This window comes from Sphingomonas sp. UYP23 (assembly GCF_054059235.1).
The window spans coordinates 3,674,873-3,729,501 of the sequence record NZ_JBSSBX010000001.1; the positions used below are offsets into that span (position 1 = coordinate 3,674,873).

Sequence of the window (54,629 nt, forward strand, 5' to 3'; positions counted from 1 at the left end):
TTCGCTGCGCACGGTGTGGCCCGGGCCCTTGGGCGCGATCATGATGACGTCGAGATCGGCGCGCGGTTCGATCAGGCCGAAATGCACGTTGAGGCCGTGCGCGAAGGCGATGGTGGCGCCCTGCTTGAGGTTGGCGTGGAGATCGTCGGCGTAGATTGCGGCCTGATGTTCGTCGGGGGCGAGGATCATCGTGATGTCGGCCCAGGCGGCGGCTTCCTGGTTGGTCATCACCTTGAAGCCGGCGCCGTACGCCTTCTGGGCCGAGGGCGAGCCTTCGCGCAGTGCGATGGCGATGTCGGTGACGCCCGAATCGCGCAGGTTCTGGGCGTGGGCGTGGCCCTGGCTGCCATAGCCGACGATCGCGATCTTCTTCGACGTGATCAGGTTCAGGTCGGCATCGGCATCATAATAAACGCGCATTGTATTTCCTCTTTCGTCATTCCCGCGCAGGCGAGAACCCATTCCCGCGCACGCTTGTGATACTGGATCCCCGCCTGCGCGGGGATGACTGAATTTTGGTGCGGGCCTAGACCGCGACGTTCCCGCGCGCGATCGCGACGATGCCGGTGCGGGCGACCTCTATCAGCCCGACCTCGCGCATCAGCGTGATGAACGTGTCGATCTTCTCGCGGCCGCCGGTCACTTCGAACACGAAGCTCGTCGTGGTCGCGTCGACGACGCGCGCGCGATACACATCGGCGAGGCGCAGCGCCTCGATCCGGTGATCACCCGTGCCCGACACCTTGAGCAGCGCAAGCTCGCGCTCGACATGTGGCCCGAGCGCGGTGAGATCGGTCACCGAATGCACCGGGATCAGCCGGTCGAGCTGCGCGAGGATCTGCTCCATCGTCGCGTCGCTGGCCGAGGTCACGATCGTGATCCGGCTGACCGCCTTGTCGGCGGTGACGTCGGACACGGTCAGGCTCTCGATATTATAGCCGCGCGCGGTGAACAGGCCGGCGATCCGGGCGAGGATGCCGGGCTCGTTGTCGACCATCACCGCCAGAGTGTGGCGCGACGCTTTTTCCTGGGTGATGTGCATTAAACCAGCGCCTTCGCTTCGTCGTCCATTTCGCCCGACACTTCGCTCGCCTGGAGCAGCATCTCGGTATGCGCCGCTCCGCTCGGAATCATCGGGAAGCAGTTCGCGAGCTTGGCGACGCGGCAATCAACGATCACCGGGCCGTCATAATCGAGCATCGCGGCGATCCCGTCATCGAGCTGGCCGAGCCCCTCGATGCGGATGCCCTTCCAGCCATAGGCCTCGCCCAGCTTCACGAAGTCTGGCAGCGAATCGCTGTAACTCTCGGAATAGCGGCTCGAATAGGTCAACTCCTGCCACTGGCGGACCATCCCCATATATTCGTTGTTGAGGATGAAGATCTTGACCGGCAGCCGGTATTGCGACGCGGTCGCCAGCTCCTGGATGTTCATCTGGATCGAGGCTTCGCCTGCGATGTCGATGACCAGCGCCTTGGGATTGCCGAGCTGCGCACCGATCGCGGCGGGCAGGCCATAGCCCATCGTGCCGAGACCGCCGCTGGTCAGCCATTTGTTGGGCGCGTCGAAGCCGAAATGCTGTGCCGCCCACATCTGGTGCTGGCCGACCTCGGTGGTGATGATCGGCGCGCGCTTGTGCGTCGCCTCCCACAGCGCGCGGATCGCACGCTGTGGCATGATGTCGCTATCAACTTCGGGAAAATCGAGGCTTTTCTTGGCGCGCCATTCGCCAATGCTCTGCCACCAGGCGGCGAGATCGGGCTTGGGATGGCGCCGCGCCTTGAACACGCGGACCATGTCCTCGAGCGCGTGGCCGACATCGGCGACGATCGCCAGATCGACGCGCACGTTCTTGTTGATCGACGAGCGATCGATATCGATGTGGATTTTCCGCGAAAACGGGCTGAACGCGTCGAGGCGACCGGTCACCCGGTCATCGAAGCGCGCGCCGAGGCAGACGATCAGATCGGCCTTGTTCATCGCCAGATTGGCTTCGTAGGTGCCGTGCATGCCGAGCATGCCGAGCCACTGATCGCCACTCGCCGGATAGGCGCCGAGACCCATCAGCGTCGAGGTGACGGGCGCGCCGCTGATCCGCGCGAGTTCGCGCAGCAACTGGCTCGCCGCCGGGCCGGCATTGATGATGCCGCCGCCGGTGTAGAGGATCGGCCGCTCCGCCGCGGCGAGCATGTCGACGGCTTGCTCGATCGAGCTCTGGTCGGCCTTGATCTGCGGGCGATAGGTCTTGTGGCGGATCGGGCCGGGCTTGGTGTAGCGCGCGGTCGCGACCTGGACGTCCTTGGGGATGTCGATCACCACCGGGCCGGGGCGGCCCGAGGTGGCGATGTAGAACGCCTCATGGATCGTGTCGCCGAGCTTGGCCGGGTCCTTCACCAGATAATTGTGCTTCGAACAGTGGCGCGTGATGCCCACCGTATCGGCCTCCTGAAACGCGTCGGTGCCGATCAGCGCGGTCGGCACCTGACCGGTGATCACGACCATCGGGATCGAATCCATCAGCGCGTCGGTAATGCCGGTGACGGCATTGGTCGCGCCCGGACCCGAGGTGACGAGCACCACGCCGGGCTTGCCGGTCGAGCGGGCATAGCCTTCGGCGGCATGCGTCGCAGCCTGCTCATGGCGCACCAGGATGTGCTTGATCCGCCCGGAGCGGAAAAGGGCGTCGTAGATCGGCAGGACGGCACCGCCCGGATAGCCGAAGACGACCTCCACGCCGAGATCGCACAGCGCCTCGATCAGGATGTCTGCTCCGCTTTTCTCGGTCACGTCTCGTCTCCCATCGTGCGGCCAGGGATTAGCAGCGTTGGAGCGGCGCTGCTAGAGAAACGAAATGTGCGTGTCAACGACTATCGACGTAATAATGTGTCGAAATATACGCTTCTTTGGCTGTTTTCTAACGCGTTGCTGCGAGCCCAGCTGGGCGGGGGCTGATTGCGGAACCACGTATATTGACGCTTGGCATACTGCCGCGTGGCCAGGGCGACCGCCGCAATCGCTTGTTCTTGTGAGGTTTCTCCCATCAACGTAGCGGCGACTTCCCTGACGCCGATTGCGCGACGGATCGAGGCCTCGGGCGCGATTTCGCTGCGCGCGAGCAGCGCGCGCACTTCCTCGCGGGCGCCGCCCGCGAGCATCGCCGCCGCGCGGCTGTCGCAGCGCGCCATCAGCCAGTCGCGATCGGGCAGCAGGACGATTGCGGCGAGCGTGATCCGCTCGCCGATCCCGCCGCTGCGCTCGGCCTGCCAGCTCGCGAGCGATTTCCCGGTCGAGCGGACCACTTCGAGCGCGCGCGCCACGCGCGTCGTGTCGGCGGGGGCAAGGCGCGCGGCGGCGGTGGGATCGAGCATGGCGAGGGCCGCATGCGCCTCAGCGACCGGCAGCGCGCGGACCTCCGCCCGGACGGCGGGGTCGATCTCGGGCACCGGCGCGATCCCGTCGAGCAGTGTGCGCACGTACAGGCCGGTGCCACCGACGAGCACGGGCAGCTTGCCGAGGGAATGGGCGCGGCCGATCTCTGCGCGCGCCTCGTCGGTCCAGCGCGCGGCGGAATAGCTTTCGGCGCCGTCGATGTGGCCGAACAGGCGGTGCGGAACGCGCGCTTCGTCTGCCTCGGTCGGGCGCGCGGTGAGCACGCGCAGGTCGCGATAGACTTGCGCGGAATCGGCATTGATGACGATTCCGTCGTGACGTTCGGCGACCGCGATGCCGAGTGCGGACTTGCCGCTCGCGGTCGGCCCTGCGATGAGCGCGACCTGCGGGAGATACACTGTGTTCATTGCCACCTTGATAGCATCGGAAACGCTCAGCGCAGGCGATCTTTCTGCAGCGATCGATCGGATCGCTGCGGTGGGCTGCGCACCGGCGACCTCGGCGTGGATCGAGTCCGAGAAGGCCGTCGATATCCTGTTCGGGGTTTCCCCCGACGCGGCGCGGAAAGCGCTCGAGGGCGTGTTCGACGGCGTCGATGTCGTCGTGCAGGCGGCGCAGGGGCGCGAAAAGAAGCTGCTCGTCGCCGACATGGATTCGACGATGATCACCGTCGAATGCATCGACGAGCTCGCCGATTATGCCGGGATCAAGCCGCAGATCGCGGCGATCACCGAGGCGGCGATGCGCGGCGAGCTCGATTTCGAGGGTGCGCTCGATGCACGCGTGTCGTTGCTCAAGGGGCTCGACGAGGCTGTGATCGAGCGCTGCTTGGCCGAGCGCGTGACGATCATGCCCGGCGCTTTGGTTTTGGTGCAGACGATGCGGGCGCGGGGCGCGACCGCGATCCTCGTCTCGGGCGGCTTCACGCGCTTTGCCGAGCCGGTGGCCGAGCGGATCGGCTTCCACCGCGCGATCGCCAACCGGCTCGAACTGGGCGACGGCGTGCTGACCGGCACGGTGGCCAAGCCGATCGTCGGTTCGGACACCAAGCTGCAGACCTTGCTGGCGGCGCGCGCCGAACTCGGCCTGCTGCCCGAAGAGACGCTCGCGGTGGGCGATGGCGCGAACGATCTGGCGATGGTGCAGGAAGCGGGGCTCGGCGTCGCCTATCACGCCAAGCCGATCGTCGCCGCTGCGGCGGCGGCGCGGATCGACCATGGCGACCTGTCGGCGCTACTCTACGCGCAGGGGATTGCGCGCGCGGATTGGGTGACGGGGTAACGCACAGCGGACGCGTCGCTTAGGGTGCGACCGGGACGCATGGCTTGATCGACCCGCATGCCGCCTGCGCTGCGCCCTTCGACGCGAATGGACCGACGAGCACGCGCGTCATTGCGCCGCTCTTGGCATATGTCACGTCGGCGCCTGCAAACCGCCGGCCGACTTGCCCCCACAGCTTGCGAGCATTGGCGGGGTCGCCGAACGACCCGAGCTGCACCTGCCAACCGCCCCGGCTGGTCGTGATCGCGGCGGGCGCGGGCGCGCGGGCCGGCTGAGCGGTCGGCGCCGGTGCGGGTGCGCGCACCCTGGGCGGCTGGGCACGCGTCGGCTGCCGTTCGGGGGCGAGGGCCATCACCTCAGGCTTGCGCGGAGCGGCCGGGTCGTACTCGGACGGCGGCAAATCGGTGCCCCGCATGCCGACACTGCGCGGCTTGCCGGTGATTTCGGGGGGGAGCTCGGGCCGCTGCGCCTCGGCCTCGTAGCGGCGGGCGAGTTCGAGGCCCTGCTGGCGCTGGTCGGTCGGAATTGCCTTGTCCATCTGTGCCTGGACGTCCGACGCCCGCGGCGTGTTGGCGGCGGCGGCGCGGACGATAAAGGCATACGCGCGTGGCCAGTCCTTCGCGCCGCCGTCGCCGTTGAACAGCATCGTGCCATAGACGAGCTGCGCGCGCGGCTCCCCACGCAGCGACGCCTTTTCGAGCCAGGGTGCGGCGTCGTTCGGCTTGTGCCGATCGAACAGGATCAGCCCGTATTTCGCCTGTGCGGCGATGTGCCCCTGTAATGCTGCCTTGCGGAACCAGCTTTCCGCGACGGCGATATCGGTCGAAACGCCGCGTCCGAGCGTATAGGCTTGCGCCAGATTGAACTGCGCATCGGCGTCGCCGGCATTCGCCGCCGGGCGCCATTCGGCGATCGCCTTCTTATAGTCGCCGCGGCCCCAGGCATCGACGCCGTCGCGCACGTCGGCCACCGCGGGGCTCATCAAAAGCAGCGTTCCCGCCAGCGCCATCCATACTCGCGTGCGCATGATCATCGTCCCGTCCCGTCCGGCTGTATCGCCCAACCATGCTGACTATCGCCGGTTTGGCAAAGATTTCGTTATGCATATCGGTCGCAGCGCACGCTAACGCCGCGGCGTTAACCGTTCCTTGACCGATCCTATGGCAGTCGGTTGCCTCGATTAAAGGGGCGAAAGGGGCTCATGCGCGTTCTAGCGATGGCATCTCAAAAGGGCGGCTCGGGCAAGACAACCTTGTCCGGCCATCTGGCGGTACAGGCGCAGCTCGCAGGGGCGGGGCCGGTGGTGCTGATCGACATCGATCCGCAGGGCTCGCTGTCCGATTGGTGGAACGAGCGGCAGAGCGAGTTTCCCGCTTTCGCGCAGACCACCGTCGCACGGCTGGCCTCCGATCTCGAGGTGCTGCGCCAGCAGGGCTTCAAGCTGGCGATGATCGACACCCCGCCTGCCATCACCATGGCGATCCAGAGCGTGATCGCGGTCGCCGAGCTGATCGTCATCCCGACGCGTCCGAGCCCGCACGATCTGCGTGCGGTCGGCGCGACGGTCGATCTGTGCGAGCGTGCGGGCAAGCCGTTGCTGTTCGTCGTCAATGGTGCGACGCCAAAGGCGCGGATCACCTCGGAAGCCGCGGTCGCTTTGTCGCAGCATGGCACGGTCGCTCCGATCACGGTGCATCACCGCACCGATTTCGCCGCGTCGATGATCGACGGGCGGACGGTGATGGAGGTCGATGCCAAGGGGCGCTCCGCACAGGAGGTGCGCGACCTGTGGACCTATATCTCCGACCGGCTCGAAAAGAATTTCCGCCGCACGGTGTTCGCGACGCCCACTTCGGTCAACGGCTTCGGCGCGCCGCGCCCCGCCGCGGGAGGTGGTTTCGGCCGCCGCGTGGTGAGCTGAGATGAGCATGTTCGGAAATCCCAAACCGACCGCGCCCAAGGCTACTGCGTCGCTCTCCTCGACGCTGCTCGCGCGCAAGGGCATGGCGAAACCCGCGATGCGGCCGCAGGGCTTTGGCGGCTTCGGCACGATGCCGGGCGCGCAGGACGATCTCGGCTGGAACGACATGGGCGAGGTGGCGCCGGTCGCCTCGGTGCCGCCGGTGCTGGTCCAGCGCGAAGTGCTGCGCGAGGAATTCGCGCAGCCTGTCGCCGCGCCGGAACCCGTCGCAGCGGAAGAGCCCGTCGCGGCCGCTGCTGAGCCCGAGCCCGAACCCGTGCGCGCCGCGCCTAAACCCGTATCGGTCGCCACCGCGACGCGGATCGGGCGCGAGACGAGCAAGAAGCACAACAAGACGCGTCCCAAATCCGCCTTCACGCTGCGGCTCGACGAAGACCGGCATCTCCGGCTCCGCCTCGCCAGCGCGCTGCACAATGCCTCGGCCCAGTCGCTGGTCACCGAGGCGCTCGACCAATTCCTGCAAACTCTCCCCGAAGTCGATGATCTGGTGCGCCAGTTGCCGACGCGGGCGAAGCGATAGACCCCGAGGAGGGCGTTACGATGAAGACCCGGTCCGCCATCACTTTCGGTCCCCTGACCCTGGGGCTTTCGCTCCTCATGCTGGGGGGCACGATCGCGGCCACCGCGGTCTCGACGATCGCCGTCGCCAGCGCCCGCGAGCAATCGCGCGCCGAAAAGGAAGCGCGCACCGAAGCCGCCCTGGCGCAGCAGGACTTGCGCGCGGGTCGCTTTGCGACCGCGATCGCCCATGCCGAACGCGCCGTCGGTGACCAGCCCGACGCGGCCGATTATCGCATGATCCTTGGCCAGAGCTATCTCAAGGCGGGGCGGTTCGCCTCGGCGCGCGATGCCTTTGCCGACACGCTCAGCCTTGCACAGGGCAACGGCAAGGCTGCGCTCAATCTCGCGCTCGCGCAGATCGCCACCGGCGACTGGGCCGGCGCGCGCAAGACGCTCGACGCCAATGCGGCGACGATCCCGGTCAGCGACCGTGGCCTCGCCACCGCGCTGGCGGGGGATCCGGCGACCGCGGTCGAGATGCTCGGCGCTGCGGCGCGTGCGCCCGATGCCGACGCCAAGGTCCGCCAGAATTACGCGCTGAGTCTCGCGCTCGCCGGGCGCTGGCGCGAGGCGCAGACGGTGGTGGCGATGGATGTCGCCCCGGCCGATGTCGCGCGGCGCATTCTCGATTGGTCGACCTTCTCGCGGCCCAATTCGGCGTCGGATCAGGTCGCGACCTTGCTCGGCGTGACGCCGGCGGTGGATCCCGGCCTCCCGGTCGCGCTTGCGCTCAACCGCGGCACGACTGCGCTGGCGCAGGCCGAGCCGCCGATCGACACGTACATGCCGGGTCAGGCGTCTGCCGAACCCGCGACACAGCCCGCGGCCGTCGCGGTGGCCGACGCCCCCCCACCGGCCGCGCAGCAAGTCGCTGCGGTCGGACCGACGATTGCCGGGGTGGTCTTCGCCGAGCGCCGGGAAGTCGTGCAGCCGTTGCCGCTCGCCTATGCCAAGGTTGCCACAAAGCAGCGCACTGTCACGCCGCGGACTGCGGTCGCGAGCATCGTCGCAGCACCGCGGGCAATGCCGGCACCGGTTGGCGTCCGGCCGGTCGCGCGTGGCAGCTTCTTCGTTCAGCTTGGCGCCTATGACACGGCCGGCGTCGCGCATGATGCCTGGACGCGGGCGACGCGCAGCTATGCCGGTTTTGCGAGCCACACGCCGCAGGGCATGATCGTCTCGCGCGGCGGCAAGCAATTCTACCGTCTGTCGGTCGGCGGCTTCGCGCGCGCCGACGCGGTATCGCTGTGCCAGAGCTATCGCAGTCGTGGCGGCAATTGCTTCGTCCGCGCCGGCGCGGGTGATCAGGTTGCGATGTGGGCGAAGGGGCGCGAACTGGCGTCGCGCTGAGCGCGTCGGGCGAGACGCGTCAGGCGGGAACGGGGAGGGCGGTGCCGCCCTTGAACAGCCGCAGTACCTTGCCCTGCACCGGCAACCCGTCGAACGGCGTGTTGCCGGCCTTGGCATGAAGCCGATCACCATTGACCTGCCACGGCGCATCTGGTGCGAGCAGCAACAAGTCTGCAGGCGCGCCGACTGTCAGCGATCCGGCATTGACCCCGAGCACCTTCGCCGGATTGGCGGCGAGCAGCATGAACAGCCGCTGGAGCGAAATCGTCTCGTCGCGGACCAGGCCAAGACCCAGCGCGAGCAGCGTTTCCGCGCCCGCCATGCCCGACGCCGAGTCGGCGAACGGCAGGCGCTTCTCTTCGGGCCCGCGCGGATCGTGGCCCGAGCACAGCACGTCGATCGTCCCGTCGGCCATTGCGGCAACCGCCGCCTGGCGATCGCTCTCGCACCGCAGCGGCGGCGAGAGGTGGGCGAAAGTCCGGAAATCGGTCATCGCGATGTCGGACAGCAAAAGATGCGCGGGGGTGATCCCGCACGTGACGCGCACGCCACGGCGCTTGGCGGCGCGGATCAATTCGAACCCGGCGGCGGTCGTCACCTGGCGGATATGCAGCGTCGCGCCGGTCTCCTCGGTGAGCATCAGGTCGCGCGCGATCGCCAGCGCCTCGGCGATCGCTGGCGCCGAGGGGAGCCCCATCCGCGTCGCGGTCTCGCCGGCGGTGGCGACGGCGCCCGCAGTGACGCCGCCATCCTCGGCATGGGTGATGACGGCGAGGCCAAGATCGCCGGCATAGGCCAGCACTTTGCGCATCACGCCCGAGTCGGCGATCCAGCACGCGCCGGTCCCGACCGCACGCGCACCCGCATCGCGGTTGATCGCCATCTCGGCCAGGTCGGTCCCTGCCAGACCGCGCGTCGCCGCAGCGATCGGATGAATCCACAACCCTGGTCGCCCGATCAGAGCCGCGCGCTGAACGATGCCGGGATCGTCGAGCACCGGTGATTGATCGGGCATCAGCCCGACACGGACGATCCCGCCGGCATGGAAGGCGGGCAGATCGATCGCGAACACGCCGAGATCGACGATCGCGGGCGCAAGCGTCGCGCCGCCGCAGTCGACCGTCTCGGCATCGGCGGGGACGTCGATCAGACCTGTCGCGACAATGCTGTCGTTCTCGATCAGGACGCCGCCCTGCGACACGCCGGCGACCGGGCAGACCAGGGTCGCGTTGAGCAAGGCAAGCATCCGGCTCATGCCCAGCCCGCCACGCCGCGCGAGCGCCGCGTCAGCACGTCGAGGCAGGCCATGCGGACGGCGACCCCCATCTCCACCTGTTCGGTGATCGCCGAGCGCGCATGGTCGGCGACAGCTGAGTCGATCTCGACGCCGCGGTTCATCGGCCCGGGATGCATTACCAGTGCATCGGGTGCGGCGCGTTCGAGCCGCTTGAGCGTCAGCCCGTAGCGCAGATGGAATTCGCGGTTCGACGGGATGAAGCCGCCCGCCATCCGCTCGTTCTGAACGCGCAGCATCATCACGACATCGGCGCCCTCGAGCGCGGTGTCGAAATCGGTAAAGGGCGTCACGCCCATCCGTTCGATCCCCTCGGGCATCAACGTCGCCGGTGCGCAGACGCGCACTTCGGCGGCGAGCGCGGTCAGCGCGAGGACGTTCGAGCGGGCTACGCGGCTGTGCAAAATGTCACCGCAGATCACGACGCGCTGGCCGGCGATCGTACCGCGGCGGCGGCGGATCGTCAGCGCATCGAGCAGCGCCTGCGTCGGATGTTCGTGCTGTCCGTCACCGGCGTTGAGCACGGGGCAATCAACCTTACCCGCGATCAGCCGGACCGCGCCCGAGCTCATGTGGCGGATCACGATCACGTCGGCGCGCATCGCGTTTAGCGTCATCGCGGTGTCGATCAGCGTCTCGCCCTTCTTCACCGAGCTTTGCGCCGCGTGCATGTTGACGACATCTGCGCCGAGTCGCTTGCCCGCAATCTCGAACGACAGCAGCGTGCGCGTCGAATTCTCGAAGAAGGCATTGATGAGCGTGAGGCCGCCCAAGCGCTTGTCGCTGATCGCGCGCGTCCGGTTGGCGGCGACCCAGCCATCGGCTTCGTCGAGCAGGAATACGATTTCGTGCGGCTGCAATCCCTCGATGCCGGTGAGGTGCCGGTGCGGAAACACGGCGCGGCCCGGGATGAACGAGGCGGGGCGGTGATCGGTGGGTTGCATCGAGGCCGTCGGGTAGCCGTGCCGCGGGTTGCTGGCAAGGCCCGATGGGGTGGGAGAGGGCGCTTAAGCGCCCCTCTCCCGTCATCGTCGGATCAGTTGGACGGCTCGTGATACGGGCAACCGTTCACCCGCGCGCGGAAGTCGGCCGAATGGCGGTAGGTGTCGCGCCGCGCGCGGTTGATATTGCCGAGCGGCTGGTGCGCGGTGATCCCGGTCCACACGCTGAAGCGCGTTTCCTCGTTGATCTTTTGGATATGTGCCTCGCTCCAGCTGTCCTGCGCGGCGGCGCGGATCGTGCCGACGCGCATGAACGGACTCGTCCACAGGACAGTCGCATCTTCGACCGGTTGCGCTTCGAGATCGCGGCACAGCTGGACGCGGAATTCCCATTCCGCGTCCAGCGTGCGCATTTCGGTGCGGACGTCTTCGCGGATCGCGTCCTCACGGCCCTCGATCGCGATTTCCTTACCCGTCAGCGCGGTCATCGCCGGCGCCACGGGTGCGATGCTGAACTTGGCGATATAGTCGCCGAAGCGGAAGGCGGTCGCGCTGTAATAGGTTTCCCCGAGCGGCTCGACATTGGGCGCACCGCCGAGCGAGATGATCGCCGCGGGGGCCTCGGCCCCGACCGCTTCAAAGGCATGCCGCACGCCGCGCAGCGCCGCCGAGACGACCTTCTTGGTCCCTTCGAGCCGATCGGTCGTCTTTGCCAGCAGCTTGAGGTTGCCGAGGAACTTCTCGGCGGTCTTCGCCTGGAAGACCGGGCCGTTGACCATCACGAAATCCTGCGCGGTGCCCTCCGAGCCGGGCAGCCGTTCGCCTGCGACGTCGAACACCTTCATCGCAAGGCCGCGCGGCAGGCCGATCACGTCGGGCAGGATGTCGCCGGCATTGGTCGACAGCCGGATCAGCACCTTGTGACTTCCCCCGTTCGCGAACAAACCCTGAGCAAGCTCGGCGGGCAAGTCGGGATCGATCGTCAGTTCGCCTTCGAGCAGGCCGTGCGACTTGGCGTGCACCGATCACACCGCATGGCCATAATCCTCGGCGGTCCGCTCGAGGATTGTGTCGAATGTTTCGTTGAGATCTGTGACGGTTGCTTGCTCATCGGGCTGCGATTGCTCGACGTCGGGACGGAAGCGGATCGGGGACTGTAGCATGGGAACGCCTTTACTTGGTGGTCTGCGTCTTCGGGAACACTCGAGCCCAACGCACCAGCGCGCCAAACGCTGCCTGTCATGTTTTCGCAACGCCTTTCAGCAAGCGTTCAGATTTGGCGATTTGGCGGTTTTCCGCGAAATGGCGGGCCTTCTCCCTGCCGTGGAAGCCGCACGTCCTGCCGGATAGCGGTTGCCAATCCGGGTGCGGCTGCGCTTGTGGACCGCACCACGCCATTTCAAAAAGGTAAGTATATGCGTTCGAATCTTGTGAAGACCGCGACGGTAGCCATGATCCTGGCCGGATCGATCGGCGTCAGCGGCTGCGCGACCAAGGGCTATGTCAACCGCCAGATCGCCACTGTGAACACCCGCATCGACGGCATCGACGGCCGTGTCCGCACGGTCGAAGGCGTGTCGGGCCAGGCGCTCACCCAGGCACAGGCCGCTGCCGGCCAGGCACAGCAGAACGCGCAGCGGATCGACCAGATCAGCGGCCGCGTCGACGGGCTCGACCAGCAGGTCCAGCAGCAGGCACAGCGCGCGCAGCGCCGGCCGCGGGGCTGATCGCGATATCGTACTCCGCTGATCGTAACCGGCCGCACTGGTGATCGAAGCCGAAGTGCAGGATAAGCCGTCCGCGCGCGGTCGCGGCGTGGGCATGGCCGCTGCGGTGCTGGGGATGATCGCAGTGTCGATCTCGCCCTCGGCAGCGCTCGGCCGTGCCGCGCCGTCCGACAAGGCGACGCCGCGCGCAGTGGCGAAGCAGCCCGATCGCACGGCAGGCAAGGCCGGGGGTAAGACCCCGGCCAAACCGTCAGCCAAGACCGCCGTTGCGCGCCGTGCGATGGCCAAGGGGAAAGTGGCTCCACCACCGCTCCCCGAGCCGGTGCGATCCGAAGCGGCGACTCGCGTCATCGCCTGGGTCGCCTCGGCGCACGACAACGGCACGCTGCCCTATATCGTCATCGACAAGCAGGCGGCCTCGCTCTCGCTGTTCGATGCCGCCGGGACCTTCCTCGGCGAAACGCCGGTGCTGCTCGGCATCGGCGTCGGCGATGATTCGACTCCCGGAGTCGGTTCGAAGGACCTGGCCGAGATCGGGCCGGCCGAACGGACGACGCCGGCCGGTCGCTTCGTCGCCAAGTTCGGGCGCGCATTCGGGCACCAGCGCGTGCTGTGGGTCGATTATGCCAATTCGGTCGCGCTCCACGCGGTGATCACCACGCACAAGAAGGAACGGCGCGTCGAGCGGCTGCTGTCGCCGACGCCCGACGACAATCGCATCAGCTTTGGCTGCATCAATGTCGGCACGAGCTTCTATTCCAAGCAGATCCGCTCGCGCTTCCTCAAGGCGGGCGGGGTGGTCTATATCTTGCCCGACACCAAGCCGCTCGATAGCGTCTTCCCGCGGCTGCGCTTGTTGCCGTATCTCGCGCCTGGAGCGCCGTCTGCAGAGCCGTCCGCCCAGGATTAGGACAATCGTCGGCCCCGGATAAAGGACGTGCCATGATCTTGCTTGCCGCGGCGATCGCCACAGCTGCCGCGCCACCGGTCGTGGTAAGCCCGTTGGAGACCGCGCAAATCGCCGATGCCTGCCGCGGCAAGGATGCGGACACGACCGCAAGCTTCTGCACGGGATATATTTTCGGCGCTTTCGACGCCTTGTCGCTGTCGCACCAGATCTGCCCGTCGGCGGCCAGCGCGTCGACCGTCAAGGTCGTGACGGTCGCGCGCAAATATCTCCGCACGCACAAGAAGAGCTGGAGCAGCGCACCGACCTTCGTCATCCGCGATGCGCTGAAGGCGGCCTTTCCCTGCAAGCGTCCGTGAGGGCCTGTGGCCGCCGGATGTGTTTGGGGCGAGATGGTGGCAATTGATATCACATCGGGGATGACATGACCGCGAAGCGCCTCTAGTCCTTCGCGCGATGGCCGCGCTTCGCACCCTGTTCCGAACGCATCGGCGGCTTTACGCGCTGCTCTTCGCGCTCGTGCTGTTCGCCAAGATCGTGATTCCAACGGGCTTCATGCCGGTCGCTGCCGGCAACGGGTTGGTGCTCGAACTCTGCTCCGGGATGGAGCCGATGGCATCGCCCATGGCCATGCCCGGCATGGTGGGGCCTGACCGTGCGGCCCAGCATCACGACCAGAAAGGCGGCAAGGGCGAGAGCTCCTGTTCCTTTGCGGGTCTCACGGCGCCCCATCTCGCCGGAGCCGACGCTGCGCTGCTCGCGATCGCGGTGCTGTTCGTGCTCGCGCTGGGCCGGGTGGCGTTGTGTCGTGGCGTACTCCTCTATCGGCATGCGCTTCGGCCGCCGTTGCGGGGACCCCCCGCATACGCGTGAGTCCTCGCCCCACGGGTGAGCGATGGCGCACGGACCGGGGTTCAGGGCGCAAGGAATGGGAAGCGGCAGCGTGGGGCGTCCGGTCGTGGCGACCGGCGGCCGGTGCCAATGGCCATCGGCCATAGCGCGCGATCTTCCAACATCGTTTCCAGTGTGGCGAGCCGTCGTCGATCGATACGCATCGCTGCGCGTCGATCGGCCATCGGGACCGCGAAGCCGAGCGTGAACTACGGGGGGCACCCGCGCGTGACCGCTGCGTTTCTCCGCATCGAACAGGACATTTCCATGAACGGCCGCACAGCACTGCTCGGCGTGACGTCGCTGATCACGCTAATCGCATGCGCCACGGCTCCGGCCTTCGCCGAAGAGCGCACACCGCCCGCGCCCGAAGCAGAGGCGGAGGACATTCTCGTTACCGCGCAACGCCGCACCGCGACGATCGAGAACGCGCCCGCATCCCGGGCTTCGATCGATGCCGCGACGATCGCAACGACGATCAACGCGCGCAACGTCGAGGATACGCTCAAATATCTGCCGAGCCTCGTCGTGCGCAAACGCCATATCGGCGACAGCCAGGCGCCGCTCGCGACGCGCACCTCGGGGCTCGGTGCCAGCGCGCGCAGCTTGATCTACGCCGATGGCGCGATCCTCTCGGCGCTGATCGGCAACAACAACACCTCGGCCAGTCCGCGCTGGAATCTCGTCTCGACCGAGGAGATCGCGCGCATCGACGTGCTCTACGGGCCGTTCTCCGCCGCCTATCCGGGCAATGCGATCGGCGCCGTCGTCAACATCACGACGCGGCTGCCCGATCGGTTCGAGGGAACGCTGGTCGCGGGAACGACCGTCCAGCAGTTCGACCTGTACGGCACGCACCGCACCTTGCCGGCATACCAACTGGGCGGCACGCTCGGCGACCGGTTCGGTCCGTTGGCGGTCTTCGCCAGCGCCGATCACGTCGACAGCCGCAGCCAGCCGATCGGCTTCGTCAGCGCCACCGCGACACGGAGCGCGACCAGCACGCCGACCACCGGCGGTTATGACGATCTCAACCGCACCGGCGGCGCGATCCGCGTGGTCGGTGCGACGGCGTTCGAGCATCAGGTGCAGGATCGCTTCAAGCTCAAGGCGGCGCTCGATCTCTCCGCGGCGCTGCGCCTGACCTATGTCGGGAGCCTGTTCCGTGTCAGCACCGACTCGACCGTCGAGAGCTATCTCACCGACCCCGCGACCGGCTTGGCGTTCTACGCGGGGACGACGGGCAATAGCGGGCAGGTCTACACGCTCGCCCCCACCGCCTTTGCCGGGAGCGTCTATCGCACCGAGCAGCGGCAATGGTCGCACAATCTGTCGCTCAATGGGACAGGCAGCCGGTTCGACTGGCAGGTGATCGGCACGCTGTACGACGTCGCCAAGGATCAGCAGCGCGTTTCGAACACGGCGCTGCCGGCCGGGCAGGCGGGCGGGGCGGGCTTCATCACGGACCTCGCCGGGACTGGCTGGAAGACGCTCGACGCCAAGGGCGCGTGGCGCTCCGATGCGGCGGCGACGCACACGATCAGCTTTGGTGCGCACGCCGATTGGTACGAACTCGACAGCAACCGCTACAATACGACCGACTGGGTGCGCGGATCGAAAGGCACGCTCAATTTGCAGGGCAGCGGCAAGACGCGGACCTATGCGCTCTGGGCGCAGGATGCGTGGCGGATCGTAGCCCCGCTGACGCTGACGCTCGGCGGGCGTTACGAAGGGTGGCGTGCCTATGGTGGGGTCAATGTCTCGCAGGCGCCCGCGATCGGCCCGGTCGTTCAGCCGACGCTTACCAGCAACAAAGTCTCGCCCAAGGCGGCGCTGGCCTATGCGATCGACCCGCACCTGACGGCGCGGCTGTCGTTCGGCCAGGCGTGGCGCTTCCCGACCGTCGGGGAACTCTATCAGATCGTCACGACACCGGTCGCTACTGTTCCCAACCCGAACCTGCGCCCCGAACGCGCGCGTTCGCTCGAACTGGCGCTCGAGCGGCAGGACAGCCGGGGAACCTTCCGGCTCGCTCTGTTCAACGAGGTGATCAGGGACGCTCTGATTTCGCAGACCGGCCCGCTGGCGGTGACCCCGGTTCAAGTCGGCACCTATGTCCAGAATGTCGATGAGACGCGCGCGCGGGGCGCCGAGCTATCGGTCACGCGCACCAATATCGTTCGGCGAGTCGATGTTTCGGGCAGCGTCACCTATGCCGACGCGATCACCAGCAAGAATGCGGTGCTCCCCGCCGCTGTCGGCATGCTGTTGCCGAGTGTGCCGCACTGGAAGGCGACGGCGGTGGCGACGTGGCGACCCGTCGATGGCGTCGCATTGACCGCCGCCGCGCGCTATGCCAGCCGCAATTACGGCTCGCTCGACAATAGCGACGTGGTCGGCAACACCTATCAGGGCTTCTACAAATATCTGGTCGTCGATCTGCGCGCGCAGGTTCGTGTCGCCGAGCATATGGAGCTCGGCATCGGCGTCGATAACGTTAATAACGACCGATACTTCCTCTTCCATCCCTTTCCGCAGCGCAGCTTTGCGGCCGACGTCAAGGTGACCTTCTGATGGCGGCGATCGAGACCGTGCGAGGCGCGTCCTCGGCGCAGCAACGCTATCGCTGGGTGTGGCGCTGGCATTTCTATGCGGGGCTGTTCGTGCTGCCCTTCATCCTGATCCTGTCGGTCACCGGATCGATCTACCTGTTCAAGCCACAGGTCGAGCAATGGAAGGAGCGCGCGTTCAGCGGTCTCGGCACGCAGGGTGCGGTGTCGCCCGATCGGCAGGTGTCCGCGGCGCTCACTGCGAATCCGGCGATGCGCTTCAACCACTATCGCCTGCCGCGCCAGACCGGCGATGCGGCGATGATCCAGCTGCTCGGGCGCGACGCGAAGCCGGTGAAATCTATGTGTCGCCGCAGGGGGCGGTGCTCGGCAATCTCGATCCCGAGGGGCGGATCGAGGCGGTTGTCGCGCGGATCCACGGCTCGCTGCTGATCGGCACCCTCGGCGATCGGCTGGTCGAACTCGCCGCGAGCTGGACGATCGTGCTGATCGTGTCGGGGCTGTACCTGTGGTGGCCACGGCCGTTCCGGCTGGCCGGGACGGTGTGGCCGCGGCTCGGCTTGCGTGGGCGGCCGCTGTTTAAGGACCTCCACCGCGTCACCGGCTTCTGGGTGGCTGGGCTGGTGCTGATGATGCTCGCCAGCGGCCTGCCCTGGGCGGGAGCGTGGGGCGGGACGTTCAAATGGGTGCGTACCGAGCTCGGGCTGGTCAAGGGGCGGCAGGATTGGAGGATCGGCGCCGAAGGCGGCCATGCCGGGCATCACGGCGCGATGGACGCCACGCCGATGCCGGTTGTGGCCGCGCCGGCGGGCCTGCCCCTCTCGGCGTTCGTCGCCAGGGCGGTGGCGGAACGGCTGGCGTTTCCCGTGCTGGTGCTCCCGCCGCACGCGGTCCAGAAGTTCGGGCCGCCGACCGCGAATGTGTGGACGGTGAAGTCCGAGGCGCAGAACCGCTGGCTCGACCGGCGCGTCACCTATGATCCGGTGAGTGGGGTCGAGACCGGGCGCTCCGGCTTTGCCGACCAGCATGTGATCGATCGGATCGTCAACACCGGCGTCGCCTGGCACGAGGGGCAGCTCTTCGGCTTGGCGAACCAGCTGATCGGCGTCGCTACGGCGGTAGCGCTCGTCGCGATCAGCGGGCTTGGCGGCGCGATGTGGCTGAAACGGCGACCCCGCGGACAAGTCGGCGCGCCGCCTCGGCCCGGCGCAGCGCCGCGGTCGTTTATCGTGGTTCTCGTGCTGCTCGGGCTGCTGCTCCCGCTGTTCGGCGCGTCGGCTTTGCTGTTGTTGGTGCTTGATCGCGCGCTGGTCGCGATCCGATCGCGGCGGTCATAGGACCACCGCGACCGGATCGCGCGCTACCATTCGATCCCGATCTTGCCGAAATGCGCCGCGCCCATCTCGTAGCGGAAAGCATCGGCGAGCGCTTCGAGCGGGAAGCGGCGATCGACCACGGGGCGGATGCCGGTGGCGTCGAGCGCGCGGACGAAGTCCTGCTGTTCGCGCCGGCTGCCGACGATCAGGCCCTGCAGCCGCGCCTGCTTGGCCATCAGCGCTGCGGTCGGAACCTCGCCCGAGGCGCCGGTCAGCACGCCGATCAGCGAGATATGCCCGCCGACCCGCACCGCCTCGATCGATTGCGCGAGCGTGCCCGGTCCGCCGACCTCGACGACATGATCAACGCCGCGGCCCTCGGTCCAGTCGACGACGGCGCGACCCCAAGCGCGTTGTTCTCGGTAATTGATCGTGAAATCCGCCCCCAGGCCCTTTGCCCGCTCGAGCTTCTCGTCCGATGAGGAGGTGATCGCGACCGTCGCACCCATCGCCTTGGCGATCTGCAGCGCCCAGATCGACACGCCGCCGGTGCCGAGCAGCAGCACCGTATCGCCCGCCTTGAGCTTGCCGTCGACGACCAGCGCGCGCCAGGCGGTGAGGCCCGCGGTGGTGATCGTCGCGGCCTCGACCGCGTCATACCCCTTGGGCGCGTGGGTGAAGGCACTGGCGGGCAAAACCACATAATCGCGGGCGAAGCCGTCGATGCCGTCGCCCGGCGTACGGCTGAAATCGCCGATCGTTGCCGTGCCGTCCTGCCAATCGGGGAAGAAACACGAGACGACGCTGTCGCCCGCCGCGAATTCGGTGACGCCGTCGCCGACCGCCTCGACGGTCCCCGCGCCATCGGCAAGCGGGATGCGGCCGTCGGCGGTCGGCATCCGGCCTGTCGCGACCCCGAGATCGTGGAAGTTGAGCGAGCTGCCATGCAGCGCCACGCGGATCTCGCCCGCGCCTGGCGCGCCGGGATCGGGGCGATCTTCGAACGTCATGCGATCGAGCCCGATCGGGGCCTTGAGAACCATCGCCTTCATGCCGGATATCCTTGCTGTGAGCGGGCGCAACGTTCGGGGAGCGTCAGCTATCCACCGGCGTCCGGATATTGCGACGGGCGTCATAGCTGGCGCGGCGGAACCCGTCATGCGCGGACTGGCGCCGATAGAAGATGTGCGAGCCGACCTGCGCGATCTTGACCAGCGAATCGCGCCAATAGGGCACCATCCAGTCGGCATGATAATGCGTCGCGCCGCCGACATCGGCGAAGACGCGGCCCGCCAGCGCGCGCCGCGCGGCGCGGCGCGCGGCCGACCATCCCGTATGCACCGGGCGCCGGTCGAACGATCCGTCGCAGGTGAACGAGAATTGGCAGCCGATCGCGCGGCTATAGCCCTGATAGACCACGCCGCAGACGGTCCGCGGAAAACCTGGCGTCCGCACGCGGTTGAGGATGACCTGGATCACCGCCTTCTGCCCCGCCCGATCGTCGCCCGCTTCGTAGAGCGCAGCGGTGGCAAGGCATTCGGTGGCCTGCTCGCGTTCGGCGGGTCCGCCGGGAAAGCGGTAGCGCGGGGCGGGGATGCGCAGGCGCGCCTCGATCGGGACGGCGCGGTTCGACGCGCGCGCCTGCGCCATGGTCAGCCGCTTGGCGCGACCGGCGTCGCGTTCGGCAGGGGGCGTGGGATAGAGAAAAGTCGCTATGAGGAGAACCGCGGCGACGCAGCCGAGGAGAAGCAGCCATGTCTCGGCTGCGGCATCGCGAGCGGCGTTGCGCGCACCGGCACGCCGGGGGGAGGGGGTAGGTCGGCGCGCCATGATCGCGTGCTTATTCAAAGCTTCGGCCTCGGGCGCAACCGCTGAGACGCGGTGGCGTCGGCTAGCCGGCTGGGTCTGGGCAGAAGACGTAAGCCGCGCCCGGAACCGCGATCGACGCGCCGCTCGCCTGAAGGCGCCCGTCCGGCTCGACCGCGAGCGTCGTCACGGTCTGCGCCTTCTCATGCGCGACGATCACGCAGCGCGCCTCCTCGAGCAGCAGGAAGTGGCGCGGCGACGCGCCGCCGGTCGCGGCGTGGTCGAGTAAGGTCGGGAGACCGCTCTCGTCGAGCGCGAACACCGCGATACTGTCATGCCCGCGATTCGAGACATAGAGCCGGTCGCATGCGTGGTTTATCGCGACGTGCGCGAGGATCGACTCGCCGTGCCAGCCTTCGGGAAGCGTCGAGACGCTGACGCGGAGCATGAAGCCGGGGTCGTTGCGATCGAGCACGCTCAGCCGATTGTCGAGCTCGCCGATGAGATAGGCGCACCGCTCGAGCCTTGGGTGGAGCAGCAGATGGCGCGGTCCCGAGCCGGGCGCGGCGCGATAGGCGTGCTGCGGCGGCTGCAGCGTGCCTGCCGGATCGACTGCGAAGGCGAGGATCTCGTCGGTTCCGAGATCGGTCTGGTAGAGCCAGCGACCGTCACGGCTGAACCCGACCCAATGCGCGTGAGGCGCTTCCTGCCGCGCCGGGTTGGGCCCCGAACCGTGATTGGCGCTGACCTGAACGGCGCCCGTCGGCAGGCCGGTGTCGCGGTCGAGCCGCAGCAGCGAGACGCTGCCGCTGGCGTAGTTGGCCACCGCCAGCAGCGTCTCGGTCGGATCAAGCGCGACGTGACACGGCGCGGCACCTTTGATGTCGACCGATGCCAGCTGCGACCAGTGCTGGTCGGCATGGCGATGGACGCCGATGCGCGCCGCCTCGACCTCATCGACGATGTAATGCAGCCCGTGGCGCGCGGCATAGACGCTGAACGACGCGTTGGGCGCAGCGGCATAGGTGTCGCCTAGCTGCCAGCTTCCCGCTTCGCGTCGGCACAGCGCCGCGATCCCCGCGCCGCCGCCGCCGCGATAGGTGCCGATCGCGACGCACAGCGCTGGTCTGGCGTCGCTCATCGGTCGACCGTCGCCATCGACGCGTCGGGGTACCGCTGCCCCACGGCGCTACCCGGCGGGAGCACCGCGTCGATCTGCGCCAGATCGGCCGCGTCGAGCACGACGTCGATCGCGCCGAGATTGTCCTCGAGATAGGTTCGGCGCTTTGTTCCCGGAATGGGCAACACGTCCGAGCCTTGCGCCAGCACCCAGGCAAGTGCGAGCTGCGCGGGGGTGCAGCCCTTGTCCGCCGCCAGCGCCTTGACCGCCGTGACGAGCTCGAGATTCTTCGCAAACGCTTCGCCCTGGAAGCGCGGATGCGCGCGGCGGCTGTCACCTTCGGCGAGATCCTCGGGGCGCGCGAACTGTCCCGTCAGAAAGCCGCGGCCGAGCGGGCTGTAGGGCACGAAGCCGATCCCGAGGTCGCGCACCGTCGGCAGGATCTCGGCCTCGACATCGCGGCTCCACAGCGAATATTCGGTCTGCAGCGCCGAGATCGGATGGACCGCATGCGCGCGCCGGATCGTCTCGGGCGCGGCCTCCGACAGGCCGAGATAGCGGACCTTGCCGGCGGCCACGAGCTCGCTCATCGCGCCGACCGTATCCTCGATCGGTACGGCGGGATCGACGCGGTGCTGGTAATAGAGATCGATTACGTCGAGCCCGAGCCGCTTGAGGCTCGCATCGCACGCCGAGCGGACATAGTCGGGATGCCCGTTTATCCCGCGATGGCTGCCGTCGGCGCCGCGGACATTGCCGAACTTGGTCGCGACGACGACCCATTCGCGCCGCGTCCGCACTACGCGGCCGACCAGTTCCTCGTTCGCGCCGACCCCGTACATGTCGGCGGTGTCGAGGAAGGTGACGCCAAGATCGAGTGCGCGGTTGATCGTCGCGACCGACTCGGCCTCGTCGCGGCTGCCGTAGAAATCGGACATTCCCATGCAGCCGAGCCCCATCGCCGAGACGTGAAGACCTTGCTGGCCGAGTTTGCGGGTCTGCATTGCATCTGTCCTGTCGAGCGGTGGGAGACGAGCGCATAACGAAGGCACCCACGCTTGTTTCCGGTACGGCCGGCAACCGCCTTCGACCAGATCAGATGCTGGCGTTTGACGAGCCGGGTCTCGGCCCTTACGGATTTATCCGATAATTGGAATGCAGCGCTGCGCGCTCCCCAGGGTAGCGCAGGCGGGACGTCGCCATCTTATACCCGTTCGAAAGGCCCGATCATGAAGTTCTGCCGCTATGGCCAGCCCGGCGAGGAAAAGCCCGGCATCGTCGACGCCGACGGCGTGATCCGTGATCTGTCGGGGGTCATCGACGAGTTGACGATCGCGACGCTGCCGCAGGCGCTCGCCGCCGATCCTGCCGCGCTGCCGGTGGTGGAGGGCACCCCGCGCTACGGCGTGCCGATCGCTGGCGTCGGCAAGATCGTCGCGATCGGGCTCAACTATCGCGACCATGCGATCGAATCGAACCTCCCGATCCCGACCGAACCGGTGATGTTCATGAAGGCGCTGTCGAGCCTCAACGCGCCCAACGAAGATGTCGTCCTGCCGCGGGGTTCGACGCAGAGCGACTGGGAGGTCGAGCTCGGCGTCATCATCGGGAAGACGTGCCGCTACGTCACCGAAGACGAAGCGCTCGACACGATCGCCGGCTATGTCCTCGTCAACGACGTAGCCGAACGTTTCAACCAGAAGCAGCGCGGCAGCCAATGGTCGAAAGGCAAGGGGCACGACACCTTCTGCCCGGTCGGCCCGTGGCTGGTCACTCCCGACGAGGTCGGCGATCCGCAGGCGCTCGACATGCAGCTCGACATCAACGGGACGCGGATGCAGACCGGCAATACCAAGACGATGATCTTCACGCTCAAGCAGCTGATTTCGTATGTCAGCGAATATGTGACGCTCTACCCGGGCGATCTGCTGATCACCGGGACCCCGCCGGGCGTGGGCGAGGGCAAGAAGCCCGAGGCGATCTATCTCAAAGCCGGCGACGTGATGGAGCTTGCCATCACGAAGCTCGGTTCGCAGCGCCAGACCGTCGTCGCGTGGCATGATCTGGGCGAGGGGAAACCCGCCTGAGCCTTTGCGCGGGGCGCGGCGGGCAGTCCTCCGGTGCGTTGCCAGACGGTGCAATGGCGTAGTTCCCGCAGCGGCCGGTGGTTAGGCAAGCCGAACCGGCCATGCTACGCCGCATGGGGTGGACGTTCCGGCACTGCCGGCGCGTCCCCGTCCGGGTATGGCTTTCGCTTCGCGAGTCTCCGGTCCCCAGAAAGGGGATCCAGATGCCCACCACAGCTTCCATCGACGCGGTTGCGGCCGACAGCCTGATGCGCGCCGTCATCGCGTCGTCCGACGCGCCGTTGCTGCTGCTCGACGCGCACGCGACGATCCTGGTGGCGAGCGATTCGTTCTGTACCGCCTTCGCGATCGATCCGGCGAAGATCGCGCATCACGCGCTCAAGGACCTTGGCGGCGGGGAATGGGACGTGCCGCAGCTGGCCGCGTTGCTCGCAACCACCGCGAGCGGGACGGCGCAGGTCGATGCGTATGAGATGGCGCTCGATCGCGTCGGGGTCGCGTCGCGTGACCTCGTGCTCAAGGCGCACAAGCTCGATTATGCCGATCCGGCGAATATCCGCGTCCTGCTCGCGATCGTCGACGTCACCGACGCGCGGATCGCCGACCAGGTCAGGGAGGGGCTGATGCGCGACAAGGCGGTGCTGCTCAAGGAGCTTCAGCATCGCATCGCCAACAGCCTGCAGATCATTGCAAGCGTTCTGCTGCAAAGCGCCAAGCGGGTGGGCTCCGACGAAAGCCGTACCCATCTCCATGATGCGCATAATCGGGTTATGTCGATCGCCAAGCTGCAGCGCCAGCTCGCCATCTCGGGTGACGAGGAGGTGGGGTTGCGCGTCTATCTGGGCGATCTGTGCCGTAGCATCGGCGCCTCGATGATCCGTGATCACGCGGAGATTTCGATCTCGGTCCAGGTTGACGACAGCAAGACCGCGGCCGAGGTCTCGGTCAGTCTCGGGCTGATCGTCACCGAACTCGTCATCAACGCGCTGAAGCATGCCTTTCCCGAGCCACGCGGCGGGACGATCACGGTCGCCTATGCAGCGGACGGCGCTGACTGGACCCTGTCGGTGCGCGACGACGGCATCGGCATGCCGGGCGTCACCGACCCGACGAACAGCGGGCTCGGCACGACGATCGTCGACGCGCTCGCGAAAAAGCTCGGTGCCAGGGTCGCGACCACAGACGCCGGCCCGGGGACCATTGTCTCGATCCTCCACGCCGAGTGAGGCGCGGCCCCAGCGGCCGCCCCCCGATCAGTCGACCAGTGCCGCGCCGTCGCCCATCAGCGCGGGGAAGAAGCCCTCATGCGCGCTCCGCAGCGCGTCGAGCGTAACGACATGGTCGTCGTCGGGCAGCTCGAAGATCAGGCGGTTGGCGATCGTGCGGCCGATCCGCTCGATCTCGACCCCGGCGGCATCGGCGGCGGTGAGCGTCTCGAGCAGCAGATGATCGGCGATCGTCGCGACGTAGAGGCCCTGGTCCTCGCCGAACAGCGAGCACGCCACGCCGCATGGCAGCGGCGCGTGGAGCATCGCGCCGACATTGCCGGCGAGCGCCATCTCGGCGATCGTGACGGCGACGCCGCCGTCGGACACGTCATGCACCGCGGTGAGCGCGCCGGTGGCGATGTGGGCGCGGACGAATTCGCCGTTGCGGCGCTCGGCCTCGAGATCGACCGGCGGGGGCGGGCCTTCCTCGCGGCCATGGACTTCGCGCAGCCACAGCGACTGGCCGAGATGCCCGCGGCGATCACCGATCAGGACGATCACGTCGCCGGTGCCCTTGAAGGCGATCGTCGCTGACTTGGACCAGTCGGCGAGCAGGCCGACGCCGCCGATCGCGGGGGTCGGCAGGATCGCCGAGCCGCCGCCGGTCGCCTTGCTCTCATTGTAGAGCGAGACGTTGCCCGAGACGATCGGGAAGTCGAGTGTGCGGCAGGCGTCGCCCATGCCGTCGAGGCAGCCGGTGAGCTGCGCCATGATCTCGGGGCGCTGCGGGTTGGCGAAGTTGAGGCAGTTGGTGACGGCGAGCGGCGTCGCGCCGACCGCCGAGAGGTTGCGGTAGCACTCGGCGATTGCCTGCTTGCCGCCTTCGTACGGGTCGGCATAGCAATAGCGCGGGGTACAGTCGGTGCTCATCGCGAGCCCCTTCTGCGTGCCGTGGACGCGCACCACCGCGGCGTCGCCGCCGGGGCGCTGGACGGTGTCGGCGCCGACCTGGGTGTCATATTGCTCCCAGATCCAGCGGCGCGAGGCGATGTCGGGCGAGGCCATCAGCTTGAGCAGGTCGGCGGCGATGTCGTTCGCCTCGGGCGTGGCGCCGAGCGGGGGAACTTTGGCCCAGGCCTGATACTCTTCCTTAGACGCGGCGGGACGGTCGTAGAGTGGGGCTTCGTCGGCGAGCGGGGCGAGCGGGATGTCGCAGACGGTCTCGCCGTTGAACTTGAGGACCATATGGCCGGTCTCGGTGACCTTGCCGATCACCGCGAAATCGAGCTCCCACTTCTTGAAGATGCCTTCCGCGAAATCCTCGCGGCCCGGCTTGAGGACCATGAGCATGCGCTCCTGGCTTTCGCTGAGCATCATTTCGTACGGCGTCATGCCGGTTTCGCGCTGCGGCACGGCGTTCATGTCGAGCTCGATGCCGACGCCGCCCTTGCTTGCCATCTCGACCGCCGAGGAGGTGAGACCGGCGGCGCCCATGTCCTGAATCGCGACGATCGCGTCCGACGCCATCAGTTCGAGACAGGCCTCGATCAGCAATTTCTCGGTGAAGGGATCGCCGACCTGGACGGTCGGGCGCTTCGATTCCGAATCCTCGCCGAAATCGGCCGAGGCCATCGTCGCGCCGTGGATGCCATCTCGGCCTGTCTTCGATCCGACATAGACGATCGAATTGCCGATCCCGGAGGCGGCCGAATAGAAGATCTTGTCCTGCTGCGCGACGCCGACGGTCATCGCGTTGACGAGGATGTTGCCATCATAGGCCGGGTGGAAGTTGACCTCACCGCCGACCGTCGGGACGCCGACGCAATTGCCGTAGCCGCCAATGCCGTGGACGACGCCCGCGATCAGGTGGCGCATCTTGGGATGGTCGGGCCGGCCGAAACGCAGCGCGTTGAGGTTGGCGATCGGCCGCGCGCCCATCGTGAAGACATCGCGCAGGATGCCGCCGACGCCGGTCGCAGCACCTTGGTACGGCTCGATGTAGGACGGGTGGTTGTGGCTCTCCATCTTGAAGATTGCCGCTTGGCCGTCGCCGATGTCGATCACGCCGGCATTCTCGCCGGGGCCGCAGATCACTTGCGGACCGGTGGTCGGCAGCTTCTTCAGATGGATACGGCTGGATTTGTACGAGCAATGCTCGGACCACATCACCGAGAAGATGCCGAGCTCGGTAAGGTTGGGCTCGCGACCCATCGCGACGAGCACGCGCTCATATTCTTCGGTGGACAGCCCGTGCTGGGCGACGATCTCGGGGGTGATCTGGCTCATGGTGTGCCTTTAGCGGGCGGTTGCGCGTCCGTCACCCTTGTCGCGTCACCTTTGCGCCAGGCACGCAGGTTTGTCGGAAAGTCACACGAAAGTCGCACCATCGCCGCGGAGAACAACCGTGGTTCCGGCGCGGATTCGACGATGAACACCAGCCGATGGGATGATGACAGCGCGGTGGCATGTAGGACAGCCTTAATCGGCGCTGCGCGCTTCCGCCTTCGCCTCGGCCACGAAATCCATATCGCGGCGTTCGGGGCCGAGCCAGGTCCACAGCACCAGCACGATCGCGGTGACGCCGGCGACCAGCGCCATCGCGTACCCGTAATTGCCGCCATGCGCCTCAGCGATTCCCGCCTGGAAAGGCCCGTTACGCGAGGCGATAAGATTGCCGAGCTGATAGGCGAACCCCGGGAACATGCCGCGCACCAGCGGCGGCGAGAGCTCGTTGAGATGCACGGGCACGATCCCCCACGCACCCTGCACCGCAACCTGGACGAGGAACGCGCCGAGTCCGAGCAGCAGCGGCGTCTGCGCGAACGCCCAGAGCGGGATCACCGGCAGGATGAGCAGACTGGCGATGATGATCGCGCGCTTGCGACCGATCGTTTCCGACCAGATGCCGAAGCTGAGCCCGCCAACGATCGCGCCGACGTTCATGATCGCGGTAAGCACCCCGATCGTGTGCGTGTCGAACTTATGCTGTTCGCGCAGGAAGGTCGGGTAGAGATCCTGCGTGCCGTGGCTGAAGAAATTGAACGCTGTCATCAATACAACGAGATACAGCGCGATCTTCCAGTGGCGGGCGAGCTCGACGAACGGGTTGGGTTTCGCCGCGTCCTTGCGCGCCTCGAACGCCGGGCTTTCATCGACATGCGAGCGGATGATGAAGACGAGGATCGCCGGCGCGATGCCGACGACGAACATGCCGCGCCAGCCGATCTGGTCGAACAGCAGGAAATAGACGAGGCTCGCGAGGAAATAGCCCGAGGGATAGCCCGACTGGAGCAGCCCCGACACCGGCCCGCGCAGCTTGGGCGGGATCGATTCCATCACCAGGCTCGCGCCGATCCCCCACTCGCCGCCCATCGCGAAGCCGAACGCCGCGCGGACGACGAACAGCATCGTCAGCGAGGTGACGAAGGCCGAGGCGAGCGAGAAGAGCGAGAAGAGCAGGATGACGATCATCATGATCGGCCGCCGCCCGACGCGGTCGGCGAGCCAGCCGAAGAAGAACGCGCCGAACGGCCGCGCGGCGAGCGTGAGGAAGGTCGCCTCCGCGACGTGCTTCACGTCGGTGCCGTATTCGGTGGCGATCGCCGAGAGCATGAAGACGAGCAGGAAGAAGTCGAACGCATCGAGCGTCCAGCCAAGATAGCTCGCCCAGATCGAGTTGCGTTGCGAGGGGGTGAGGGTGCGGAGGTTTTCGATGAGGGTCATGGCGGCTCCGGGGCGGTCGGGGGGAGCTTAGGGGGGCGGGGCGGGGAGGCCAAGCGGTTAGCGTGGCGAAGTGTGGGCGAGGCGGATACCCTCCCTCGTCACCCCGGGCTCGTCCCGGGGGCCACCGCGCCGCGCGTGCTGCGCGGGCTGCTCTCGCGGGACGGTGGACCCCGGCACAAGGCCGGGGTGACGGCAGGCGGGGGGGCGTCGGGAGCGGCCTATCGGCCCTGCAGCCCCGCGACGAAGTGGTCAAGGTCGGCGGCGCTCTGGTCCGGGTCTTCCTCCATCGGCACGTGGCCGATCCCGGGATAGACGATCAGCCTGCTCGTCGGGATATGCCGCTGCAGCCATTTGCCCGAGGATAGCGGGATCAAATGATCGCGTGCGCCCCACAGGATCAGCACCGGCATCTTCAGCGCGGCAAGCTGCGCCGGTGTTGCCGTGTCGGGGGGGAGCGCGAAGCGGTCGAGCGTCGCGACGCGATTTCCGGGATAGCGCAGCAGCTCCCAATAGCGATCGATCATCGCTGCATCGACGCGGCGCGGATCGCCGAATACCTGCGGCAGGCTGTCGGCGATCAGGCTGCGCGGCGTGATCATCGCGGCGATGGTGCGCAGGATCGGGATGCGCGCGATGCGGAAAGCGAGCGGCGCGTCGTGCGATCCGCCCGGTTCGGGCTGGCCGACCGAATCGATCAGGACAAGCGCGCGAACATGCTCGGGATGCGCCAGCGCATAGTGCCATGCGACCCCGCCACCCATCGAATTGCCGACGACGACCATCCGATCGACCGCCAGCCGCGCGCGGATCCGCTCGACCACATCGACAAAGGCGGCCGGGCGATAGTCCTGCGTCGGGCTTGCCCCGGTCAGGCCGTGGCCGGGCAGATCCATGCGAATGAGGCGATAACGCGTCTCGAGCCGCTGCGCCCACGGCTCCCAGGTGTGGAGCGAGGCGTTCGAGCCGTGGACCAGCAGGAGCACCGGCGCCTCCCGCGGCCCGGTATCGCGCAGATGGACGCGCAGCCCATTGCCAAGTTCGACGAACTGCGACGGCGGCGCACCGTATTTAGCGCGCATCGCGCGGGGATCGGTGTCGGGGCTGCGAACGGAGAGGAAGACCAGGAACAGCGACGCGAAGATCGCCGCCGCGATTGCACCGAGAACCCGTGTGCGCACCGTTTTCCCCTTGTCACCCTCGACGCCGCGATGTGGCGCCGATCACCTCATCATTACGGTTTCGCAAGGAATAACAAGGGGGGTGGGAGCGGGATCAGCTTTCCTGGCGCGCGAGCCATTCCTCCAGCCACTTGATCGTATAGTCGCCTTTCTGGAAGTCGGGATCCTCGATCAAGGCCTGGTGGAGCGGGATCGTCGTCGTCGGGCCGTCGATGACGAACTCCTCGAGCGCACGGCGCAAGCGGCGGATCGCGCCGGGGCGGGTGGTGCCATAGACGATCAGCTTGGCAATCATCGAATCATAGTAAGGCGGCACGCGGTAGCCGGCGTAGAGCCCGCTATCGACGCGGACGTTCATGCCGCCGGGCGCGTGATACGCCTTCACCAGCCCCGGCGACGGCGCGAAGGTGCGCGGGTCTTCGGCGTTGATCCGGCATTCGATCGCATGGCCGCGGAACTGGACGTCTTCCTGGCGCAGCGTCAGGCCGTGGCCTTCGGCGATGCGGATCTGTTCGCGGACCAGATCGAGCCCGGTGATCGCCTCGGTGACGGGATGCTCGACCTGCAGGCGCGTGTTCATTTCGATGAAATAGAACTCGCCGTTTTCCCACAGGAACTCGATCGTCCCGGCGCCGCGATAGCCCATGTCGGCCATGGCTTTCGCACAGACGCCACCCATCCGCGCGCGATCTTCTTCGCCGAGCACGGGCGAGGGGGCCTCTTCGAGCACCTTCTGGTGGCGGCGCTGGAGCGAGCAGTCGCGCTCGCCGAGATGGATCGCATTGCCTTCGCCGTCGCCGAACACCTGGAATTCGATGTGGCGCGGGTTGCCGAGATATTTCTCGAGATAGACCGTCGCATCGCCGAACGCGGCTTTCGCCTCGCTGCCGGCCTGCTGCATCAGCGTCTCGAGCTGGTCCTCGGAGGTGCAGACCTTCATCCCGCGACCACCGCCGCCAGAGGCCGCCTTGATGATCACCGGATAGCCGGCCTGCGCCGCGATTTCCTTGGCTTCGGCGAGATCGCTGATCGGCCCGGCGGAGCCGGGGACGAGCGGCAGGCCGAGCGCGCCGGCGGTGCGCTTGGCCTCGATCTTGTCGCCCATCGTGCGGATATGCTCGGGCTTCGGCCCGACGAAGATGATGCCGTGCGCTTCGATGATCTCGGCGAACTTGGCGTTCTCGCTGAGGAAACCATAGCCCGGGTGGATCGCATCGGCGCCAGAGATTTCGGCGGCCGAGATGATGTTGGGGATGTTGAGATAGCTCTCGGTCGCCGAGGGCGGGCCGATGCAGATCGCCTGGTCGGCGAGTCGCACGTGCATCGCATCGGCGTCGGCGGTCGAATGCACCGCGACGGTCTGGATGCCCATTTCGTGGCAGGCGCGGTGGATTCGCAGCGCGATCTCGCCGCGATTGGCGATCAGCAGCTTCTTGATCTCGGCCACGTGCTTACTCGACCACCACGAGCGGCTGGTCGAACTCGACCGGCTGGCCGCTCTCGACGAGCACCGCCTTCACCGTGCCCGCGCTCGGCGCGAGGATCGGGTTCATCACCTTCATCGCCTCGACAATCAGCAGCGTATCACCCGCGGCGACCTTGTCGCCGACGCTGACGAATGCCTTCGCCTCGGGGTTGGGCGACAGGTAGGCGGTACCGACCATCGGCGACTTGACCGCGTTGAACGCGGCGGCCGGCGACGCGATGATCTCGACGGGCGCGGTTGTCGCCGGCGCGCCCGCGACTGGCGCGGGGGCATATTGCACCGCACCGGTCACTGCCGCTGCCTTGCGGGCGATGCGAATCTTGCGACCGCCGTCCTCGACTTCGATTTCCGTCAGCTGCGTATCATCGAGCAACTGAGCAAGCTGACGCACGAGATCGACGTCGATCCGCATTGCGTCTTTCTGAGTATCTTCGGCCATACGACCCTTATCTCCCTTGTTGGGGCGCGTCCTGTCAGAGACGCGCGGCGGCTTCAAGCGCCAGCATATAGGAAAGCGCGCCGAAACCGCAGATTGTCCCATGCGCCACGGGGGAGATACGGCTCATGTGACGAAAGGTTTCACGCGCGTGCGGGTTCGACAGATGGACCTCGATCACCGGGGTGCGGATCGCCTTGATCGCATCGTAGAGCGCGATCGAGGTGTGGGTATAGGCGCCGGCGTTGAGCAGCACGGCCTTGGCGGGGAGCGCCTGCGCCTCGTGCAGCCAGTCGATCAGATGGCCCTCGTGATTCGATTGGCGCAGGTCGATCGACAGGCCGAGCTCGCGCGAGCGGTCCTCGAGCTGGCCGGCGATGTCGTCGAGCGTTTTGTGGCCGTAAATGGCGGGCTCGCGCGTGCCGAGCAGGTTGAGGTTGGGGCCGTTGAGAACGAAAATGGTTTCGGGCATCGCGCGGGACTTCCGGTTGTGGGCGGTTGAATGCTTCTTGGCCTGGGCCTAGTTGGACAGATCCATAGCCCGTTCGCCCCGAGCTTGTCGAAGGGCCGTTTTTCCCTGCCGGGAAGCACAGGGCTTCGCCAAGCTCAGCCCGAACGGGGAACGAACGTGCCGCATACCGATGGAACCGTCAGCATCCAGGTCAATGGCGAACATCGCCGCGTCCGCGGGGGGCTCAGCCTTGCCGAGCTGGCGCAGGATCTCGGTCTGATGCCCGAAAAGGTCGCGATCGAACGCAACCTTGAAGTCGTGCCGCGCTCGACGCTCGCCGAGGTGTTGGTCGAGGATGGCGACGAGCTCGAGATCGTGCATTTCGTCGGTGGCGGCGATCATGCAGCCGCGTTCGATGCCGACACCTGGACCGTCGCGGGGCGGACCTTCCGCTCCCGGCTCATCGTCGGCACGGGCAAGTACAAGGATTTCGCGCAGAACGCCGCCGCGCTCGAGGCGTCGGGGGCGGAGATCGTCACCGTCGCGGTGCGCCGCGTCAACGTGTCGGACCGCAACGCGCCGATGCTGACCGATTTCATCGACCCCAAGAAGGTCACCTATCTGCCCAACACCGCGGGCTGCTTCGACGCCGAATCGGCGATCCGCACGCTGCGGCTCGCGCGCGAGGCGGGCGGCTGGGACCTGGTGAAGCTCGAAGTGCTCGGCGAAGCGCGCACGCTCTATCCCGACATGGTCGAGACGCTGCGCGCGACCGAGATCCTCGCCAAGGAAGGCTTTCTGCCGATGGTCTATTGCGTCGACGATCCGATCGCGGCGAAGCGGCTCGAGGATGTCGGCGCGGTCGCGATCATGCCGTTGGGCGCGCCGATCGGATCGGGGCTGGGGATCCAGAACCGCGTCACGATCCGGCTGATCGTCGAGGGCGCGAAAGTGCCGGTGCTGGTCGATGCCGGGGTCGGCACCGCGTCCGAAGCGGCGCAGGCGATGGAGCTCGGCTGCGACGGCGTGCTGATGAACACCGCGATTGCCGAGGCCAAGGACCCGGTGATGATGGCAGCGGCGATGAAGGCCGGGGTCGAGGCGGGGCGGCTCGCCTATCTCGCCGGGCGGATGGGGCGACGGATGTATGCCGATCCGTCGAGCCCGCTGGCTGGCCTGATCTGACCGTACCGGCAACAGAATGACATATATGTTATGGAACCAGCGCGAGACTAGGCCGTTGATCCTGTGTGAGTAGACGATGTCGGTTCGCGACATCGCACACTGAAAGGACACAATCATGGGCGAGTTCGTCGACAAGATCAAAGGCAACGTCAATGAAGCCATTGGCAAGGCCAAGCAGCACAGCGACAATCCTGACACGCAGGCCGAAGGCGCCGCGCAGGAACTGAAGGGCAAGGCCCAGCAGACTGCTGGTAAGGTCAAGGGCGCGCTCGGCGACGATATCTGATCTTCGGATCATTTGCGTAAAGCGTAAGGAAAGGCCGCTCCGGTTACGGGGCGGCCTTTTTCATGCGCGCTTTCATGGCGGTCAGGGTCGTCGCGGCGGTGATCGCCTCGATATCGGTCTTGAGGTGAAGCAACCGCACGCCGGTCTCGGCCATCGCGCGGGCGAGTGCGGAGGCGAATAGGGCGGTCGTTTCGACCGTCTCCGCCCAGCAGCCATAGGCACGGCCGAGCGCAGCGAAATCGGGATTGCAGAGCGCCGTGCCGCTGACGCGATCGGGGAATTCGCGCTCCTGATGCATGCGGATCGTGCCGTAGGTGTTGTTGTCGATCACCAGCACGAGCATGTTCGCGCCATGCGCCACCGCGGTGGCGAGTTCCTGCCCGTTCATCAGGAAGCAGCCGTCGCCGGCGAGTGCGACCACGGTGCGGTCTGGGTGACGCAGCGCGGCGGCAGTGGCGGCGGGGACACCGTAGCCCATCGCGCCTGCGGTCGGCGCAAGCTGCGTGCCGGGGCCGGCATAGCGCCAATAGCGATGCCACCAGCCGCTGTAATTGCCCGCGCCGTTGCAGAGGATGCTGTCGACCGGGAGCTGATCGCGCATGGCGGCAACGCAGGGGCCGAGGTCGAGCGTCACCCCGTCGCGCGGGGCGGGGGTGGACCAGGCGCGATAGTCGGCATGGGCGTCCGCGCCCGAATCGAGCATCGGCATGTCGATCGCGAGCAGCGCGTCGGCGAAGGAGGTCATGTCGGCGCAGATCGCCAGATCGGCGCGATAGGTCTGGCCGAGTTCATTCGGATCGGGGTGGATGTGGACGATGTGCTGGCCGGGATGATCGGGCGTGATCAGCGTATAGCCATCGGTGGTCGCCTCGCCGAGCCTCGGACCGGCGACGATCAGCAGGTCGGCGGCGCGGATCCGCGCGACGAGCGCTGGATTGGGACCATAGCCAAGATTGCCTGCCCAGACCGGCGAGTCGTTGGCGATCGCGTCCTGGCGGCGGAAGGCCGAGGCGACGGGGACGCCCGATCGCTCCGCCCAGGCGGCGAAATCGCGGGCTGCATCGGCGGTCCAGCCGGCGCCTCCGATGATCGCGAGCGGACGCTCGGCCTCGCCCAGCGCGGCGGCGAGCGCGCCCATCTGGATCGAATCGCAGGCCTGCACGACGCGTTCGACATGCGGGCGGTCCACCGCCACCACCTCGTCGAGCAGCATGTCCTCGGGCAGCGCGAGCACGACCGGCCCCGGCCGCCCCGACATCGCGACGTTCCACGCGCGCGCTACATATTCGGGGATGCGGCGCGCGTCGTCGATCTTCGCCGCCCATTTCGCAATCGGCGTGAACATCGCGGGGAAGTCGATTTCCTGGAACGCCTCGCGGTCCTTGGTGCCGCGGTCGACGTCGCCGATGAACAGCACCATCGGCTGCGAATCCTGCATCGCGACATGGACGCCGATCGAAGCGTTGGTCGCGCCCGGACCGCGCGTGACGAAGGCGACGCCGGGGCGCCCCGTCAGCGCGCCGTCGGCGCACGCCATGAAGCCGACGCCGCCTTCCTGCCGGCACACCACCAGATCGATCTGCGGGGTGTCGTGAAGCGCGTCGAGCACTGCGAGAAAGCTCTCGCCGGGGACGGTGAAGATGCGGTCGCAGCCCTGCGCGACGAGTTGGTCGACGAGGATGCGCCCGCCGGTGCGCGCTGTGGGGGAAGAAGCCATTGCCGGTTTCTAGCGGGGGCATGGCGGCTTGGGTAGGGCTCTGCGCCACCGACGGGCCGTGCGCAGAACGGCCCGGCCGTCGAAAATTCTTACACTCGGGGAGGATGCCCGTTACGAGTTAACTATTTGAACCGGCACAAAACCGGGCTTCATGAGAAATGGCACGCGGTCTGCAAAAGACTGGGTATGCCGAGCGGTAATCGCTTCAGCAGGGCGGGCCAGCGCTATAGAGCGCGGCCCGCCCGACCCGGCACCTTCACTTCGCGGTCGTGACACCCTGCTCGGTCAGCAGCGTTTCGAGCTCGCCGCTCTCGTACATCTCCATCATGATGTCCGAGCCCCCGACGAATTCGCCCTTTACGTAGAGCTGCGGGATCGTCGGCCAGTCCGAAAATTGCTTGATCCCCTGGCGCACGCCCTGGTCCTGCAACACGTCGACGCTGCCGAACTCGGCTCCCAGATGGTTGAGGATCGCGACCGCACGGCTCGAAAAGCCGCACTGCGGGAACAGCGGGCTGCCCTTCATGAACAACACGACGTCGTCTTTCTGGACGAGCTCGGCGATGCGGATCTGGTCGGGGTCGGTGCTCATGATACTCACTCCTGGACTGGGACTGCGGTGGTCAGCTGGAGCGCGTGGAGCACGCCCCCCATCTTGTCACCGAGCGCGGCATAGACGGCGCGCTGTTGCTTGAGGCGGGGAAGCCCGCGGAAACTTTCGGACACGACGCGGGCTGCCCAATGGTTGTTGTCGCCCGCAAGATCGGTCATCTCGACCTGCGCATCGGGGATCCCCGCGACAATCAGCGATACGATCTCGTCGGCGGCCATCGGCATTATTCGGACCCCATCAACTGGCGGCGCGCCTCGACGGTCTTTTCCTCGATCGCGCGGCGGATCGCCGGCTCGTCGATCTCGACACCCGCGGCGGTCAGGTCGCTGACGAGCTTGCGGATGACGTCCTCGTCGCCGGCTTCCTCGAAATCGGCCTGGACCACCGCCGTGGCATAGGCGTCCGATTCTTCCTGCGTCAGCTTCATCTGCGTTGCGGCCCATTGCCCGAGCAACCGGTTTCGGCGTGCCACGATCCGGAAGGCAACTTCCTCGTCGCGGGCATATTTGGTCTCGAAAGCGCGCTCGCGATCGTCGAAAGTGGTCATATACGGTCCCCTTGGGCCTGTCGAAATAGCGGGTTCGAGATAAGCGCGCCGAGGGGCTTGCGCAACGTCCGCGCGACGCGTGCGGTACGAAAGCGTCTTTGCGGCAACTGAATCGCTTGCTTGGGCGTAGCTGGCGCGGCACGTCGGGCTATGGATCCGACCGACCGCCTGTTGATTACCGCCGGGATTTTGACCATCGATGGCCACCTTGCCTGAACGACCCACTCAGCACGATCTCGCGCCCTCGCTGCCGGAGGCGCACCGCACGCTCAAGGTCTGGGCGGCGGGCGACGGCACGCGCGCCGGGTGGCGGCAATGGCTGGGGTTTGCCGGGCCGGGGTTCATGGTTTCGGTCGGCTATATGGACCCTGGCAATTGGGGGACCGATCTCGCCGGGGGGAGCCAGTTCGGCTACAGCCTGTTGTGGGTGATCCTCGCGTCGAACCTGATGGCGATCTTCCTGCAGATTCTCTGTGCGCGGGTCGGGATCGTCACCGGGCGCGACCTCGCGCAATCGTGCCGCGATTATTACCCGCGGCCGGTCGCGGTGGCGCTGTGGCTGCTGTGCGAAATCGCGATCATCGCCTGCGACCTGGCCGAGGTGGTCGGGTCGGCGGTGGCGCTTAACCTGTTGCTCGGCTTGCCCTTGGTGTGGGGCGTGATCGTCACCGGGCTCGACGTGCTGCTGCTGCTGCTGCTGATCAATCTGGGCTTCCGCAAGATCGAGGCGGTCGTGATGGCGCTGATCGCGACGATCGCCTTGTGCTTCGTCTACACGATCGTGCTCGCCAAGCCGGACTGGAGCGCGGTCGCGCTGGGGGCGGTGACGCCGATGATTCCCAATACTGCGGCGTTGCTGGTGGCGCTCGGCATTCTCGGCGCGACGGTGATGCCGCATAACCTCTATCTGCACAGTTCGATCGTCCAGACGCGCGCGTTCGGGCGCACCAAGCGCGACATCGAGGCGGCCTTGTGGTTCAACACGGTCGATACCGTGCTGGCGCTGGGGGCGGCGTTCTTCGTCAATGCGGCGATCCTGGTGCTTGCGGCGGCGGTGTTCTGGCGCTCGGGGATCGTCGTCGACGATCTGCGACAGGCGTTCGAGCTGCTCCGGCCGGCGCTGGGCGGCGTCGCGGCGACGGCGTTTGCGCTGGCGCTGCTCGCCTCTGGTCAGTCGAGCACGATCACGGGGACGCTTGCCGGGCAGATCGTGATGGAGGGCTTCCTGCGGATCCGCATCGCACCGTGGATTCGCCGGCTGGTGACGCGCGGGATCGCGATCGTACCGGCGCTGGTGGTGATCTCGGCAAGTGGCGGCAAGGATACCGTCGCCTTGCTGGTGGTGTCGCAGGTCGTGCTGTCGATGCAGTTGCCGTTCGCGATCTTCCCGCTGATGATGGTGACGAGCAGCCGTTCGCGGATGGGGGACTATGCCAATCCTGTGTGGGTGAAGGTCGTTGGGTACGCGATCTGCAGCGTGATCGCGGCGCTCAACGTCTATCTGCTGTGGGAGACGATCGGGCCGGTTTGGGTTGGGGTTATGGCGGCGGCGGTGGTGGTGTTTGCGCTCTATGTCTGGGTGTCGGAGCGCCGGGTGGCGGCGGGGCGAGTAGCCAGTTCGTAAGCCGCTTTCGCGTCTTCGCGTGCAATAGAAGGCTGGTTCACGCGAAGGCGCGGAGGACGCGGAGCAGAAGAAGAGAAAGTTGCATGGCTTGGGGCCGACACTCCCTCCGTCGTCACCCCGGGCTTGTCCCGGGGGCCACCGTGCCGCACGCGCTGCCGACAAAGCGTATGGGGGACGGTGGACCCCGGCACAGGGCCGGGGTGACGGAAGGGGGGCCTCAGTCGGCGACCTTGACCACCAGTTTCCCGATCGCGGCACGGGCGGCCATCTTGGCGATCGCAGTGCCGCCATCCTCGAACGCGAAGGTTTCGGTGACGCGCGGGGCGATCTTGCCGTCCTTCCAGAGCTGGAACAGCCGCGCGATGTGTGCGGCATTGGCCTTGGGATCGCGCGCGGCGAAGGCGCCCCAGAAGACGCCGCAGACGTCGCAGCTTTTCAGCAACGTCAGGTTGAGCGGAAGTTTGGGGATGCCGGCGGGGAAGCCGACGACGAGGTAGCGACCCTCCCAGCCGATCGAGCGCAGCGCCGGTTCGGCATAATCGCCGCCGACCGGATCGTAGATCACGTCATAGCCGGTCTTGCCGCCAAGCGCCTTGAACTGTTCGGCGAGCGCCTTCGACTGGTCCTTGTCGAACGGCGCACGCGCGTAGATCAGCGTCTCATCGGCACCGGCGTCGCGGGCGGCCTGCGCCTTTTCCTCGGACGATACCGCCGCGACGACGCGCGCGCCGAACGCCTTGCCGAGTTCGATCGCCGCCAAACCGACGCCGCCCGCCGCGCCGAGCACCAGCAGGCACTGCCCCTCGACCAGATGCCCGCGGTCGAGCAAAGCATGGATCGTCGTCGCGTAGGTGAGCAGCAGCGCCGCGCCCTCGGCGAAATCGCGCTCGGGCGGGAGCGGGTACAGCGAGCCCGCCGGCACCGCGACCTTCTCGACCAGCCCGCCATGCCCGGTCATGCCGATCACGCGGTCGCCGACGCTCCAGCCGGTGACGCCTTCGCCCACGCTCTCGATCACGCCGGCGATCTCGCCGCCCGGCGCGAACGGGCGCTGCGGCTTGAACTGGTATTTGTCCTCGATGATCAGCACATCGGGATAGTTGATCGCGCAGGCCTTAACCGCGACCACGACCTGGCCGGGAGCCGCCACGGGATCGGGCAGTTCGTCGATGGCTAGAGTTTCAGGTCCGCCCGCCGCTTTCGACAGAAGTGCTCGCATGTGCCCGGTCTCCGCTCATCCACGGCCGGTGTGCTGCTACCCCGGCTTCGTATTTCGAAATCGCGGTATCTCTTGCCAGCGTCAGACCGATCTCGTCCAGCCCCTCCATCAGGCACTGACGACGAAACGCGTCGAGTTCGAAGCCGAAGCGATCCTGATAGGGTGTGGTGACGGTCATCGTCTCGAGATCGACGGTGATCGGCTGGTCCTGCGCGACCTCGATCAGGCGGTCGATCGCGTCCTGCGGCAGCACGACCGCGACGATCCCGTTCTTGAAGGCGTTGCCCGAGAAAATGTCGGAAAAGCTCGGCGCGAGCACGACGCGGATGCCCATGTCGGCGAGCGCCCAGGCGGCATGCTCGCGGCTCGACCCGCAGCCGAAATTGTCGCCCGCGATCAGCATCGGCGACCCGGCATAGCGGGGATCGTCGAAGATGTTGCCGGGGACCGCGCGCACTGTTTCGAACGCACCCTTGCCGAGCCCCTCGCGGGTGATCGTCTTGAGCCAGTGCGCGGGGATGATGACGTCGGTGTCGACGTTCTTCTGCCCCCACGGATAGGCCTTGCCCGAAACGTGCGTCACCGGGTCCATCGGCTAGCGCTTGTTCGGGATCGCCGGCGTGCCGACGGGGTTGGTCTTGGCGGTGGCGACATAGGCGGCCATCCCGCTGAAAATGGTGCCCATTACGAGCAGAACCAGAACGCGCTTCATACTATGCCCCTCAAGAGTTCGTAACCAGGTTACGAACATCGCTCAATCGCCCAGTGACCGCGGCGGCGGCCGCCATTGCCGGCGAAACCAGATGCGTGCGTGCGCCCGGTCCCTGGCGTCCTACGAAATTGCGGTTCGAAGTGGAAGCGCAGCGTTGTCCCGGCGGCACCTTGTCGGGGTTCATCGCCAGGCACATCGAGCAACCCGGCTCGCGCCATTCGAACCCGGCGCTGAGGAAGATGCGGTCGAGCCCCTCGGATTCGGCTTGGCGCTTGACCAGCCCCGAGCCCGGCACGACGAGCGCGGTGACGCCATCGGCGACGTGGCGGCCGTCGGCCACCTTCGCGGCGGCGCGGAGATCCTCGATACGGCTGTTGGTGCAGCTGCCGATGAAGACATAGTCGACGCCGACGTCCTGCATCGCGGTGCCCGCGGTGAGGCCCATATACGCCAGCGACTTGCGCGCGGCGTCGCGCTTGGCTGGGTCGGCAAAGCTGTCGGGATCGGGGACGACGCCAGTGATCGGCACGACGTCCTCAGGGCTGGTGCCCCAGGTCAGCAGCGGGGCGATCTCGGCCGCGTCGATCGTCACGACCGCGTCGTAGACCGCGCCGGCGTCGCTCGGCAGCGTGCGCCAATAGGCGACGGCCTCGTCCCAGTCGGCGCCCTTGGGCGCCATCGGGCGGCCCTCGAGATAGGCGAAGGTCGTCTCGTCGGGCGCGACGAGGCCGGCGCGCGCGCCGGCCTCGATCGACATGTTGGCGATCGTCAGGCGGCCCTCGATCGACATCTCGCGGATCGTCGAGCCGGTATATTCGAGGACGTAGCCGGTGCCGCCGGCGGCGCCGAGCTTGCCGATGATTGCCAGCGCGACGTCCTTGGCCGAGACGCCGAAGCCGAGCGTGCCGTCGACGCGGACTTCCATCGTCTTCGACTGGCCGAGCAGCAGCGTCTGCGTCGCGAGCACATGTTCGACCTCGCTCGTGCCGATGCCGAACGCCAGCGCGCCGAGTGCGCCATGTGCAGAGGTGTGGCTGTCGCCGCAGACGAGCGTCGTGCCGGGCAGGGTGAAGCCCTGTTCGGGCCCGACGACATGGACGATGCCCTGCGCCGGTGCGAGCGCGTCGATATAGTCGATGCCGAAATCGGCGGTGTTGCGCGTCAGCGCGTCGAGCTGCGCCGCGCTCTCGGGATCGGCGATCGGCAGCGGGCGGCCCGCCGCATCGCGCCGCGCGGTGGTCGGGAGGTTGTGGTCGGGCACCGCGAGCGTGAGATCGGGGCGGCGGACGGCGCGGCCGTTGGCGCGGAGACCGGAAAAGGCCTGCGGGCTGGTCACTTCGTGGACGAGGTGACGGTCGATATAGATCAGGCAGGTGCCGTCGTCGCGCTGCTCGACGACATGGTCGGCCCAGATTTTTTCGTACAAGGTACGGGGTTGGTTAGCCATAAGGCGGCCGCCCTAGCCGAAAGATGCGCCGAGGCAAAGCTTTGGATGCCGGATGTTGCGCTATCGGGCGGTGATGCGTTGACGGGAAGCTGCGCGCGCCTGTCAGCACGCGCAGCCGTCATCCCTCACTTCGCAGTGATGAAGGGGTCCCAATTGATGTAATAGGAGATCGGGCGCAGCTGACCGACCGTGACCTTGATCTGGATCTGATAGGTCTGGCTGCCGGCATTCATCGCCTGGCCGATCCAATAGGCGCCGGCCGGCTCTCCATTGATCGGGGGCTGCTGTTGCGGATAGCCCTGCGAGCCGAACACCGAGCCCTGCGATACGGTGAAGCCGGTAATGATCACGGTGTCGCCGCTATTGGTGTCGATCGGCACGGTGTTGAAGCCGATCAGCGAGCCGACGGGCACGACGGTGGACAGTTCCAGCGTGCCTTCGCCGGTGCTGCCATAGGACACCTGGTTGTCCATCATGTAGATGCCGGTCGAAATGTTCTGCCCGCCCTTGGAGGCGACATAGGCAGTATCGACGGCGATCGTGATCGAAGCCTGGGGTTGAAGCAACGACGCCTGGAGCACCACGAGGTTGGATGCGTTCATCATCTTGATGATTCCTTTGCGATTTCGAGCGTGTTCGAGCGGAGGAGCGCAGCGATCACTGCACCACCAGGCTCGGCGAGAAGACGACCGTGATCCCCGCGGTGCCCGCCTGCTTCTGCACATTGAAGGTGATCTGGTAGCTCGACTGCCCCGTCTGCTGCACCTGCCCGACATAGGCGCCGGTGCCATCGTTCTGCGGCTGGCCACCTGCGCCGAATACGCTGGCGTTGCCGATCGCGGTGATCGCCGGCACCACGGTGCTGGTCGGATCGATATTGTAGACGTTCCACTGGATCGTCGAGCCGTTGGTCACGTGCGTCGCCAGGCTGGTCGAGCCTTCGCCCGTGCTGCCCTGGCCGATGCGATTGTCGACCGCGTAGACGCCTTTCGTCGAACCGTTCTGGATCGCATTGATGTCGACCCAGATCTGAATGAATACCGTTGCCGAGCTTGCCACTGCACTCTCCTTCGATTGAAAATCGGGGAACGCGACACGTGGCGGCGATGGGTTTGACGGTCCCGCAGCAACCACGCGCCGTCTGTACAGGCCTAGCGCGACGGTGCGCGCAGGGTTGCATCCGAAACGAGGGTTGTCTTCATCCGGCGGGCGGCTTCCCAGCGGAAGCCGCCGCCAATTGCTCCGCAATGGCGCCGATCCTCAGCGCGTGGGCATCGCCGCGTCGAGGAAGGCGACGCTGTCGGCGAGCACCGGGGCCTTGCCGCGGAACGGCACCGACAGCGCCATCGCGACATTTTCGTGCGTGATGCCGGGATAATTGCGCAGTTCGACCGTCCCGCCGTGCGCCTTGAGCGCTGCGGCCAGATGGATCGCATTGCGCGGGCGGACTTCGGTGTCCTCGGTCGAGGTGACGAGCAGCATCGGCGCGGCATCACCGCGCGCGAAATGGATCGGCTGCGTCATCAGCGGGTCCTTCGCGCCCTGCATCGCGTCGATCGAGCGCTTCTTGTCGAACGGGTAGAAATCATACGGGCCCGACAGCCCGACCGCGGCCTTGATGATCTTGGGGTCGACATGCTCGGCCGCGAGCCAACGTTGGTCGAGCGTCAGCATCGCGACGGTATAGGCGCCTGCCGAATGGCCCGCGACGCCGATCCGTGCCGGGTCGCCGCCATATTCGGCGATATGGTCGCGCGTCCATTTGACCGCCTGCGCGCCGTCCTGGAGCATCGCCGGGAAGCGGATCTGCGGGACCTTGCGGTAATCGGGCATTACGACGACAAAGCCGTTTCGCGCAAAGGCGCGTGCGGCGAAGGCATAGCCCTGGCGCGTGCCCGCTACCCAGCCGCCGCCGTACCAGAAGATCAGCACCGGGCGCTTCACGACCGGGCCTGTCGGGCGCCACACGTCGAGCGTCTGGCCTTCGCTGCCGAAGGAGATCGCGGTGCCGGGGCGTTCGGTGCCCGAGCCGCCGCCCATCGCAGCGTCGAGCAAGCTGAGCTGGCCGGGCGGCGAGACCAGCGTGTAGATCAATCCACCGGCGATGACGACCAGCAGCGCGATTCCCGCCAGGACCCAGCGGATCATGCGCGATAGTCGGCGGTGATCGTGCCTGCTGCGGCGAGTTCGGCCTCATGCGCCGCCTCGCGCCAGCTTTCAGCGAGCGCGGCGCTTTCCCATTCGCGCGTCGCCGGATGCTCGAGGATGCGCGCGACCCACTCAGCACCGGGCGCGCCGACATCGAGGCCATAGGTGCGTACGCGGAAGGCGACCGGCGCGAAGAAGGCATCGACCGCGCCGAACGTCGGGCCGCCGAGCCACGGCCCGCCGAAGCGATCGAGCCCCTCGGCCCAGAGCTCAGTGAGCCGCGCGATTTCGCGGGCGAGCGCCGGGGTCGGGGCGGGGGGGCTCACCCGGACGCCGACGTTCATCGTATAGGCATTCCGCACCGCGCCGAAGCCGCCGTGCATTTCGGCGGTGGCACACTGTGCCCAAGCGCGCGCCGTCTCGTCTTCGGGCCAGATTCCGGGGTGGCGCTCGGCGAGATACAGCACGATCCCGAGCGAATCCCATACGGTACGGTCGCCATCGATCAGCACCGGAACCTGGCCGGTCGGCGAGAAGGCGCGGAAGGCGTCGTAATTGACGGCTTGCGTGAAGGGCTCGAACCGATCCTCGAACGGAACATCGAGCGCGCGCAGCAGCAGCCAGGGCCGCAGCGACCAGCTCGAATAGTTCCGGTTCGCGGTGATCAGCGTATAGCCCATAACCTTACACCAGATAGTGCGCGGTGGTCTTGCCGGCGATCTCGGCGGCGGTCACGCCCGGCGCCATCTCGATCAGCTTGAACGGCGACTGATGGTCGGGGCGCTGGAACACCGCGAGATCGGTGATGACCATGTCGACGACGTTCTTGCCGGTCAGCGGCAGCGTGCAGGCCGGGATGAACTTGGGGTCGCCGTTCTTCGAGCTGTGCTCCATCACCACGATGATCTTCTTGACGCCGGCGACGAGATCCATCGCGCCGCCCATGCCCTTGATCATCTTGCCCGGGATCATCCAGTTGGCGATGTCGCCATTCTCGGCGACTTCCATCGCGCCGAGGACGGTCAGGTCGATATGCCCGCCGCGGATCATCGCGAAGCTCTGGTCCGAGCCGAAATAGGCCGACTGCGGCAGCTCGCTGATCGTCTGCTTGCCGGCGTTGATGAGGTCGGCATCTTCCTCGCCCGCGAGCGGGAAGGGGCCGATGCCGAGCATGCCGTTTTCCGACTGGAGCGTGACGGTCACGCCCTCGGGAATGTGGTTGGCGACCAGCGTCGGGATGCCGATGCCGAGGTTGACGTAGAAACCGTCCTGCAATTCGCGCGCGGCGCGGGCTGCCATTTCGTCACGAGTCCAGGCCATGTCATTTCTCTCCAGAATGTGTGGGCGTCCAGCGCTTGTCGGCGGGAAAGACGTCGTCGATCCCCCCTTTCAGCGCGGTGCCGTAAACGGGGTTGGGCAGGACGAACCAGAAGCGGCCCCACATGCCGTGGATGGCGGGCGACGATGCCACGGCACGCCGCTGCTGCGGGGTGCCGGTGAACAGGTCGGAGAAATCGCCGAGCTGGTCGCCGCCCATCGCGACGACGCAGTAGCGCTGGGCGATCGCCTGGCGGCGGGTGTCCTTGCCCGAGCCGCTGCCGAGATCGCCCTTGAGCCACAGCGTCTCGCCGTGTCTGGCGATGCCAAGGCCGGCGTGCGCGATTGCCTGCTCGGTAAAGGCGGCGGTTGCGGTCGAGCGGTTGGTGTTGAAGACGACCGTCACGCCCATCGTGCGGAGGTCGTTGACCGCGGCGATCGCGCCGGGAACGGCTTCGACGCGGTCGACGCCGGCTTGCTCCCATTGCTCCCACAGCGCCGCGTCGTAGGGGCGGCCGGGATGCAGCGCATCGTCATATTCGAAGCCGAGGTTGAGCAGCAGCGTCTCGTCCACGTCGAACACCACCGCGCGGGGGCGGTCGCCGCACGGGATGGTGGCGGGCTGGTCGAGCGTGGTGCCGGGTTGCAGGACCGCCGAGGTGCGGTCGCTCATCGCCTTGGGGTCGGCCTTTTCGCTCGCGATGCGGCGGCGGACGGCATCGACCAGGACGTTGTAGGCCTGGTGGTCGAGCGCGGCGGCTTCGCCCGAGCCGTAGAGGAATTGCATGCCGGTGGGGATGGTGGGGGTGGCCGACACGGGCGCGACAGGTGCCTGCGACACGGTCGTACACGCGGACACCATTAAAGCAAGCGCTGCCGCAATCCCCCTCCCGCGTGCGGGAGGGGTTAGGGGAGGGAATGACCTGGAAGCTTGGGCGACGCCCGAGACAGACCCTCCCCCAGCCCCTCCCGCAAGCGGGAGGGGGGCAAGAAGAAGAGCCGAAGGCACGCCGTTCACGCCGCCTCGCGGACGGTGCGGAATTCGATGCGCTTGTCGTACGGGCTGCCGATGATCATCCGCTTCACATAGATTCCCGGCAGATGGATGCAGTCGGGATCGAGGCTACCGACCGGAACGATCTCCTCGACTTCGGCGACGCAGATCTTCCCCGCGGTTGCCATCGGCGCGTTGAAGTTGCGCGCGGTCTTGCGGAAGATGAGGTTGCCGCTCTCGTCGGCTTTCCAGCCCTTGATGATCGACAGATCGGCGCGGATGCCGCGTTCGAGGATGAACTCCTCGCCGTCGAACGTCTTCACTTCCTTGCCCTCGGCGACGAGCGTGCCGACGCCGGTCTTGGTATAGAAGCCGGGAATCCCGGCACCGCCCGCGCGGCAGCGCTCGGCGAGCGTGCCCTGCGGGCAGAATTCGACCTCGAGCTCGCCGCTCAGATACTGCCGCTCGAATTCCTTGTTCTCGCCGACGTACGAGCTGATCATCTTCTTGACCTGGCGCGTGCGGAGCAGCTTGCCGAGGCCCTCGCCGTCGATCCCGGCATTGTTGCTGGCGATCGTCAGGTCCTTGGTGCCGGCGTCGCGGATCGCGTCGATCAGCCGCTCGGGGATGCCGCACAGGCCGAACCCGCCGGCGCAGATCGTCATGCCATCATGGAGCAACCCGTCGAGCGCTGCTGCCGCATCGGGATAGAGTTTCTTCATGATGCATCGACTCCTTGTTTTGGAGCGCGATAGGCGGGGCTGGCGCGGCGATCAATATGCCAGGCGCAAACCCGGACGCGGCCATTCCATGCTGACGAGCTGCCCGGTGCTCGACAGCGTGATGTAGGCGGTACGCATATCGGGGCCGCCCCAGCAGATGTTGGTGGTAAACGGGTCGGGCGTCGGCACGAAATCGACGAGGTCGCCTGTCGGAGAGATCACCGAAATCCCGCTCTCGCCGATCGTCGCGACGCAGATGTTGCCGCATTCCTCGACGCCGAGCGAATCGAAGAATTTGTAGCCGGCCGGGCGATAGAGCGGGATGCCGGGGCCGCCGAGGCCGGCGGTGAGATCGACCTCGCCCGGCGCAGTGATATCGAACGCCATCAGCCGGCAGGTATAGGTCTCGGCTGCATAAAGCCGCTTGCCGTCGGGCGAGAGGCCGACGCCATTGGGGTTCTCGCTCGGGAAGATCACTTCGGCGAGGTGGCGGCCATCGGCATGCGAGTAGAAGATGCCGGTAACATCGCGTTCGCGCATCCGGGTCTTGCCGTGGTCGGTGAACCAGAAGCCGCCGGCATCGTCGAACACGATGTCGTTGGGGCCGCGCAGGCTGCAGTGGAAATCGCCGTCCTTGTAGAGCACCTCGACTTCGCCCGTCTCGATGTCGATCCGCTCGATCCTGCCGCCCGAATAATCGGCAGGCTGGCCGTGCGGGACGAGCAGGCCACCGGGGGTTTCGACATAGTGGAAGCCGCCGTTGTTGCAGCAATAGAGCTTGCCGTCTGGGCCCATCGCAAGACCGTTGGGGCCGCCGCCGGGTTCGGCCACGGTCGTCTTCGTGCCGTCGGGATGGACGCGCGTGATGCGGCCGGCTTCGATCTCGACCAGGATGACGCTGCCGTCGGGCATCGCCACGGGGCCCTCGGGAAAGCGCAGTCCGGTCGCCAGGGTGGTGAAGGTCATCGATCCGCTCCTGTTTTTTCGGGCAGCCTATCCCTCCTGCAGGGGCGAGCAAGCGGGCACTTGACTACGGATGTAATCGATACGATTACATCCGTAGTCATTACGGAGAGCGACTCGTGGCCGAACGCATCAGCGATGCCGAACATGCAGTGATGGAAGTGTTGTGGGACGAAAGTCCGCTCACCGCGCAAGACGTGGCCGAGCGCATTCCCGAGACGCGCGACTGGAGTGCCAACACCGTCAAGACCTTGCTCGGCCGTCTGCTCGCCAAGAGCATCATCGCGCATGAACAGGATGGACGGCGCTATCTGTACCGTCCGCTCGTCAAGCGCGAGGACTATGTCGCGGGCGAATCGCGCAAGTTGATGGATCGGCTGTTCGGTGGCAGATTGAGCCCGCTGGTCGCGCATCTCGCCGATCGCGACGCGCTCACCGCGCAGGATATCGCCGAGATCGAAGCCCTGCTCAAGGAGCTCAAGGCATGACCGACTGGATCTCGCCAAGCTGGCTGATCGAAGCGCTGGTCGCCTCGAGCGTGCTGATGGTCGCGGTGCTGCTGTTGCGGCGCCCGGTGCGCAAGGCGTTCGGGGCGGACGTGGCCTATGCGCTGTGGCTGCTGCCAGTGCTGCGGCTCGCGCTCCCGCCGCTGCCGAGCGCGTGGCATGACGCGGCGGTGGCGCCGGTGCTGCGTGCGACCGAGCAGATGAGCGTGCTGTTCGTCGAACCGGTCGCAGCCGCGACCGCGGCGTCGGCGCCAGCCTCGGCGCAGGAATGGCTCGTGCCGCTGCTCGCCGGGCTGTGGATCGCGGGGGCGGGGGCGTTCGTCGCGTGGCATGCACTGGCGCACCACCGCTTCTGCCGGCGGATGCTCGCTCAGGCCGCGAGCAGCGAAGAGCGCGAAGGCGTGCGCGTGATCGAGACGGGCGCCGCGAGCGGCCCGCTCGCCTTCGGGGTGTGGCGCCGCTACGTCGCCTTTCCGCACGATTTCGCCGAGCGGTTCGAGGCCGAGGAGCGCGATCTCGCGCTGGCGCACGAGCTCGGCCATTATGCGCGTGGCGATCTCATCGCCAATTGGGTCGCGCTGGTCGTGCTCGGGCTGCACTGGTTCAATCCGATCGCCTGGCGCGCTTTCCGCGCGTTCCGCGCCGACCAGGAAATCGCCAACGACGCTCGCGTGCTCGCCGGCATGAACCCGATGCGCCGCCACACCTATGCCTGCGCGATCCTTAAGGCGGCGCATCCGAGCTTCCTCGGCGGCACGGTGTCGGCGACCTGCCATTTGCACACGATCGACGATCTGAAAGGGAGACTGAAGATGCTGACCACGACCAGGACGTCGCGCACCCGGCTGATGGCAGGGGCTGGGATGCTGACGCTGCTCGCCACGGGTGGGCTTGGCCTCACCGCCTCGGGCACTGCTGCCGCCGCCAAGGTGCGCAGCACGATGGCGGCAGCCACCGGGGTGGATCTCGCGAGCCTCGATCAGGCGGTGGCGGCCCCGCCGTCGCCTGCCGCCGTGCCCGCGGCGCCCGCTCTCCCCGCCGCGCCACGCCCGGCGCCCCGGATGCGCGAGCATGTCGAGGCCTCGGACATGCCCGGCCCTGGCCTGCCGCCCGCGCCCGAGCCGCCACTGCCGCCGTCGGACGTCGCCGATGCCGTTCCGCCCGCGCCGCCTGCACCGCCGGTTCGCGCGACTGGCAAGTCGGGCCCGGGCATGACGACGACGATGGTCACTGTGACCAAGGACGGCAAGCGCATCGTGCGCTACGGCCGCTACGTGAAGCTCAACCGCGACGGCAGCGCGACGCTGGTCGGGGAGATCGGGGCGATGCCGGCGATCCCCGCGATGCCAGCGATGGAATCGATGCCTGCGATGCCGCCGGTCCCGCCGATGCCGCAAGTCTCCTCGCGGAGCTGTGGACCGCGCGGCAAGGACGGCACGATGGTGATCAAGGAGCAGCGCGCCGGACAGAAGCGCATCATCATCTGCACCGATCGCATCGCCGCCGCCGCCGCCCAGGGCGCTGCAATGGCCGCGAACAGCAAGGACCTGCAGCGCAACGCCTATGCGCATGCGCTCGACGGACTGCGCCGGTCGCGCGCGAACGTCATGGCGGCAGCGGCGATGACGGCCGAACAGCGCACGCGCGCGCTTGCCGGGATCGATACCGCGATCGCCGAACTCGAATCGGATGTCGCGCACGCCCGATAAGCGCCGGCAGTAAGCTCCGACGGGTCGCGCCCTTGCCTTCGCCGGCGCGACCCGCCATCTCGGACCCATGAGCGAGCAACTTCCCGGCGTGCCCGAGCAGCTCGAGCCCCTCGTCGCCCGCCTGCTCGCGCCCAATCCGTCGCCCTTCACGCATACCGGGACGCAGGTCCATCTGGTCGGGACGACCGATCTGGCAGTGATCGACCCCGGGCCCGACGACCCCGCGTATATCGACGCGATCATCCGCGCGATCGCCGGGCGGCCGGTGCGGGCGATCGTCATCACCCACACGCACCGCGACCACAGCCCCGGCTCGCGCCCACTCGCCGCCGCGACTGGCGCCCCGATCGTCGGCTGCGCGCCGCTCGCGTTCGACGACGCGGGGATTCGCGCCGATGCCTCGTTCGACCGTGCCTATGCGCCCGACCGCGTGCTCGCCGAGGGCGACAGTGTGAGCGGGGAGGGCTGGACGCTGACCGCGCTCGCCACGCCGGGCCATACCTCGAACCACCTCGCCTTCGCGCTGCCGCAAGCGCAGGACGGGGCGGGGGCGCTGTTCAGCGGCGATCATGTGATGGGCTGGTCGACCAGCATCGTTTCGCCGCCCGACGGCAACATGACCGCCTATATGGCAAGCCTCGAAAAGCTGCTCGATCGGACCGAGCGGCGCTATTACCCCGCGCATGGCGATCCGATCGAGTCCCCGCAGCGGCTGGTGCGCGGGATGCTGGGGCATCGCAAGCAGCGCGAGGGGCAGATCCTGCGGACCTTGCGCGCGGCGCCCGCGACGATCGGCGAGATGGTCTCGCGCATGTATGTCGGGATCGACCCGCGGCTGTTTCCGGCGGCCGAGCGATCGGTGCTGGCGCATCTGATCGACCTGCGCGACCGCGCGCGGGTCGCCGAGCAGGGCGGACTGTGGAGCGTTACGGCATGAGTTTCGTCGCCAAATTCGCCGCGGCGCTCGCGCTGATCGCGCTGTTCGTGCTCGGGCTGGTGTGGGGGATCGGCGCGATGGTCGAGCACAAGCTCGCCGGGCCCGATCCCGTCACGATCGCGAGCGGGTCGCTTGAGGGGTTGCGCGAGCAGAACCGGTTGTCGGCGTTCGCCGCGCGCTTCGTCGCGGTGTCGACCTCGACGCAATCGCAATTCGGGCTCCAGGCGAAGAAGACGCTGATCATGCCCGGCCTGGTCGAATATCATGTCGACATGGGCAAGCTCAGTGCGCGCGACGTCACGTGGGACGCCAAGACGCGGACGCTCGGCGTCGTGCTGCCCGCGGTCGAGGCATCGCCGCCGCAGGTCGATCTGACGCAGCTCCGCGAATATGGCGAGGGCGGCATCCTCTCGACGATCACCGATGCCGATGCCAAGCTCGAACAGGCCAATCGCGCAGCGGGACAGCGCGAACTGGTGCGCCAGGCGCATGAGCCGGTGCCGATGCGGCTCGCGCGCGATGCGACGCGCCGCGCGGTCGAGCGCAGCTTCGCGCTGCCGCTGCGCGCCGCGGGGCTCGATGCGAGCGTCAAGGTGCGTTTCGCCGACGAAGCGCGCGATAGCAGCGACGTGTGGGATACGACCAAGTCGATCGCCGAGGTTCTCGCCAATCGTTCTTGATGGATGTTAGCGACTTAAGTCCGAATTGCCCGCCCGAGCGGCGTGTTTTGTCCGCTCGACTGTGGTAAGACGCGTTCACGAGTCGGTTTCATCGGGGGGTGGGCATGGCAACTATCGCAGCGCCGGATACGATCGTGCGAAGCGACGATCGTTTCTTTCTCGTTACGTCCTGCCTCATGGCGTTGGTCGTCTTTGCCGGCTTTTCCTTCGCGCTTGCGAGCGGCCGGTCGAGCTTCGCCTCGCCGCCGATCGTCCATGCCCACGCGCTCGTCTTTATGGGCTGGGTGGTGCTGTACGTCGCGCAGAACACGTTGGTGTCGCGCGGCGCGATCGCGCTGCATCGCGGGCTGGGCTGGATCGGCGCGGGCTGGGTCGTCGCGATGGTGGTGCTCGGCACGCTTGTCACGACGCGGCTGGCGCAACTCGGCCGCGTGCCGCCCGTTTTCCCGCCGGTCCAGTTCCTCGTGTTCGATCCGGTGCTCGTCCTGACCTTCGCCGGACTGACCGCCGCTGCAATCGCGCTGCGGCGATCGACGCAATGGCATCGTCGGCTGCATTATTGCGGCATGGCGCTGTTGCTGGGGCCCGCGATCGGGCGCCTGCTCCCGCTGCCGTTGCTCATTCCCTATGCGTACGAAGTCGATTTCCTGGCGGTGCTGATCTTCCCGCTGATCGGCATCGTCGCCGATATTCGCCGCTCGGGCACGGTCCATCCGGCATGGTGGTGGGGCCTTGGGGCGATCGTCGGGTCGACGGTGCTGGTCGAGCTGATCACCTTCAGTCCGCTCGGCGCGGCGCTCTACGCGGCGGTCGTTGCTGGAACGCCGGGCGCGGCTGTTCCGGGCTATGCTTTCCCGCCATTCCCGGGAATGCCTTGATCCAGCGCGCGCCTGCGTCCATCTGACGGCCTCCACGACGAGGAACTGACTATGGACGCGCGCAACGGGATCGGCGGAAGCCTGACGGGATTGGACCTGCGCGCCGAGATCGACCGGCTGCGGACCGAACGCAACGCCGTCATCCTCGCGCATTATTACCAGAAGCCGGAGATCCAGGACCTCGCGGATTTCGTCGGTGACAGCCTCGATCTCTCGAAGAAGGCCGCGGCGACCGACGCTGACGTCATCGCCTTCTGCGGCGTGCGCTTCATGGCCGAGACCGCCAAGATCCTCAGCCCCGACAAGATCGTCGTGCTGCCCGACATGGATGCCGGCTGCAGCCTCGAGGATTCGTGCCCGCCCGACAAGTTCGCGGCATTCCGCGCGGCGCATCCCGATCACATCGCGCTGACCTATATCAACTGCTCGACCGAGGTGAAGGCGCTCAGCGACGTCATCGTGACGAGCTCGTCGGCCGAAAAGATCCTCAGCCAGATCCCGCTCGACCAGAAGATCATCTTCGGGCCCGACAAGAATCTCGGCGGCTATCTTGCGCGCAAGACGGGCCGTGAGATGCTGCTGTGGCCGGGCGTGTGCATCGTCCATGAGGCGTTCAGCGAGACCGAATTGCTGAAGCTCCAGCTGCAATATCCCGGTGCGCCGGTTGCCGCGCATCCCGAATGCCCGCCCTATATCCTCGACCATGCCGATTATGTCGGATCGACCAGCGGGATCCTCGCGTTCGCCGATACGATGCCTGGCGACACGCTGATCGTCGCGACCGAGCCGCACATCATCCACCAGATGCAGAAGGCGGCGCCGCTCAAGAATTTCATCGGCGCGCCCGGCGCCGACGGCAATTGCAACTGCAACATCTGCCCGTACATGGCGCTCAACACGCTCGAGAAGCTCTACGTCGCGCTGCGCGACCTGACGCCGCGCGTCGAGATCGAGGAAGGCCTGCGGCTGCGCGCCAAGAAGAGCCTCGATGCCATGCTGGCGATGGCGAGCGGGACGGTCGGGATGGGCGATCTTGGCCCGCTGCGCGTCAGTGGTGACTGATTGAGTTTATGGCAGCATCCGCGACGCCATGCGAAAGCGTGGGGATGCCGCGCTATTTCTTTCATGTCCTGAACCAGACCGCCCACGTTCACGATGATGTCGGTGCGGAGCTGAGCTCGCTTGCGGTCGCACGGTCTCGGGCGTCGGATGCGGCGGGGGAAATCCTGACGTCGGATCTTCGCGACGGGAAGACCGACATCGTCTTCGACGTCCAGGTCGAGGACGACCATGGCGCGCGCGTACTGACGGTCCATGTCGTCGGGACAGTCGAGACGGGTGTGCCCGCGCGATAAAGCGCGGACGCGTGGTTACGGCTTGAGGCTTTGTTGCAAAACTGATGGCGGGGATTCACGCAGGGAATCGAGCGGTATAGATAGGCGTAATGCCCAAACCTGCCGCACCTGTGTATCGTACGACGAACTGGCCTGAGTATAATGCGGCGCTGAAGCGGCGTGGGTCGCTGGAAATATGGTTTGATCCGGAGATGCACTGGCTTTCGAAGCCGTGTGGTCGCCCTGGTCGCCCGATGCGGTTTTCAGACAGCGCGATAGAGCTGTGCCTGACGCTGAAGACGCTGTTCAACCTGCCTTTGCGGCAAGTGACGGGGTTGGTTTCGAGCCTGATCAAAATGGCGGGGCTGGATTGGTCGGTGCCGGATTATACGACGCTGTGCCGACGGCAGAAGACGTTGAAGGTCAACCTCGGCGGGCGGATCAGCTCGGGCGGACTGCACCTGCTGGTCGACAGCACCGGGATCAAAATGACGGGAGAAGGCGAGTGGAAGACGCGCAAACACGGACCGTCCTACCGTCGCCAGTGGCGCAAGGTGCATCTCGGGATTGATGCTGGGACGCTGGATATCCGGGCCATTGAGGTCACGACGAATGCCATTGGTGACGCACCGACGCTGCCCGTTCTCCTGGCGCAAATTCCCGGAGACGAGCGGATACTCAGCGTCGGCGGAGATGGCGCTTATGATACCAGGGACTGCCATGCCGCTATTGCCGGGCGCGGTGCCGATGCGGTCATCCCGGTCCGCCGCAACGGGCAACCATGGGCAGAAGGCGGTCCCGGCGTCGATGCACGCAATGGAGCGCTACGCGCGACAAACCGGCTTGGTCGCGCAATCTGGAAAAAGTGGAGCGGCTATCATCGCCGCAGTCTGGTCGAGACCAAAATGCACTGCTTCAAACTCCTGGGCCAGCGCGTTGTCGCCCGCACCTTCGATCGTCAGATTACCGAGCTCAAAGTCCGTGCTGCAATTCTCAATCGGTTCTCCGAAATAGGAACGCCGGTGACCGTCCGCATCCAATAACATCTTCAAGTAAAACGTCGGTCATGCTCTCGCGTAATTATGCAACAAAGCCACGGCTTGAGGTGCAGATAGCGCGGGTTGAAATCGCTCGCGTCGCGCAGCGCGTCCCAGTCGAGGATCGCGATCTGGCGCCGGTCGCGCGAGATGAAGCCGCGCTGCGTCAGCGCGCGCAGCACGCGGTTGACATGCACCGGGGTGAGCCCGACCGCGTCGCCGACCTGCTCCTGCGTCATCGGCAGGTCGTACAGCCGGTCCTTCGCGCCCGTCGCGAGTTCGAGCCTGACCGCCAGTTCGCACAGCAGATGCCCGACGCGACTGTGCGCGTCGCGGCGCCCGACATTGAC

57 protein-coding genes and 1 pseudogene (2 of these 58 running past the window's edge) are annotated in these 54,629 nt (G+C 66.9%); 24 read left to right on the forward strand and 34 right to left on the reverse strand.

Translation table 11 applies throughout. The features are described 5' to 3' along the window. The 4 genes from ilvC to miaA all read right to left on the reverse strand — a co-directional run. Positions 1-420 carry the 5' end (the start) of a ketol-acid reductoisomerase gene (ilvC, locus tag ACVWYO_RS18110; RefSeq protein ID WP_140849396.1) on the reverse strand. 600 nt of this gene lie to the left of the window's left edge, so the window shows 420 of its 1,020 coding nt (coding positions 1-420); the start codon lies at positions 418-420; its stop codon lies beyond the left edge, outside the window. 106 nt (positions 421-526) lie between these two features. Then, complete coding sequence (gene ilvN / locus ACVWYO_RS18115; RefSeq protein ID WP_457353153.1) at positions 527-1,042, reverse strand: acetolactate synthase small subunit; 516 nt, start codon at positions 1,040-1,042, stop codon at positions 527-529. Beyond that, positions 1,042-2,787 carry an acetolactate synthase 3 large subunit gene (locus ACVWYO_RS18120; RefSeq protein WP_457353155.1) on the reverse strand — a complete coding sequence of 582 codons (1,746 nt, stop codon included), beginning with the start codon at positions 2,785-2,787 and terminating at the stop codon, positions 1,042-1,044. Before ACVWYO_RS18120 ends, ilvN begins: the two co-directional genes overlap by 1 nt. 80 nt (positions 2,788-2,867) lie before the next feature. Next, positions 2,868-3,797 (reverse strand): tRNA (adenosine(37)-N6)-dimethylallyltransferase MiaA, encoded by a 930-nt coding sequence (gene miaA, locus ACVWYO_RS18125; RefSeq protein WP_457353157.1) that lies wholly within the window; start codon positions 3,795-3,797, stop codon positions 2,868-2,870. On the opposite strand from miaA, the gene serB reads away from it, so the two are divergent. Next, positions 3,790-4,671 (forward strand): phosphoserine phosphatase SerB, encoded by an 882-nt coding sequence (serB, locus tag ACVWYO_RS18130; protein ID WP_457353159.1) that lies wholly within the window; start codon positions 3,790-3,792, stop codon positions 4,669-4,671. The two genes, miaA and serB, sit on opposite strands and share 8 nt — an antisense overlap. A gap of 19 nt (positions 4,672-4,690) precedes the next feature. Here the strand turns inward: serB and ACVWYO_RS18135 are convergent, their stop codons facing one another. After that, positions 4,691-5,704: an SPOR domain-containing protein gene (locus ACVWYO_RS18135; protein WP_457353161.1), complete on the reverse strand. Its 1,014-nt coding sequence runs from the start codon at positions 5,702-5,704 to the stop codon at positions 4,691-4,693. A gap of 168 nt (positions 5,705-5,872) precedes the next feature. Between ACVWYO_RS18135 and ACVWYO_RS18140 the strand changes: the two genes are divergently transcribed. From ACVWYO_RS18140 to ACVWYO_RS18150, 3 genes are read left to right on the forward strand one after another with little or no spacing between them, the layout of a single operon-like run. Then, positions 5,873-6,592: an AAA family ATPase gene (locus ACVWYO_RS18140; RefSeq protein ID WP_457353163.1), complete on the forward strand. Its 720-nt coding sequence runs from the start codon at positions 5,873-5,875 to the stop codon at positions 6,590-6,592. 1 nt (position 6,593) lies between these two features. Then, a complete protein-coding gene (locus ACVWYO_RS18145; protein ID WP_457353165.1) occupies positions 6,594-7,172 on the forward strand; it encodes a hypothetical protein in 579 nt (192 codons plus the stop codon). Between the two features lie 20 nt (positions 7,173-7,192). Continuing rightward, on the forward strand, positions 7,193-8,563 hold the full coding sequence (locus ACVWYO_RS18150; RefSeq protein ID WP_457353167.1) for an SPOR domain-containing protein: 1,371 nt from the start codon (positions 7,193-7,195) through the stop codon (positions 8,561-8,563). Positions 8,564-8,582: 19 nt separating this feature from the next. Here ACVWYO_RS18150 and ACVWYO_RS18155 read toward each other — a convergent pair whose 3' ends face one another. From ACVWYO_RS18155 to ACVWYO_RS18165, 3 genes and pseudogenes are all read right to left on the reverse strand, one after another. Next, positions 8,583-9,818, reverse strand: coding sequence for a dihydroorotase (locus ACVWYO_RS18155; protein ID WP_457353169.1), 1,236 nt, complete (start codon positions 9,816-9,818; stop codon positions 8,583-8,585). Next, the gene (locus ACVWYO_RS18160; protein WP_457353171.1) at positions 9,815-10,801 is read right to left on the reverse strand and encodes an aspartate carbamoyltransferase catalytic subunit; all 987 of its coding nucleotides are present in this window, start codon (positions 10,799-10,801) and stop codon (positions 9,815-9,817) included. The genes ACVWYO_RS18155 and ACVWYO_RS18160 overlap by 4 nt, the downstream gene beginning before the upstream one ends. Positions 10,802-10,893: 92 nt before the next feature. Further along, a pseudogene (locus ACVWYO_RS18165) lies at positions 10,894-11,961 on the reverse strand (catalase family protein). Positions 11,962-12,213: 252 nt separating this feature from the next. Between ACVWYO_RS18165 and ACVWYO_RS18170 the strand changes: the two are divergent. The 7 genes from ACVWYO_RS18170 to ACVWYO_RS18200 all read left to right on the forward strand — a co-directional run bounded on the left by ACVWYO_RS18170 (position 12,214) and on the right by ACVWYO_RS18200 (position 18,230). Next, entirely contained in the window at positions 12,214-12,525 is a 312-nt protein-coding gene (locus tag ACVWYO_RS18170) for a hypothetical protein (RefSeq protein WP_457353173.1), read from the forward strand. Between the two features lie 40 nt (positions 12,526-12,565). Beyond that, positions 12,566-13,435 carry a hypothetical protein gene (locus tag ACVWYO_RS18175; protein ID WP_457353175.1) on the forward strand — a complete coding sequence of 290 codons (870 nt, stop codon included), beginning with the start codon at positions 12,566-12,568 and terminating at the stop codon, positions 13,433-13,435. A gap of 32 nt (positions 13,436-13,467) precedes the next feature. Beyond that, entirely contained in the window at positions 13,468-13,791 is a 324-nt protein-coding gene (locus tag ACVWYO_RS18180) for a Rap1a/Tai family immunity protein (protein WP_457353177.1), read from the forward strand. 97 nt (positions 13,792-13,888) lie between these two features. Then, on the forward strand, positions 13,889-14,305 hold the full coding sequence (locus ACVWYO_RS18185) for a hypothetical protein (protein ID WP_457353179.1): 417 nt from the start codon (positions 13,889-13,891) through the stop codon (positions 14,303-14,305). 285 nt (positions 14,306-14,590) lie between these two features. Beyond that, entirely contained in the window at positions 14,591-16,897 is a 2,307-nt protein-coding gene (locus ACVWYO_RS18190; protein WP_457353181.1) for a TonB-dependent receptor, read from the forward strand. Next, entirely contained in the window at positions 16,897-17,325 is a 429-nt protein-coding gene (locus ACVWYO_RS18195; RefSeq protein ID WP_457353183.1) for a PepSY domain-containing protein, read from the forward strand. Before ACVWYO_RS18190 ends, ACVWYO_RS18195 begins: the two co-directional genes overlap by 1 nt. Next, positions 17,232-18,230 (forward strand): PepSY-associated TM helix domain-containing protein, encoded by a 999-nt coding sequence (locus ACVWYO_RS18200; RefSeq protein ID WP_457355047.1) that lies wholly within the window; start codon positions 17,232-17,234, stop codon positions 18,228-18,230. Before ACVWYO_RS18195 ends, ACVWYO_RS18200 begins: the two co-directional genes overlap by 94 nt. Positions 18,231-18,253: 23 nt before the next feature. Here the strand turns inward: ACVWYO_RS18200 and ACVWYO_RS18205 are convergent, their stop codons facing one another. The 4 genes from ACVWYO_RS18205 to ACVWYO_RS18220 all read right to left on the reverse strand — a co-directional run bounded on the left by ACVWYO_RS18205 (position 18,254) and on the right by ACVWYO_RS18220 (position 22,139). Further along, positions 18,254-19,261 carry a zinc-dependent alcohol dehydrogenase family protein gene (locus tag ACVWYO_RS18205; RefSeq protein WP_457353185.1) on the reverse strand — a complete coding sequence of 336 codons (1,008 nt, stop codon included), beginning with the start codon at positions 19,259-19,261 and terminating at the stop codon, positions 18,254-18,256. 43 nt (positions 19,262-19,304) lie between these two features. Continuing rightward, positions 19,305-20,039, reverse strand: a complete 735-nt coding sequence (locus tag ACVWYO_RS18210) for a cell wall hydrolase (RefSeq protein ID WP_457353187.1) — start codon at positions 20,037-20,039, stop codon at positions 19,305-19,307. A gap of 61 nt (positions 20,040-20,100) precedes the next feature. Next, positions 20,101-21,156, reverse strand: coding sequence for a lactonase family protein (locus ACVWYO_RS18215; protein WP_457353189.1), 1,056 nt, complete (start codon positions 21,154-21,156; stop codon positions 20,101-20,103). Continuing rightward, a complete protein-coding gene (locus tag ACVWYO_RS18220; RefSeq protein WP_457353191.1) occupies positions 21,153-22,139 on the reverse strand; it encodes an aldo/keto reductase in 987 nt (328 codons plus the stop codon). Before ACVWYO_RS18220 ends, ACVWYO_RS18215 begins: the two co-directional genes overlap by 4 nt. Before the next feature lie 225 nt (positions 22,140-22,364). On the opposite strand from ACVWYO_RS18220, the gene ACVWYO_RS18225 reads away from it, so the two are divergent. Both ACVWYO_RS18225 and ACVWYO_RS18230 read left to right on the forward strand, forming a co-directional pair. After that, positions 22,365-23,222 (forward strand): fumarylacetoacetate hydrolase family protein, encoded by an 858-nt coding sequence (locus tag ACVWYO_RS18225; protein ID WP_457353193.1) that lies wholly within the window; start codon positions 22,365-22,367, stop codon positions 23,220-23,222. Positions 23,223-23,425: 203 nt separating this feature from the next. Further along, positions 23,426-24,448 (forward strand): sensor histidine kinase, encoded by a 1,023-nt coding sequence (locus ACVWYO_RS18230; protein WP_457353195.1) that lies wholly within the window; start codon positions 23,426-23,428, stop codon positions 24,446-24,448. A 27-nt stretch (positions 24,449-24,475) separates the two neighbouring features. Here the strand turns inward: ACVWYO_RS18230 and purL are convergent, their stop codons facing one another. The 6 genes from purL to aroQ form a co-directional block, all read right to left on the reverse strand. Continuing rightward, positions 24,476-26,716 carry a phosphoribosylformylglycinamidine synthase subunit PurL gene (gene purL, locus ACVWYO_RS18235; RefSeq protein ID WP_457353197.1) on the reverse strand — a complete coding sequence of 747 codons (2,241 nt, stop codon included), beginning with the start codon at positions 26,714-26,716 and terminating at the stop codon, positions 24,476-24,478. 192 nt (positions 26,717-26,908) lie between these two features. Then, on the reverse strand, positions 26,909-28,153 hold the full coding sequence (locus ACVWYO_RS18240) for an MFS transporter (RefSeq protein WP_457353199.1): 1,245 nt from the start codon (positions 28,151-28,153) through the stop codon (positions 26,909-26,911). A 218-nt stretch (positions 28,154-28,371) separates the two neighbouring features. Beyond that, positions 28,372-29,331 carry an alpha/beta fold hydrolase gene (locus tag ACVWYO_RS18245; protein WP_457353201.1) on the reverse strand — a complete coding sequence of 320 codons (960 nt, stop codon included), beginning with the start codon at positions 29,329-29,331 and terminating at the stop codon, positions 28,372-28,374. Positions 29,332-29,425: 94 nt separating this feature from the next. Then, positions 29,426-30,778 (reverse strand): acetyl-CoA carboxylase biotin carboxylase subunit, encoded by a 1,353-nt coding sequence (gene accC / locus ACVWYO_RS18250; protein WP_457353203.1) that lies wholly within the window; start codon positions 30,776-30,778, stop codon positions 29,426-29,428. A gap of 4 nt (positions 30,779-30,782) precedes the next feature. Then, positions 30,783-31,256 (reverse strand): acetyl-CoA carboxylase biotin carboxyl carrier protein, encoded by a 474-nt coding sequence (accB, locus tag ACVWYO_RS18255; RefSeq protein ID WP_457353205.1) that lies wholly within the window; start codon positions 31,254-31,256, stop codon positions 30,783-30,785. Between the two features lie 34 nt (positions 31,257-31,290). Then, positions 31,291-31,725 carry a type II 3-dehydroquinate dehydratase gene (gene aroQ, locus ACVWYO_RS18260; protein WP_457353207.1) on the reverse strand — a complete coding sequence of 145 codons (435 nt, stop codon included), beginning with the start codon at positions 31,723-31,725 and terminating at the stop codon, positions 31,291-31,293. Between the two features lie 156 nt (positions 31,726-31,881). Here aroQ and thiS point away from each other — a divergent pair, with 156 nt between their 5' ends. Both thiS and ACVWYO_RS18270 read left to right on the forward strand, forming a co-directional pair. After that, entirely contained in the window at positions 31,882-32,889 is a 1,008-nt protein-coding gene (thiS, locus tag ACVWYO_RS18265; protein WP_457353209.1) for a sulfur carrier protein ThiS, read from the forward strand. A 115-nt stretch (positions 32,890-33,004) separates the two neighbouring features. Next, positions 33,005-33,175, forward strand: a complete 171-nt coding sequence (locus ACVWYO_RS18270) for a CsbD family protein (protein WP_010187197.1) — start codon at positions 33,005-33,007, stop codon at positions 33,173-33,175. Between the two features lie 43 nt (positions 33,176-33,218). Here ACVWYO_RS18270 and ACVWYO_RS18275 read toward each other — a convergent pair whose 3' ends face one another. From ACVWYO_RS18275 to ACVWYO_RS18290, 4 genes are all read right to left on the reverse strand, one after another. After that, positions 33,219-34,892: a thiamine pyrophosphate-binding protein gene (locus ACVWYO_RS18275; RefSeq protein ID WP_457353211.1), complete on the reverse strand. Its 1,674-nt coding sequence runs from the start codon at positions 34,890-34,892 to the stop codon at positions 33,219-33,221. Between the two features lie 256 nt (positions 34,893-35,148). Further along, a complete protein-coding gene (gene grxD / locus ACVWYO_RS18280) occupies positions 35,149-35,484 on the reverse strand; it encodes a Grx4 family monothiol glutaredoxin (RefSeq protein WP_457353213.1) in 336 nt (111 codons plus the stop codon). Positions 35,485-35,489: 5 nt separating this feature from the next. Further along, positions 35,490-35,729 (reverse strand): BolA/IbaG family iron-sulfur metabolism protein, encoded by a 240-nt coding sequence (locus ACVWYO_RS18285; protein ID WP_133188702.1) that lies wholly within the window; start codon positions 35,727-35,729, stop codon positions 35,490-35,492. Further along, a complete protein-coding gene (locus ACVWYO_RS18290) occupies positions 35,729-36,052 on the reverse strand; it encodes a DUF1476 domain-containing protein (protein ID WP_457353216.1) in 324 nt (107 codons plus the stop codon). The genes ACVWYO_RS18285 and ACVWYO_RS18290 overlap by 1 nt, the downstream gene beginning before the upstream one ends. Positions 36,053-36,251: 199 nt before the next feature. On the opposite strand from ACVWYO_RS18290, the gene ACVWYO_RS18295 reads away from it, so the two are divergent. Beyond that, positions 36,252-37,676: an Nramp family divalent metal transporter gene (locus ACVWYO_RS18295; protein WP_457353218.1), complete on the forward strand. Its 1,425-nt coding sequence runs from the start codon at positions 36,252-36,254 to the stop codon at positions 37,674-37,676. 217 nt (positions 37,677-37,893) lie between these two features. On the opposite strand, the gene ACVWYO_RS18300 is transcribed toward ACVWYO_RS18295, so the two are convergent. The 11 genes from ACVWYO_RS18300 to ACVWYO_RS18350 form a co-directional block, all read right to left on the reverse strand. Further along, a complete protein-coding gene (locus ACVWYO_RS18300) occupies positions 37,894-38,895 on the reverse strand; it encodes an NADPH:quinone oxidoreductase family protein (RefSeq protein ID WP_457353220.1) in 1,002 nt (333 codons plus the stop codon). Beyond that, positions 38,858-39,487: a 3-isopropylmalate dehydratase small subunit gene (leuD, locus tag ACVWYO_RS18305; protein WP_457353222.1), complete on the reverse strand. Its 630-nt coding sequence runs from the start codon at positions 39,485-39,487 to the stop codon at positions 38,858-38,860. The genes ACVWYO_RS18300 and leuD overlap by 38 nt, the downstream gene beginning before the upstream one ends. A gap of 130 nt (positions 39,488-39,617) precedes the next feature. Further along, entirely contained in the window at positions 39,618-41,054 is a 1,437-nt protein-coding gene (leuC, locus tag ACVWYO_RS18310; RefSeq protein ID WP_457353224.1) for a 3-isopropylmalate dehydratase large subunit, read from the reverse strand. A 125-nt stretch (positions 41,055-41,179) separates the two neighbouring features. Continuing rightward, positions 41,180-41,659 carry an AidA/PixA family protein gene (locus ACVWYO_RS18315; RefSeq protein ID WP_457353226.1) on the reverse strand — a complete coding sequence of 160 codons (480 nt, stop codon included), beginning with the start codon at positions 41,657-41,659 and terminating at the stop codon, positions 41,180-41,182. A 52-nt stretch (positions 41,660-41,711) separates the two neighbouring features. Further along, positions 41,712-42,113, reverse strand: coding sequence for a hypothetical protein (locus ACVWYO_RS18320; protein ID WP_457353227.1), 402 nt, complete (start codon positions 42,111-42,113; stop codon positions 41,712-41,714). Positions 42,114-42,314: 201 nt separating this feature from the next. Continuing rightward, the gene (locus ACVWYO_RS18325; protein WP_457353228.1) at positions 42,315-43,202 is read right to left on the reverse strand and encodes an alpha/beta hydrolase; all 888 of its coding nucleotides are present in this window, start codon (positions 43,200-43,202) and stop codon (positions 42,315-42,317) included. Continuing rightward, entirely contained in the window at positions 43,199-43,882 is a 684-nt protein-coding gene (locus ACVWYO_RS18330; RefSeq protein ID WP_457353230.1) for a glutathione S-transferase family protein, read from the reverse strand. Before ACVWYO_RS18330 ends, ACVWYO_RS18325 begins: the two co-directional genes overlap by 4 nt. A 4-nt stretch (positions 43,883-43,886) precedes the next feature. Next, a complete protein-coding gene (locus ACVWYO_RS18335) occupies positions 43,887-44,522 on the reverse strand; it encodes a 3-oxoacid CoA-transferase subunit B (protein WP_457353231.1) in 636 nt (211 codons plus the stop codon). A 1-nt stretch (position 44,523) separates the two neighbouring features. Continuing rightward, positions 44,524-45,381 (reverse strand): 5'-nucleotidase, lipoprotein e(P4) family, encoded by an 858-nt coding sequence (locus ACVWYO_RS18340; RefSeq protein ID WP_457353233.1) that lies wholly within the window; start codon positions 45,379-45,381, stop codon positions 44,524-44,526. Positions 45,382-45,533: 152 nt separating this feature from the next. Next, positions 45,534-46,235 (reverse strand): CoA transferase subunit A, encoded by a 702-nt coding sequence (locus tag ACVWYO_RS18345; RefSeq protein WP_457353235.1) that lies wholly within the window; start codon positions 46,233-46,235, stop codon positions 45,534-45,536. Between the two features lie 51 nt (positions 46,236-46,286). Continuing rightward, positions 46,287-47,201: an SMP-30/gluconolactonase/LRE family protein gene (locus ACVWYO_RS18350; RefSeq protein ID WP_457353237.1), complete on the reverse strand. Its 915-nt coding sequence runs from the start codon at positions 47,199-47,201 to the stop codon at positions 46,287-46,289. A gap of 116 nt (positions 47,202-47,317) precedes the next feature. Here ACVWYO_RS18350 and ACVWYO_RS18355 point away from each other — a divergent pair, with 116 nt between their 5' ends. The 8 genes from ACVWYO_RS18355 (at position 47,318) to ACVWYO_RS18390 (ending at position 54,285) form a co-directional block, all read left to right on the forward strand. Further along, positions 47,318-47,686 (forward strand): BlaI/MecI/CopY family transcriptional regulator, encoded by a 369-nt coding sequence (locus tag ACVWYO_RS18355; RefSeq protein WP_457353239.1) that lies wholly within the window; start codon positions 47,318-47,320, stop codon positions 47,684-47,686. Beyond that, a complete protein-coding gene (locus tag ACVWYO_RS18360; protein WP_457353241.1) occupies positions 47,683-49,413 on the forward strand; it encodes a M56 family metallopeptidase in 1,731 nt (576 codons plus the stop codon). Before ACVWYO_RS18355 ends, ACVWYO_RS18360 begins: the two co-directional genes overlap by 4 nt. 67 nt (positions 49,414-49,480) lie before the next feature. Next, a complete protein-coding gene (locus ACVWYO_RS18365; RefSeq protein ID WP_457353243.1) occupies positions 49,481-50,350 on the forward strand; it encodes an MBL fold metallo-hydrolase in 870 nt (289 codons plus the stop codon). Then, on the forward strand, positions 50,347-51,030 hold the full coding sequence (locus ACVWYO_RS18370) for a DUF4230 domain-containing protein (RefSeq protein ID WP_457353245.1): 684 nt from the start codon (positions 50,347-50,349) through the stop codon (positions 51,028-51,030). Before ACVWYO_RS18365 ends, ACVWYO_RS18370 begins: the two co-directional genes overlap by 4 nt. A gap of 104 nt (positions 51,031-51,134) precedes the next feature. Continuing rightward, a complete protein-coding gene (locus ACVWYO_RS18375; protein ID WP_457353247.1) occupies positions 51,135-51,908 on the forward strand; it encodes a hypothetical protein in 774 nt (257 codons plus the stop codon). Positions 51,909-51,959: 51 nt separating this feature from the next. Further along, positions 51,960-52,970, forward strand: a complete 1,011-nt coding sequence (gene nadA, locus ACVWYO_RS18380) for a quinolinate synthase NadA (protein WP_133188668.1) — start codon at positions 51,960-51,962, stop codon at positions 52,968-52,970. Between the two features lie 44 nt (positions 52,971-53,014). Next, entirely contained in the window at positions 53,015-53,263 is a 249-nt protein-coding gene (locus ACVWYO_RS18385) for a DUF6894 family protein (RefSeq protein ID WP_457353249.1), read from the forward strand. Positions 53,264-53,352: 89 nt separating this feature from the next. After that, positions 53,353-54,285 carry an IS5 family transposase gene (locus tag ACVWYO_RS18390; RefSeq protein WP_457352692.1) on the forward strand — a complete coding sequence of 311 codons (933 nt, stop codon included), beginning with the start codon at positions 53,353-53,355 and terminating at the stop codon, positions 54,283-54,285. Positions 54,286-54,290: 5 nt separating this feature from the next. On the opposite strand, the gene ACVWYO_RS18395 is transcribed toward ACVWYO_RS18390, so the two are convergent. Beyond that, positions 54,291-54,629: the 3' portion of a Crp/Fnr family transcriptional regulator gene (locus ACVWYO_RS18395; protein WP_457353251.1), read on the reverse strand. The gene runs 432 nt beyond the window's last position; 339 of the gene's 771 nt are visible here — the last part of the coding sequence; its start codon lies beyond the right edge, outside the window; the stop codon is at positions 54,291-54,293.

What these genes read in the sequence shown, in the direction of transcription:
- ilvN (WP_457353153.1), bottom strand. Translation starts at nt 1,042, where the DNA reads ATGCACATCACCCAGGAAAAAGCGTCGCGCCACACTCTGGCGGTGATG.
- miaA (WP_457353157.1), bottom strand. Translation starts at nt 3,797, where the DNA reads ATGAACACAGTGTATCTCCCGCAGGTCGCGCTCATCGCAGGGCCGACC.
- ACVWYO_RS18135 (WP_457353161.1), bottom strand. Translation starts at nt 5,704, where the DNA reads ATGATCATGCGCACGCGAGTATGGATGGCGCTGGCGGGAACGCTGCTT.
- ACVWYO_RS18140 (WP_457353163.1), top strand. Translation starts at nt 5,873, where the DNA reads ATGCGCGTTCTAGCGATGGCATCTCAAAAGGGCGGCTCGGGCAAGACA.
- ACVWYO_RS18145 (WP_457353165.1), top strand. Translation starts at nt 6,594, where the DNA reads ATGAGCATGTTCGGAAATCCCAAACCGACCGCGCCCAAGGCTACTGCG.
- ACVWYO_RS18150 (WP_457353167.1), top strand. Translation starts at nt 7,193, where the DNA reads ATGAAGACCCGGTCCGCCATCACTTTCGGTCCCCTGACCCTGGGGCTT.
- ACVWYO_RS18155 (WP_457353169.1), bottom strand. Translation starts at nt 9,818, where the DNA reads ATGAGCCGGATGCTTGCCTTGCTCAACGCGACCCTGGTCTGCCCGGTC.
- ACVWYO_RS18160 (WP_457353171.1), bottom strand. Translation starts at nt 10,801, where the DNA reads ATGCAACCCACCGATCACCGCCCCGCCTCGTTCATCCCGGGCCGCGCC.
- ACVWYO_RS18170 (WP_457353173.1), top strand. Translation starts at nt 12,214, where the DNA reads ATGCGTTCGAATCTTGTGAAGACCGCGACGGTAGCCATGATCCTGGCC.
- ACVWYO_RS18180 (WP_457353177.1), top strand. Translation starts at nt 13,468, where the DNA reads ATGATCTTGCTTGCCGCGGCGATCGCCACAGCTGCCGCGCCACCGGTC.
- ACVWYO_RS18185 (WP_457353179.1), top strand. Translation starts at nt 13,889, where the DNA reads ATGGCCGCGCTTCGCACCCTGTTCCGAACGCATCGGCGGCTTTACGCG.
- ACVWYO_RS18190 (WP_457353181.1), top strand. Translation starts at nt 14,591, where the DNA reads ATGAACGGCCGCACAGCACTGCTCGGCGTGACGTCGCTGATCACGCTA.
- ACVWYO_RS18195 (WP_457353183.1), top strand. Translation starts at nt 16,897, where the DNA reads ATGGCGGCGATCGAGACCGTGCGAGGCGCGTCCTCGGCGCAGCAACGC.
- ACVWYO_RS18205 (WP_457353185.1), bottom strand. Translation starts at nt 19,261, where the DNA reads ATGAAGGCGATGGTTCTCAAGGCCCCGATCGGGCTCGATCGCATGACG.
- ACVWYO_RS18210 (WP_457353187.1), bottom strand. Translation starts at nt 20,039, where the DNA reads ATGGCGCGCCGACCTACCCCCTCCCCCCGGCGTGCCGGTGCGCGCAAC.
- ACVWYO_RS18215 (WP_457353189.1), bottom strand. Translation starts at nt 21,156, where the DNA reads ATGAGCGACGCCAGACCAGCGCTGTGCGTCGCGATCGGCACCTATCGC.
- ACVWYO_RS18220 (WP_457353191.1), bottom strand. Translation starts at nt 22,139, where the DNA reads ATGCAGACCCGCAAACTCGGCCAGCAAGGTCTTCACGTCTCGGCGATG.
- ACVWYO_RS18225 (WP_457353193.1), top strand. Translation starts at nt 22,365, where the DNA reads ATGAAGTTCTGCCGCTATGGCCAGCCCGGCGAGGAAAAGCCCGGCATC.
- ACVWYO_RS18230 (WP_457353195.1), top strand. Translation starts at nt 23,426, where the DNA reads ATGCCCACCACAGCTTCCATCGACGCGGTTGCGGCCGACAGCCTGATG.
- purL (WP_457353197.1), bottom strand. Translation starts at nt 26,716, where the DNA reads ATGAGCCAGATCACCCCCGAGATCGTCGCCCAGCACGGGCTGTCCACC.
- ACVWYO_RS18240 (WP_457353199.1), bottom strand. Translation starts at nt 28,153, where the DNA reads ATGACCCTCATCGAAAACCTCCGCACCCTCACCCCCTCGCAACGCAAC.
- accB (WP_457353205.1), bottom strand. Translation starts at nt 31,256, where the DNA reads ATGGCCGAAGATACTCAGAAAGACGCAATGCGGATCGACGTCGATCTC.
- aroQ (WP_457353207.1), bottom strand. Translation starts at nt 31,725, where the DNA reads ATGCCCGAAACCATTTTCGTTCTCAACGGCCCCAACCTCAACCTGCTC.
- ACVWYO_RS18270 (WP_010187197.1), top strand. Translation starts at nt 33,005, where the DNA reads ATGGGCGAGTTCGTCGACAAGATCAAAGGCAACGTCAATGAAGCCATT.
- ACVWYO_RS18275 (WP_457353211.1), bottom strand. Translation starts at nt 34,892, where the DNA reads ATGGCTTCTTCCCCCACAGCGCGCACCGGCGGGCGCATCCTCGTCGAC.
- grxD (WP_457353213.1), bottom strand. Translation starts at nt 35,484, where the DNA reads ATGAGCACCGACCCCGACCAGATCCGCATCGCCGAGCTCGTCCAGAAA.
- ACVWYO_RS18285 (WP_133188702.1), bottom strand. Translation starts at nt 35,729, where the DNA reads ATGCCGATGGCCGCCGACGAGATCGTATCGCTGATTGTCGCGGGGATC.
- ACVWYO_RS18290 (WP_457353216.1), bottom strand. Translation starts at nt 36,052, where the DNA reads ATGACCACTTTCGACGATCGCGAGCGCGCTTTCGAGACCAAATATGCC.
- ACVWYO_RS18295 (WP_457353218.1), top strand. Translation starts at nt 36,252, where the DNA reads ATGGCCACCTTGCCTGAACGACCCACTCAGCACGATCTCGCGCCCTCG.
- ACVWYO_RS18300 (WP_457353220.1), bottom strand. Translation starts at nt 38,895, where the DNA reads ATGCGAGCACTTCTGTCGAAAGCGGCGGGCGGACCTGAAACTCTAGCC.
- leuD (WP_457353222.1), bottom strand. Translation starts at nt 39,487, where the DNA reads ATGGACCCGGTGACGCACGTTTCGGGCAAGGCCTATCCGTGGGGGCAG.
- leuC (WP_457353224.1), bottom strand. Translation starts at nt 41,054, where the DNA reads ATGGCTAACCAACCCCGTACCTTGTACGAAAAAATCTGGGCCGACCAT.
- ACVWYO_RS18315 (WP_457353226.1), bottom strand. Translation starts at nt 41,659, where the DNA reads ATGATGAACGCATCCAACCTCGTGGTGCTCCAGGCGTCGTTGCTTCAA.
- ACVWYO_RS18325 (WP_457353228.1), bottom strand. Translation starts at nt 43,202, where the DNA reads ATGATCCGCTGGGTCCTGGCGGGAATCGCGCTGCTGGTCGTCATCGCC.
- ACVWYO_RS18330 (WP_457353230.1), bottom strand. Translation starts at nt 43,882, where the DNA reads ATGGGCTATACGCTGATCACCGCGAACCGGAACTATTCGAGCTGGTCG.
- ACVWYO_RS18335 (WP_457353231.1), bottom strand. Translation starts at nt 44,522, where the DNA reads ATGGCCTGGACTCGTGACGAAATGGCAGCCCGCGCCGCGCGCGAATTG.
- ACVWYO_RS18340 (WP_457353233.1), bottom strand. Translation starts at nt 45,381, where the DNA reads ATGGTGTCCGCGTGTACGACCGTGTCGCAGGCACCTGTCGCGCCCGTG.
- ACVWYO_RS18345 (WP_457353235.1), bottom strand. Translation starts at nt 46,235, where the DNA reads ATGAAGAAACTCTATCCCGATGCGGCAGCAGCGCTCGACGGGTTGCTC.
- ACVWYO_RS18350 (WP_457353237.1), bottom strand. Translation starts at nt 47,201, where the DNA reads ATGACCTTCACCACCCTGGCGACCGGACTGCGCTTTCCCGAGGGCCCC.
- ACVWYO_RS18360 (WP_457353241.1), top strand. Translation starts at nt 47,683, where the DNA reads ATGACCGACTGGATCTCGCCAAGCTGGCTGATCGAAGCGCTGGTCGCC.
- ACVWYO_RS18365 (WP_457353243.1), top strand. Translation starts at nt 49,481, where the DNA reads ATGAGCGAGCAACTTCCCGGCGTGCCCGAGCAGCTCGAGCCCCTCGTC.
- ACVWYO_RS18370 (WP_457353245.1), top strand. Translation starts at nt 50,347, where the DNA reads ATGAGTTTCGTCGCCAAATTCGCCGCGGCGCTCGCGCTGATCGCGCTG.
- ACVWYO_RS18375 (WP_457353247.1), top strand. Translation starts at nt 51,135, where the DNA reads ATGGCAACTATCGCAGCGCCGGATACGATCGTGCGAAGCGACGATCGT.
- nadA (WP_133188668.1), top strand. Translation starts at nt 51,960, where the DNA reads ATGGACGCGCGCAACGGGATCGGCGGAAGCCTGACGGGATTGGACCTG.
- ACVWYO_RS18385 (WP_457353249.1), top strand. Translation starts at nt 53,015, where the DNA reads ATGCCGCGCTATTTCTTTCATGTCCTGAACCAGACCGCCCACGTTCAC.
- ACVWYO_RS18390 (WP_457352692.1), top strand. Translation starts at nt 53,353, where the DNA reads ATGCCCAAACCTGCCGCACCTGTGTATCGTACGACGAACTGGCCTGAG.